Source organism: Microbulbifer maximicatervae (SeqCode) (assembly GCF_052468295.1).
Genome location: NZ_CP174340.1, coordinates 3,824,898 through 3,882,568, shown reverse-complemented (window position 1 = coordinate 3,882,568; position 57,671 = coordinate 3,824,898). Strand labels below are relative to the sequence as shown.

The 57,671-nt window shown below is 50.6% G+C and carries 46 protein-coding genes (2 of these 46 cut by a window edge); 29 read left to right on the top strand and 17 right to left on the bottom strand.

Translation table 11 applies throughout. The features are described from left to right. Nucleotides 1-2,453: the 3' portion of a TonB-dependent receptor gene (locus ACJJIQ_RS17275; protein ID WP_445362546.1), read on the top strand. It extends 535 nt beyond the left edge of the window; 2,453 of the gene's 2,988 nt are visible here — the last part of the coding sequence; its start codon lies off the left edge, out of view; its stop codon occupies nt 2,451-2,453. Between the two features lie 95 nt (nt 2,454-2,548). Here the strand turns inward: ACJJIQ_RS17275 and ACJJIQ_RS17270 are convergent, their stop codons facing one another. Further along, nucleotides 2,549-2,866 carry a hypothetical protein gene (locus ACJJIQ_RS17270; RefSeq protein WP_444896036.1) on the bottom strand — a complete coding sequence of 106 codons (318 nt, stop codon included), beginning with the start codon at nt 2,864-2,866 and terminating at the stop codon, nt 2,549-2,551. Between the two features lie 3,160 nt (nt 2,867-6,026). Here ACJJIQ_RS17270 and ACJJIQ_RS17265 point away from each other — a divergent pair. The 3 genes from ACJJIQ_RS17265 to ACJJIQ_RS17255 are packed head-to-tail and all read left to right on the top strand — an operon-like array spanning nt 6,027 to nt 11,912. Continuing rightward, nucleotides 6,027-7,070, top strand: coding sequence for an HlyD family secretion protein (locus ACJJIQ_RS17265; RefSeq protein ID WP_445362545.1), 1,044 nt, complete (start codon nt 6,027-6,029; stop codon nt 7,068-7,070). Between the two features lie 2 nt (nt 7,071-7,072). Further along, nucleotides 7,073-9,805, top strand: a complete 2,733-nt coding sequence (locus tag ACJJIQ_RS17260; RefSeq protein ID WP_445362544.1) for a cysteine peptidase family C39 domain-containing protein — start codon at nt 7,073-7,075, stop codon at nt 9,803-9,805. After that, nucleotides 9,795-11,912 (top strand): ATP-binding cassette domain-containing protein, encoded by a 2,118-nt coding sequence (locus tag ACJJIQ_RS17255; RefSeq protein WP_445362543.1) that lies wholly within the window; start codon nt 9,795-9,797, stop codon nt 11,910-11,912. Before ACJJIQ_RS17260 ends, ACJJIQ_RS17255 begins: the two co-directional genes overlap by 11 nt. Before the next feature lie 114 nt (nt 11,913-12,026). On the opposite strand, the gene ettA is transcribed toward ACJJIQ_RS17255, so the two are convergent. Continuing rightward, nucleotides 12,027-13,691, bottom strand: coding sequence for an energy-dependent translational throttle protein EttA (ettA, locus tag ACJJIQ_RS17250; protein WP_444925971.1), 1,665 nt, complete (start codon nt 13,689-13,691; stop codon nt 12,027-12,029). Nucleotides 13,692-13,871: 180 nt separating this feature from the next. Here ettA and ACJJIQ_RS17245 point away from each other — a divergent pair, with 180 nt between their 5' ends. The 5 genes from ACJJIQ_RS17245 (at nt 13,872) to fnr (ACJJIQ_RS17225) (ending at nt 19,357) form a co-directional block, all read left to right on the top strand. Beyond that, a complete protein-coding gene (locus tag ACJJIQ_RS17245; protein ID WP_445362542.1) occupies nt 13,872-14,978 on the top strand; it encodes an enoyl-CoA hydratase/isomerase family protein in 1,107 nt (368 codons plus the stop codon). A 72-nt stretch (nt 14,979-15,050) separates the two neighbouring features. Next, the gene (gene mmsB / locus ACJJIQ_RS17240; RefSeq protein WP_444907210.1) at nt 15,051-15,956 is read left to right on the top strand and encodes a 3-hydroxyisobutyrate dehydrogenase; all 906 of its coding nucleotides are present in this window, start codon (nt 15,051-15,053) and stop codon (nt 15,954-15,956) included. A gap of 397 nt (nt 15,957-16,353) precedes the next feature. Beyond that, complete coding sequence (locus ACJJIQ_RS17235; protein ID WP_444896042.1) at nt 16,354-17,052, top strand: OmpW/AlkL family protein; 699 nt, start codon at nt 16,354-16,356, stop codon at nt 17,050-17,052. 123 nt (nt 17,053-17,175) lie between these two features. Beyond that, on the top strand, nt 17,176-18,558 hold the full coding sequence (hemN, locus tag ACJJIQ_RS17230; RefSeq protein WP_445361089.1) for an oxygen-independent coproporphyrinogen III oxidase: 1,383 nt from the start codon (nt 17,176-17,178) through the stop codon (nt 18,556-18,558). Between the two features lie 127 nt (nt 18,559-18,685). Further along, complete coding sequence (gene fnr / locus ACJJIQ_RS17225) at nt 18,686-19,357, top strand: fumarate/nitrate reduction transcriptional regulator Fnr (protein WP_238152063.1); 672 nt, start codon at nt 18,686-18,688, stop codon at nt 19,355-19,357. Between the two features lie 52 nt (nt 19,358-19,409). On the opposite strand, the gene ACJJIQ_RS17220 is transcribed toward fnr (ACJJIQ_RS17225), so the two are convergent. Further along, nucleotides 19,410-20,432 (bottom strand): adenosine deaminase, encoded by a 1,023-nt coding sequence (locus ACJJIQ_RS17220; protein ID WP_445361090.1) that lies wholly within the window; start codon nt 20,430-20,432, stop codon nt 19,410-19,412. A gap of 300 nt (nt 20,433-20,732) precedes the next feature. On the opposite strand from ACJJIQ_RS17220, the gene ACJJIQ_RS17215 reads away from it, so the two are divergent. The 4 genes from ACJJIQ_RS17215 to ACJJIQ_RS17200 all read left to right on the top strand — a co-directional run bounded on the left by ACJJIQ_RS17215 (nt 20,733) and on the right by ACJJIQ_RS17200 (nt 24,681). After that, nucleotides 20,733-21,599 (top strand): SDR family oxidoreductase, encoded by an 867-nt coding sequence (locus tag ACJJIQ_RS17215; protein ID WP_444940706.1) that lies wholly within the window; start codon nt 20,733-20,735, stop codon nt 21,597-21,599. Nucleotides 21,600-21,816: 217 nt separating this feature from the next. Then, a complete protein-coding gene (gene fnr / locus ACJJIQ_RS17210; protein ID WP_444896046.1) occupies nt 21,817-22,539 on the top strand; it encodes a fumarate/nitrate reduction transcriptional regulator Fnr in 723 nt (240 codons plus the stop codon). Nucleotides 22,540-22,940: 401 nt separating this feature from the next. Beyond that, nucleotides 22,941-23,603, top strand: a complete 663-nt coding sequence (locus ACJJIQ_RS17205) for a putative adhesin (protein WP_444907215.1) — start codon at nt 22,941-22,943, stop codon at nt 23,601-23,603. Between the two features lie 376 nt (nt 23,604-23,979). Then, nucleotides 23,980-24,681, top strand: a complete 702-nt coding sequence (locus tag ACJJIQ_RS17200; RefSeq protein ID WP_444911558.1) for a putative adhesin — start codon at nt 23,980-23,982, stop codon at nt 24,679-24,681. 68 nt (nt 24,682-24,749) lie between these two features. On the opposite strand, the gene ACJJIQ_RS17195 is transcribed toward ACJJIQ_RS17200, so the two are convergent. Beyond that, nucleotides 24,750-25,193 carry a SpoIIAA family protein gene (locus ACJJIQ_RS17195; protein WP_282931190.1) on the bottom strand — a complete coding sequence of 148 codons (444 nt, stop codon included), beginning with the start codon at nt 25,191-25,193 and terminating at the stop codon, nt 24,750-24,752. A gap of 29 nt (nt 25,194-25,222) precedes the next feature. Continuing rightward, the gene (locus ACJJIQ_RS17190) at nt 25,223-25,798 is read right to left on the bottom strand and encodes a hemerythrin domain-containing protein (RefSeq protein WP_444896049.1); all 576 of its coding nucleotides are present in this window, start codon (nt 25,796-25,798) and stop codon (nt 25,223-25,225) included. Between the two features lie 480 nt (nt 25,799-26,278). Here ACJJIQ_RS17190 and ACJJIQ_RS17185 point away from each other — a divergent pair, with 480 nt between their 5' ends. The 13 genes from ACJJIQ_RS17185 to ribA all read left to right on the top strand — a co-directional run bounded on the left by ACJJIQ_RS17185 (nt 26,279) and on the right by ribA (nt 36,360). Then, nucleotides 26,279-26,767: an outer membrane beta-barrel protein gene (locus ACJJIQ_RS17185; protein ID WP_282931192.1), complete on the top strand. Its 489-nt coding sequence runs from the start codon at nt 26,279-26,281 to the stop codon at nt 26,765-26,767. A 152-nt stretch (nt 26,768-26,919) separates the two neighbouring features. Beyond that, on the top strand, nt 26,920-27,414 hold the full coding sequence (locus tag ACJJIQ_RS17180) for a porin family protein (protein ID WP_445355629.1): 495 nt from the start codon (nt 26,920-26,922) through the stop codon (nt 27,412-27,414). 219 nt (nt 27,415-27,633) lie between these two features. Further along, nucleotides 27,634-28,902: a serine hydroxymethyltransferase gene (glyA, locus tag ACJJIQ_RS17175; protein ID WP_108734578.1), complete on the top strand. Its 1,269-nt coding sequence runs from the start codon at nt 27,634-27,636 to the stop codon at nt 28,900-28,902. Nucleotides 28,903-29,055: 153 nt separating this feature from the next. After that, complete coding sequence (gene nrdR, locus ACJJIQ_RS17170) at nt 29,056-29,523, top strand: transcriptional regulator NrdR (protein ID WP_108734577.1); 468 nt, start codon at nt 29,056-29,058, stop codon at nt 29,521-29,523. After that, nucleotides 29,520-30,665: a bifunctional diaminohydroxyphosphoribosylaminopyrimidine deaminase/5-amino-6-(5-phosphoribosylamino)uracil reductase RibD gene (ribD, locus tag ACJJIQ_RS17165; RefSeq protein ID WP_445362541.1), complete on the top strand. Its 1,146-nt coding sequence runs from the start codon at nt 29,520-29,522 to the stop codon at nt 30,663-30,665. Before nrdR ends, ribD begins: the two co-directional genes overlap by 4 nt. Continuing rightward, the gene (locus ACJJIQ_RS17160) at nt 30,665-31,327 is read left to right on the top strand and encodes a riboflavin synthase (RefSeq protein WP_108734575.1); all 663 of its coding nucleotides are present in this window, start codon (nt 30,665-30,667) and stop codon (nt 31,325-31,327) included. The genes ribD and ACJJIQ_RS17160 overlap by 1 nt, the downstream gene beginning before the upstream one ends. Nucleotides 31,328-31,405: 78 nt before the next feature. Further along, a complete protein-coding gene (gene ribBA, locus ACJJIQ_RS17155; protein WP_445362540.1) occupies nt 31,406-32,527 on the top strand; it encodes a bifunctional 3,4-dihydroxy-2-butanone-4-phosphate synthase/GTP cyclohydrolase II in 1,122 nt (373 codons plus the stop codon). Nucleotides 32,528-32,604: 77 nt separating this feature from the next. Then, nucleotides 32,605-33,075 (top strand): 6,7-dimethyl-8-ribityllumazine synthase, encoded by a 471-nt coding sequence (gene ribH, locus ACJJIQ_RS17150; protein ID WP_108735355.1) that lies wholly within the window; start codon nt 32,605-32,607, stop codon nt 33,073-33,075. Nucleotides 33,076-33,144: 69 nt separating this feature from the next. Beyond that, nucleotides 33,145-33,588 (top strand): transcription antitermination factor NusB, encoded by a 444-nt coding sequence (gene nusB, locus ACJJIQ_RS17145; RefSeq protein WP_282931196.1) that lies wholly within the window; start codon nt 33,145-33,147, stop codon nt 33,586-33,588. 10 nt (nt 33,589-33,598) lie between these two features. After that, nucleotides 33,599-34,540: a thiamine-phosphate kinase gene (gene thiL / locus ACJJIQ_RS17140; RefSeq protein ID WP_444892064.1), complete on the top strand. Its 942-nt coding sequence runs from the start codon at nt 33,599-33,601 to the stop codon at nt 34,538-34,540. 42 nt (nt 34,541-34,582) lie between these two features. Next, the gene (locus tag ACJJIQ_RS17135; RefSeq protein ID WP_413663383.1) at nt 34,583-35,071 is read left to right on the top strand and encodes a phosphatidylglycerophosphatase A family protein; all 489 of its coding nucleotides are present in this window, start codon (nt 34,583-34,585) and stop codon (nt 35,069-35,071) included. Nucleotides 35,072-35,089: 18 nt separating this feature from the next. Beyond that, on the top strand, nt 35,090-35,725 hold the full coding sequence (locus tag ACJJIQ_RS17130) for a retropepsin-like aspartic protease family protein (protein ID WP_444915485.1): 636 nt from the start codon (nt 35,090-35,092) through the stop codon (nt 35,723-35,725). 17 nt (nt 35,726-35,742) lie between these two features. Next, on the top strand, nt 35,743-36,360 hold the full coding sequence (gene ribA, locus ACJJIQ_RS17125; RefSeq protein ID WP_108734569.1) for a GTP cyclohydrolase II: 618 nt from the start codon (nt 35,743-35,745) through the stop codon (nt 36,358-36,360). 125 nt (nt 36,361-36,485) lie between these two features. Here ribA and ACJJIQ_RS17120 read toward each other — a convergent pair whose 3' ends face one another. Further along, nucleotides 36,486-37,760, bottom strand: a complete 1,275-nt coding sequence (locus ACJJIQ_RS17120; RefSeq protein ID WP_413663381.1) for an amidohydrolase family protein — start codon at nt 37,758-37,760, stop codon at nt 36,486-36,488. Between the two features lie 151 nt (nt 37,761-37,911). Beyond that, nucleotides 37,912-41,301 carry a pullulanase-type alpha-1,6-glucosidase gene (pulA, locus tag ACJJIQ_RS17115; protein ID WP_445362539.1) on the bottom strand — a complete coding sequence of 1,130 codons (3,390 nt, stop codon included), beginning with the start codon at nt 41,299-41,301 and terminating at the stop codon, nt 37,912-37,914. A 527-nt stretch (nt 41,302-41,828) separates the two neighbouring features. Here pulA and rsgA point away from each other — a divergent pair. Continuing rightward, nucleotides 41,829-42,947, top strand: a complete 1,119-nt coding sequence (gene rsgA, locus ACJJIQ_RS17110; RefSeq protein WP_445362538.1) for a ribosome small subunit-dependent GTPase A — start codon at nt 41,829-41,831, stop codon at nt 42,945-42,947. Nucleotides 42,948-42,986: 39 nt separating this feature from the next. Here the strand turns inward: rsgA and ACJJIQ_RS17105 are convergent, their stop codons facing one another. Then, a complete protein-coding gene (locus ACJJIQ_RS17105) occupies nt 42,987-43,304 on the bottom strand; it encodes a DMT family transporter (protein ID WP_445362537.1) in 318 nt (105 codons plus the stop codon). 247 nt (nt 43,305-43,551) lie between these two features. On the opposite strand from ACJJIQ_RS17105, the gene ACJJIQ_RS17100 reads away from it, so the two are divergent. Beyond that, nucleotides 43,552-45,645, top strand: coding sequence for a TonB-dependent receptor (locus ACJJIQ_RS17100; RefSeq protein ID WP_445362536.1), 2,094 nt, complete (start codon nt 43,552-43,554; stop codon nt 45,643-45,645). Between the two features lie 91 nt (nt 45,646-45,736). Here the strand turns inward: ACJJIQ_RS17100 and ACJJIQ_RS17095 are convergent, their stop codons facing one another. From ACJJIQ_RS17095 to ACJJIQ_RS17075, 5 genes are all read right to left on the bottom strand, one after another. Next, complete coding sequence (locus tag ACJJIQ_RS17095) at nt 45,737-47,587, bottom strand: DUF885 domain-containing protein (protein WP_445362535.1); 1,851 nt, start codon at nt 47,585-47,587, stop codon at nt 45,737-45,739. Between the two features lie 140 nt (nt 47,588-47,727). After that, a complete protein-coding gene (gene dxs, locus ACJJIQ_RS17090; RefSeq protein ID WP_445362534.1) occupies nt 47,728-49,644 on the bottom strand; it encodes a 1-deoxy-D-xylulose-5-phosphate synthase in 1,917 nt (638 codons plus the stop codon). 95 nt (nt 49,645-49,739) lie between these two features. Then, nucleotides 49,740-50,633, bottom strand: a complete 894-nt coding sequence (locus tag ACJJIQ_RS17085; RefSeq protein WP_445364824.1) for a polyprenyl synthetase family protein — start codon at nt 50,631-50,633, stop codon at nt 49,740-49,742. A gap of 15 nt (nt 50,634-50,648) precedes the next feature. After that, nucleotides 50,649-50,963, bottom strand: coding sequence for an exodeoxyribonuclease VII small subunit (locus tag ACJJIQ_RS17080; RefSeq protein WP_413663362.1), 315 nt, complete (start codon nt 50,961-50,963; stop codon nt 50,649-50,651). 50 nt (nt 50,964-51,013) lie between these two features. Beyond that, the gene (locus ACJJIQ_RS17075; protein ID WP_445362533.1) at nt 51,014-52,501 is read right to left on the bottom strand and encodes a PQQ-dependent sugar dehydrogenase; all 1,488 of its coding nucleotides are present in this window, start codon (nt 52,499-52,501) and stop codon (nt 51,014-51,016) included. A gap of 786 nt (nt 52,502-53,287) precedes the next feature. Between ACJJIQ_RS17075 and ACJJIQ_RS17070 the strand changes: the two genes are divergently transcribed. After that, nucleotides 53,288-53,857, top strand: a complete 570-nt coding sequence (locus tag ACJJIQ_RS17070) for an HNH endonuclease (protein WP_282931208.1) — start codon at nt 53,288-53,290, stop codon at nt 53,855-53,857. Between the two features lie 53 nt (nt 53,858-53,910). On the opposite strand, the gene ACJJIQ_RS17065 is transcribed toward ACJJIQ_RS17070, so the two are convergent. The 4 genes from ACJJIQ_RS17065 to ACJJIQ_RS17050 all read right to left on the bottom strand — a co-directional run. Further along, a complete protein-coding gene (locus ACJJIQ_RS17065; protein WP_445362532.1) occupies nt 53,911-54,921 on the bottom strand; it encodes a D-alanine--D-alanine ligase in 1,011 nt (336 codons plus the stop codon). Between the two features lie 4 nt (nt 54,922-54,925). Further along, a complete protein-coding gene (gene mepA, locus ACJJIQ_RS17060) occupies nt 54,926-55,867 on the bottom strand; it encodes a penicillin-insensitive murein endopeptidase (RefSeq protein WP_444892054.1) in 942 nt (313 codons plus the stop codon). A gap of 76 nt (nt 55,868-55,943) precedes the next feature. Continuing rightward, the gene (gene hisC, locus ACJJIQ_RS17055; RefSeq protein WP_444892053.1) at nt 55,944-57,017 is read right to left on the bottom strand and encodes a histidinol-phosphate transaminase; all 1,074 of its coding nucleotides are present in this window, start codon (nt 57,015-57,017) and stop codon (nt 55,944-55,946) included. Then, nucleotides 57,014-57,671, bottom strand: the 3' portion of a protein-coding gene (locus ACJJIQ_RS17050; protein WP_282931212.1) for an FHA domain-containing protein. It continues 383 nt past the right edge of the window; 658 of the gene's 1,041 nt are visible here — the last part of the coding sequence; its start codon lies beyond the right edge, outside the window — the gene reads right to left on this strand; it ends in the stop codon at nt 57,014-57,016. Before ACJJIQ_RS17050 ends, hisC begins: the two co-directional genes overlap by 4 nt.

Here is a 57,671-nt window from a genome sequence, read left to right as displayed (position 1 = left end):
TTGGCGGAGCCTCTGTCGGTGAAAATGCTTACTATATTGATGGCTTGAATGTTACCAATTTTCGCAATGGCTTAGGTGGTTCTTCTGTACCCTTTGAGTTTTATGATCAGTTTCAAATTAAAACTGGTGGATATAGTGCAGAGTTTGGACGGTCTTTAGGTGGCGTTTTAAATGCTGTTACAAAGCGTGGAACCAATGATTTTAAATATGGTGTAGTTACTTACTTTGAGCCTGGATCATTAAGAGAAACAAGCCCGGATACATTATCCACAGATGGAACGCTCTATGATCTCAATTCGGAGAATGAACAGTCTAGATATACTACGGACTATTATATAAGTGGTCCTATTGTGCCGGACAAATTATTTTTCTATGCGCTCTATGAGCAACAGGAAACTGTTGAAGAATATAACACTCTCCAGGCTCCAGATACCTTTAATAATAGGGAAGTGGCTGATGACTTTTGGGGAGTTAACTTAACTTGGAATGTGACCGATGATCACATCTTAAGTTATGTTCATTTTTCCGATGAGCGCATCCGAGAAAATAAACAGTCAAACTATGACTACTACAACATGGACAAGCTTGATTATAAAGGCACGATCAGTGATTATCGAGGAGGAGAGAACTGGTTGTTGCGCTACGATGGTCAACTAACTGATAATTTTAGTATGTCTTTGTTATATGGACAAAACGAATATGAGTTAACAACAATTGGAACCACCGATGTTGAATGCCCTTTTATTATTGATGCTAGTGATGGGGCGCTACCAGGAAATTCGTCTTATTATCCAGGCTGTAATACAAACTCCAGAATTCAAACCGGTGGTGATGAGCGCGAGGCAAGTCGAATAGATTTTGAGTGGGTACTTGGAGATCATACTGTCCGCTTCGGATATGATCGTGAAGATAATTCTTCCTCTTCTGCTGAGACCTATGCGGGCACCGGATTAAGGGATGGAAAAGGGGTCTATTACCGCTATATATCTGCCCTTCCTGACTCCAAGCTTTCTAATGGAGGTATTGTTCCCGATGTGAATGGCGATGGTAGCACGGTTCACTTGGTGCGGTATCGAGTAAGCGATGTTTCAGGATCCTTTAAAGTTGAGTCTGAGGCTTTTTATATCGAGGATACGTGGGATATCACTGATAACTTAACCGTCAGTGCTGGGCTTAGGAGTGAGATTTTCTCCAATTACAATGGTGAGGGTGATGTATTTATAGAAATTGATGATCAATGGGCTCCTCGTCTCAGTTTTTCTTGGGATCCTAGTGGCGATGGAGAGACGCGCATTTTTGGTAACTGGGGTAGGTACCATATGCCTGTTGCTGCTAATACTAACGTGCGTTTATCTGGAGGAGAATTGGGCTTGGAGCGTTACTTCATTTTTAATGGAAGCTATGATCCAGTAACTTATGTCCCCACAGATATTGATGCAGAAGGGATACCTACAACTGAAGAAATAGGTCCTGTTCAGATTAACTCTAGCGGAGAAGTTCCCGATAGCCGACAATTATCTGATCGGGATTTAAAGGCTATGTATCAGGATGAATATATTCTGGGCTATGAAAAGGTTCTCAATGAAAGTTGGAGTGTGGGTGTTAAAGCTACCTATCGTGATCTAAAGTCTCATATTGACGATATCAGTATAAACCATGCGGTTGACGCATTAGGCTATGCTCATACTGGGGATGCTCATGGTTATGTTCTCGCTAACCCTGGAAGTGATGTAACAATTCCTTATGATAGGTATGGTACCGGTGAGTTGGAGATGACAACTTTCTCTGCTGAATTGCTCGGGTATCCAGAAGCTAAACGAACCTACAAAGAGCTAGAGTTTTCCGTTGATAAAGCCTTTGACGGCGTTTGGGGTCTAACAGCCAGTTACGTGTGGTCTGAAAGTAAAGGTAATACAGAGGGGTACGTTAAATCTGATAATGGTCAGGATGATGCGGGGATTACTCAAGACTTTGATTTCCCTGAAATTATGGACGGTGCCAATGGCTTTCTCCCTAATGATCGCACCCATAAGTTTAAGATATATGGAAGCTATCAGATAATGGAAAACTTACTATTAGGCGCCAATTTCCTTTTGCAATCAGGAAGACCGATAAACTCCTTTGGCAAAGGGCACCCAGATGGCACTCCCTACTATGGCGATACCTACTATTTGACTGATCCAGATGGTAATTTAGTGCGAACTGAGCGCGGTAGTCGTGGCCGGACGAGCTGGGTGAATCAGATTGACTTATCGTTAATTTATAACACTGAAATTGGTTTGGCTGATGTCGAGTTAAGGGCTGATGTCTTTAATTTATTAAATGCAGACGCTGAAACAGAAGTTGACGAATTTGCAGAGATTAGCCCCGGGTTATCTGACCCTGACTGGGGGTTGAACCAATACTATCAAACGCCCAGATATTTTAGGCTAGGCGCCAGCGTACGTTTTTGATTTCAACTTTAATGGGCCGCCATTGTGGCGGCCTTAACTTTAATAAATATAACAGTAGAGGTAACTTGAGCTAACGATTCCTATTAAATGGAAGGCTAATTGACCCCATATACTGAATCTTCTTCGATCTGAATAACTCTTACCCGGATAGGGTCTTCAATCTGAAAATATTGTCTTGCGCTTTCGTCAAGTTGAATGGCCAAAGCTTGAAGTTTTTGGTGCGTTCGATCTGGTTTCTTTAAACAGGATACTTCAATATGGCACTCGCCTGGTGTTATTTGGAGGGTGTTAATGATTTCTACATTAGGGTCTTCTTCTGTATCTAACTCCTTAATGATTAGATCTTGGAATAGCTTAGAGGCTGAATCCGGAGCTAGCTTTAGTGAACTCAAAAAAATCTTGCAACTAACCATAAGGAAATTCCTATTGGAAACGTTAATAGCTATATCAATAGTCTTCAGATTACTTTGTAAAGGGGCTGGTGTGTAAGAGGGGTCTTAAATATCCCTTAGGTTGTCATATGTTGAACTGTGCAAAGATAATAGCAGAAGATTGTGTTTTTTTTAAGGTTGTCCTGCGTGATTATAACTTTTTGTAATTAATAGTACCTATTTTCTGAGTTTGAAGGTTTGGGTCAAGCTGATTAACTGTCTTTATGTGTTAGAAGGGAATTGTCCAAGTAGTTGGATCTTTATATTGGATAGGCAAAAAGGAAAAATAAAATTGGCGGGTAAATTTTTTGATTCTAATGATTATTTGGCGATGATAGGGGATGTAAATTTTTATCGAGTGAGTTGGCTTCATTGGGGGGGGTAATATAGTTAAATATGATGTCAAGCTACTAATGTTCTCTTCCGGTGGGAAGCCAACTGATTTATCTAGATATTCATCTTTAGTATCGGAAGCATTATTTTTCTGGAGGTTTAGCTTTGCGGTATAGGTCAATAAAATTTGAATAGTGCTTCTTTATAGATAGTTGTAGGGGCGGTAAGTCCACGTGGGTATATTTTACATAATAAAACATTAGTACCAACTAAGGGTGGGTTGGCGAGCACATGTAGTTGAGGCTAGAGGCACAGAAGTTTATAAATAGCCATAATTTGAATGGATTGAATTTCCTGCAGTGAGATTGGCAATATCTCATTAATCCAATGTTGAGAGTGGGCTTGGTTATACTAAGGTCGTGTCAATATTTATTGTTTTAATCTGGCCGAGTTTTTAACTTTTTTTTGCTTAGCTTGTTAATTTTTGATCCTAATATTTTGTCTTTTCGCGGGGGCTGTGGAAGTTAAATCACGTTAGTAAGAACTCTGAATATTCTTAGGGTATTTAGGCTCGGTTTACCCTGGACGAACTGGTACGATAGTTTCGTTAGTGGTGTGAAAATTCAGTCTAACTTGATTTTATTAAGGGTTGGCTTAATGAAAATCGCACTAAGAGTTTATGAGTAGCATTAAGTTAGTTGAGGTTTCATCAATTCAGTTAAAAATATCGATAAGTATTTTACAAATGTCGATCGGTGTAGGATGAATATTACATTACAAGAGAACTAGTAGGCTGTAGTTAGGATAGATAGTCCTGAAGTGATGAGCCTACTGGGCTAAGATAGTTTTCGCTCAGTTCAGAGGTTTAATGCATGTATGTGGGTGTTTCTAGCGGTAGACAAAGATTTTTGTTGTGATCACTCACCCATAATTACCAGTCAATATTGGCATGTTGGGGCATAATCGAGTTAAGCTTTAGTTTGCTGGATAGAGGTTTCTATCTGGCAAACTATACGAACTAACTGAAAGGAAGGTGCGCTATGTACACTGAAACTGATATTAAAGCTGGGCCTGAGGCACAAGTAGAGCTGCCATGGGATGAAGATTAAGTAATCTTTTTCTTAACCCCCAAAGTTAGGTTGTTTAGAGTGTTTTTTGTGCAGATTGATCTCAATAGATTTGAGGATAATTTCAATATTTTTTTGTTGAAAAACCTCAAATAATCTTGTAGGTTTTTGTACTTGCACTTTAGGCATTGCTTTCCTTGGGGGCAACCCTGACTACCAGTCGATTTTATTCCATTATATTTGGATAGTTGTTACTCATTCTGTTTGTTTGACGCATCTATTTTTGCAAGAGTTCATTGATGAATTTCCATTATTCCTACATGACTCTTATCACGTGGACTTCTTTCTATAGGATAGTTTGGGGTTGCAGGCGCCAGTCGGAAAATGATGTCGATTGGTGCCTCTTTATTTTTGCTATAGAAAAATCTCTATTTGGTAATTTTTTAAATACTAGAATCAATCTAATTGAGTTTGCTCCCCTATACTTTTCAGATTTCGTCTGACAGTGAAAGGTTGTAATAATTTTTTGATGATAAAGCTTATATTTCAATATGATTGTTGATGTTTGACTCATAATTGAAGCCTGCCTTTATCGACTTTGACTTCACTAATAATTTATTGAGAATAAATCTCAATAATAGTTCCTGTTAAAAAATAGGTCGGAGAAGCCAAGTTTCAATTCGATAAAGAAGCTTGCTGCTAGTAGAATCTCCGAAGTATAGGTGCATTACTTAACTCGTAAGTGGTAGTTTTGTTGGAGATTTATTCAATCAGATAACTCCCTTAATCCATTTTAATGGTGTAGTTTAAGGTGGTAGTGATAAGTTTTTGTTGTAGAATAAAAGTTATGAGTGGTTTTTCTTTCGGGTTTTTGATAGTGCCGTCCGTGGATTTACATTGACCCGGCTTGCTGCTCTTCTATAGAAATTTCTAGTAAAGATTTTTGCGCCACCTTTTGGGATTGAGCTCTATCATGTGTGTTGTTTTTGACATTTTGGAAGTAATATAAAGTATTAAGTAGGTCTTGAGTGTGTATTTATAGTAAGCTGAATTTACATTGTTAATTTTAACTCTTGTGCTTCATTCTTGGGTTTTTTTATCAAAAAGTTAGCCCATGTTTATATAGTATGGTGACTGCTTAGCTTAAATATGTAAAAAATGTGAAATTCTTATTTCCCGACAAATACTTTGCTTTGTATCAAGGTTTTAGTGGCGGGAATAACTATCAATGAGCTAATCACTACGCGTATAGTTAGTTTGCGCTTACTTACAGTGTTGGGTGGATATGAATTAATAAAGTAAAGACGCGCCTCAAGTATAGATTGCTATTTACTTGTCAATGATTTTTGGTCGAAAGACTTCATCTGGACTGCTCTGGTGATGGGGTTAAAAATCACCATATGAATCATAACCTAAGTTTAGGTGGGAGTTATGAACCACTATGTTAGAGTCAGGTAGGTGTAGATTCTAATTGACTCCATTACCTGAGAAATCTAAATTTGTATGTCCTGTATTTTCAGAAGAGAAATACAAAAAAATCGAATGAATAGAGTTAAATTTTACTCCTGTTCAATGCGATAACCATTTATAGGTTTCTCATATTGTCAACGCCTTTTTTTAACACTACCCGCGCTATTATTTCAGATTCTATCCGTGCCTTGGTTGTAGCTACTACTCTCGGTGTCCTGCTTCTGGTCGTTTGGGCTATATGGTTTTTTACAGTAGAAATTACAACATATAGCGTGAGTGAAGACGCTAGGTTGGAGCAGGAGCACAATACTGTTCATGTAAGTACCCAGCGCGTTGGACGTGTTGTTCAAATTGAGGCAGAGCTTGGTGATAGTTTAGAGCAGGACGATGTACTCATTCGTCTTGATACGTCCGTACTTGATTTGAGCCTACAGGGAGACAGCAAGATATCTGGCAGCTTGCGCGATCAACTTGAATCAGTTCAAAGGGAACGAGAGCTGCTGGATAAAAAATTTGGTGAAGATGAGAAGGCTCTCAGTGATCAATTGAAGTTGTTGGAGCAACAGTACCACCTTCAAGTCAGTAATCAGAAAATTCAAGCGGATGTTGCCGATCGTTATGAACGGCTGTTACAAAAACAGCAGAGTTCAGAGTTGGATTACCTTGCCGCAAAACGGACGTACCAACAAATGGCGATGGCAACCCTGAAAGTGCAGGCGGATATTCGCGCTTTGGAGGATCGTCGAGCACAGCTAATAAGTGAATATCAACTTGAAGTGAGCGCTTTAAAGCAGCGGCATCAAGGTATTGATGGAAAGATTGCGGAAGTTGATACCCGTATTCAGCAAAGCCACCTTGCTGTGAGCGAACAGAACCTGCGTGCCCCAATTACCGGGGTGTTGGCTTCGCTGGCAAAAATACGGGAAGGCGAAGTGTTGGTTGCCGGGCAGCAAGTTGCAACGATTCAAGCAGAAGGTGTTATTTCTATACAGGCATTTTTCCCACCCGCATTAGCTTTGGGGCATATTCAGCCTGGGCAGAAGGCCCAAGTAAAACTGGATGGATTTTCCTGGGCCCGTTATGGGCAATTGGAGGCCCGAGTAGAACGGGTCGCTAGTGCCGTCCAGCAAGGCAAAGTTCTTGTACAGCTATCCTTACAAGGTGAAGCACCGCCCCATCTCCCATTACTGCATGATTTACCGGCCAGGGTAGAAATTGCCACAGGCAAGAAAACACCATACCAACTGCTTCTACAAAGGACAGGTGAGATACTCTCGGCCAAAGCTCCCGCAGAGACCGTGGAAGAGGGAGCGTAACAGTGGAAAGCAAAAGACGCTGGTTAGTTCCAGAGGTAGTTCAGACCTCTAATATGGACTGTGGTCCGGCTTCCCTGAAGTGTTTGCTCGAAGGTTTTGGTGTAAATACACACTACGGCCATTTGCGCGATGCCTGCCAGACTGATGTAGATGGAACCTCGATAAATACCCTGGAAAAGATTGCGGTAGAGCTTGGGCTAGAAGCTGCCCAGATGGTGGTTCCCGTGGATCATCTCTTATTGAGCTCCACCGACTACTTGCCAGGATTGGTTGTGGTACGGCTACCAAACGGTAACACTCATTTTGTCGTGGCCTGGAAAAATCATCGCGGAATTGTGCAGGTGATGGATCCCGCCAGTGGTAGGCGTTGGCCTAGCGCACGTCGTTTTTTGGATGAGTTGCATGTCCACATCCTACGGGTGTCTCCTCAGGGCTGGAGAAGCTGGGCAGGTGGTGATGACTTTATTGCCCCGCTTAAAGAGCGTATTGCACACTTAAAGGTTGGCGATACTGTGGCCACCACGCTCTGTGACAAAGGGCTAAAAGATAAGAGTTGGCTGTCGCTGGCATTTCTCGATGCATCCGTTCGAATGCTCACCTCATTAGTTACGTCCGGGGCGATAAAGCGAGGAACTGAAGTCAGTGGTATGTTGCAGCGGCTGTTTGTTGAGTTTTCTACAGATACCAGCCAAGCATTTTCTCTAGTGCCAGAGAGTTACTGGTGCGCTAGGCCGTCCCGTCCCCGTGGAAGTGAGCCGGCAGAGACAATTGAACTGTCGCCAGAGCAGCTGGCATTTAGTGGTGCGGTCATCGTGAGTGTTAAAGGGGTTCGCGATGTCAGTGAAGTTAAACCGAAATCGGAAGCGCTATCGAGGGCTTTGCGAGAGCCACAGGTTCAACCTCTCAAGCAACTCTGGGGGTTGATGCGTGAAGATGGAATGATTGCGCCACTCACTATATTTATTGCTATGCTCGGAGCGGTATTGGGGCTGATGTTCGAAGCCTTGCTTTTCCGTGGCCTGATTGATATTCACAGTGAGTTAGCGACAGAGATACAGCGTGCAGGCACGATTGCATTGCTACTGGTCTTTATGATCACATTACTGCTATTGCAGTTTCCTGCAGCAAAAATCCAAATGGTGGTAGGGCGGCGTTTAGAAAATCGATTTCGCATGCGTTTTTTAGCGGTGCTGCCCCAAGTACCCGATCACTTCTTTCAGAGCCGTCCGACCTCTGACACAGCCGAGCGCTCACATCGTATTGCCGCCTTTCGAGGTTTGCCTATTCTTGGAACGAGTATCATTTTTAAGATTTTCTCCCTGCTCGCTACTGCACTGGGAATAATCTGGCTTGCGCCTGTTGCTGCTCCTTTGGTGCTAATCATGTCGGTATTGCAAGTTGCTGTACCTTTGATGTTTCACCCAGTACTAACTGATTACAGTATGAGAGTGCAAACTCACGCGGGAGCCTTGGCTCGCTTCTATATGGATGCGCTGCTGGGAGTTATTCCAATCCGTACGCACGGCGCCGGTGAGTCTGTACGGCGTGAGCATGAAAACCTGCTCACTGAATGGATAAGGGCTGGATACTCATCACTGAGTTTTCAGCTCAACAGCCAGGCGGTACAGCTGTTGATTAATTGTACCCTCAGTAGTGTATTGGTGATTTATTGTATTAATGCACGAGGGGCAAGTCCCGATCTGCTTTTATTGATTTATTGGGTGTTGGCACTGCCGCCGCTGGGTGAAGAAATTGCGGGGCTGATGCGAAGTTATCCACGGCAACGGAATTTTTTACTGAGAGCCCTCGAACCGCTGCAAGCAGTCACTGAAACTGATACAGACAAAAATTCCGCTGATAGTGTGGCATTTTCCCCGGCAAAACCGGTGGGAATTAAGTTTGAGAATGTCACCGTTAATGCCAGCGGTTGCACTATTCTCGACAGGGTAAATCTGGAAATCAGCCCCGGTGAGCAAATTGCTGTGGTCGGAGCATCCGGCGCTGGAAAATCGAGCCTTGCTGGGTTATTGCTGGGGTGGCACAAGCCCGCCAGTGGCCGTGTAATGCTCAACGGTGGAGAATTGAAGGGAGAATTACTGCATCGTTTTCGCCTTCACTGTGCCTGGGTTGATCCCGCAATTCAGCTATGGAATAGCAGCCTTCTGGAGAACTTGAGTTACGGCAATAAGACGGGAGCTCCCCTTTACCCCATTTTACAGCAAGCGGATTTACTCAAGCTGGTAGCAGCGTTACCGGAGGGGCTGCAAAGCCCGCTAGGCGAAAGTGGTGCCCTAGTCAGTGGTGGTGAAGGGCAGCGCGTACGTCTGGGGCGCGCACTTGGCCGTGAGGAAACTGCTTGTGTGATTCTGGATGAACCGTTCCGGGGTCTTGATCGCCAACAGCGGCAGCGCTTGATGAGCCGGGTGCGGGAGGTTTGGCAGGGGGTTACCCTGATCTGTATTACCCACGATATCAGCGAAACCCGGGACTTTTCTCGTGTTTTGGTCGTGGACGAGGGTTGCATTATTGAAGATGGCAAGCCCAGTGAGCTTCAAGCCCAGGGCGACACGCGCTATGCACATCTACTGGCAGCTGAAAGCAGTCTCTGGCAAGAGTGTTGGCAAAGCAGCAGTTGGCGTCACTTGCGTATGGCCAGCGGTCAATTGACAGAAATGCAAGGAGTCCCTGGGGCGACACCGGCCTCCCGGTTTACGGAGGTTGCCAGTGAGCAGTAAAGAATTAATGCCCTATTGCTGGCCAGTGTCACAGCTGGAGGCCGCCTTACAAGCGTTAGCAAAATACAGCGGCTTGGAGCCAGAGGTAGCGGAGCACAAATCCCTGGGAAGCACCCTGGAGTTGAATGCGAGGTTACAGGCAGGTGCCGAAGCTTTGGACTTGCAAGTGGAGCAGGTGAGTTGTAGCTATCCAGAAATGGAAACCATGCTGTTGGGAGCCGCCCCGGCACTGTTGCGGGTTCGCTTTCCCGAGGGGGAGTATTTTATCGCACTGTGTGGTGGCAGGGGGCATAAGTTACAGCTGCTCACACCGGCACTGAATGTGGAGAAAGTTTGCCTAGAGCTGGTTATTCAGCAGCTGGCTCGCGAGCTTGAAGGGCCTCAGCGAGAACGAATCGAGCAACTGTTGGATAGTGCATGCATTAAAGGGCGTCGCCGCAAGAAAGCCATGGCTGCTCTGCTGCGGGAAAATCTTGCGGGCGTACGCCTGGATGATTTCTGGCTGTTGCGTCAACCCTCTCACCGGTCTTTCCGCTTACAGCTTCGCCAGCGCGGGTTGTATTGGCGCTTTGCCGCCATGCTTGCCTGTCACAGTACCCAGATGACTATTTTTCTATGTAGTTGGTGGGTAATAGGTAGGGCTGTGCTCGAGGGCCATATTGATACCGGCTGGCTATCTGCCTGGGTACTGCTATTGGTGACTCAGGTTCCCCTATCCTTGCTCACAGCCCGAATGCGAGGTGTGCTCTCTGTTGAGACCGGTGCACTCCTGAAGCAGAGACTGCTTGCCAGCGCGCTGCGAGTTATTCCCAGTCGTATTCGCTATATGGGGTCGGGTCAGGTATTGGGTAGGGTTTATGATGCGGAGAATATAGAAGCCAGTGCATTACAGGGTGCCTTTTTATTGTTGCTCGGCGCTGTAGAACTGTTAATTGCAGCCTCAATTTTACTGATGGGAGCTAGTGGCCTTATCTACGCAGCAATTTTGCCCCTATTTTTAGCGGTTGCGTTTTTCCTGGGGCGGGCACAGTACTACGGCCGCAAAGAGTGGACGTCACAGCGCCTTTCAATGACCCACCGTTTGATTGAGAAAATGATCGGCCACCGCACCCGCCTCGCGCAGCAGGCACCTGGCGACTGGCACCGGGGCGAAGACAGTGAGTTAAATAACTACCTGGAAATTTCCTCTCACATGGATAACACCATGGCGCGTTTGCAGGCTTTTTTGCCGCGCCTCTGGTTACTTCTTGGGGTAGTGGGGTTGGCTCCAATATTTATCGCTAACAGTATTAGTAGTACCCAGCTCGCGATTGCCTTTGGAGGCATGTTGTTGGGGTATCGCGCGGTCTTGAAGTGTATGAGTGGCTTTACCAGTGCTTTGAATGCAGCAATTTCCTGGGAAAAAGTACGTGAATTATTTTTCTTGGAAGAGCGCATTGTAAAGGGAAGCGTGGGGTCGGCAATGGTTACGCCGTCGGGCCAGCAAAGTTCCTCGCAACCACTGTGTTATTTACGCGATATCGGCTTTACTTACAAAGGAAAAGATCAAGCGGTGTTGGCGGGTTGCAATCTCAGTATTTATCCTGGCGATCGGCTTTTACTACAGGGCGCTTCTGGTTCAGGTAAATCTACTTTAGCGAATATTCTTACCGGTATTCAGCGGCCGGATGAAGGTTTATTACTACTTAATGGCTACGACCGGGCGAGTATTGGTGCTGAGCCTTGGCGCAGGATGGTCGCATCAGCTCCCCAGTTTCATGAAAATCATGTGCTGGGAGATTCATTTCTTTTTAATTTATTAATGGGAGACCAGTGGCCACCTCGCCAGGAGAGCCTGCGCAAGGCTTATGCAATTTGTGATGAGCTGGGGCTGACCCCGCTATTGAAAAAAATGCCGGCGGGGATTTTACAAACGGTTGGCGAGATGGGATGGAGGTTGTCTCATGGCGAGATGAGCCGTTTATTTATCGCCCGTGCGCTTTTACAAAATGCTGAGTTAGTGGTGTTGGATGAGAGTTTTGCGGCACTCGATCCAGAGAACCTGCAGTTGGCGGTAGCCTGTGTGCAGAAAAATGCAGATACCCTGATGGTGATTGCCCACCCCTAGAGCGCTAAGTTTATTTTTGAGGATTTTACTTAAGTAACCTATGGAAGGAGAGGTATTATGTACCTCGAATCTAATAAAAAAGCCCGCATAACGCGGGCTTTTTTATTGTCAAAGTTAAGTCTTTAGTTTTTTATAATGCATCCGATGGGGTGTTGCATCCTCACCTTTGCGCTGCACAAAGTCCTCGTGGTACTCGGTGTAGTTACCCTCGAAGAATACCGCTTCACTCTCACCCTCATAGGCGAGGATATGGGTGGCAACGCGGTCCAGGAACCAGCGATCGTGCGAGATTACCAGGGCACAGCCGGGGAAGTTGAGCAGGGCTTCTTCCAGGGCGCGCAGGGTTTCGATATCCAGATCGTTGGAGGGTTCGTCCAGCAGCAGTACGTTGGCGCCCTGCTTGAGGGTATAGGCCAGGTGCAGGCGCCCGCGTTCACCGCCGGAGAGTTCGCCTACGCGCTTCTGCTGGTCACTGCCCTTGAAGTTAAAGCGGCCAACATAGTTGCGCGAGCCCACTTCGTAGTTGTTGATCTTGAGCATATCGTGGCCGTCTGAGATGGCTTCCCATACGGTCTTGCTGTCATCCAGATTTTCACGGCCCTGTTCAACGTAGGCGACCTTAACGGTTTCACCCATCTTGATCTCGCCGGAGTCCGGCTGCTCGGTGCCGCTGATCATACGGAACAGGGTGGACTTACCGGCACCGTTACCGCCGACGATACCTACAATTGCGCCCTTGGGCACGCGGAAAGACAGGCTGTCGATCAGCAGGCGCTCGCCGAAGCCTTTGCTCACATCTTTAAACTCAATCACATTGTCGCCGAGACGCTCGCCGGGCGGAATGTAGATTTCGTTGGTCTCGTTGCGGGCCTGGAAGTCCTGGGACTGCATTTCTTCCAGGCGGGACAGACGGGCCTTGTTTTTGGACTGGCGGCCCTTGGGATTTTGGCGGGCCCACTCAAGTTCCTTCTGCATGGCTTTGGCGCGGGCCTGTTCGCCGCGCTGTTCTTGCTCCAGGCGCTTTTCTTTCTGTTCCAGCCAAGTGGTGTAGTTGCCTTCCCAGGGGATGCCGTGGCCGCGGTCCAGTTCCAGAATCCAGCCGGCAACATTGTCGAGGAAGTAGCGATCGTGGGTGATGGCAACCACAGTGCCGGTGAAATCGTGCAGGAAGCGCTCCAGCCAGAATACGGATTCCGCATCCAGGTGGTTGGTGGGTTCGTCGAGAAGCAGCATATCCGGGCGGGACAGCAGCAGGCGGCAAAGGGCCACACGGCGCTTTTCACCGCCGGACAGATTGTTGACGTCCGCATCCCAGGGGGGCAGGCGCAGTGCGTCTGCGGCAACTTCCAGGCGGTGCTCCAGGTTGTGGGCGTCCCAGGCCTGGATAATGTCCTCGAACTGTTGCTGTTTCTTGGCCAGGGCATCGAAGTCCGCGTCGGGCTCGGCGTAATCGGCGTAGACCTGTTCCAGGCCGGCAAGGGCGTCGATGGCTTCGCGTACACCGTCCTCTACGTTGCCGCGCACGGTCTTGCTGGCATCGAGTTGCGGTTCCTGGGGCAGGTAGCCGACCTTGATGCCGGGCATTGCGCGGGCTTCGCCGTTAAAGTCCTGGTCGACCCCGGCCATGATGCGCAGCAGGGTGGATTTACCTGCGCCGTTTAGACCGAGTACGCCGATCTTGGCGCCGGGGAAGAAGGAGAGGGAGATGTCCTTGAGGATCTCGCGCTTGGGGGGCACTACTTTGCCCACCCGGTTCATGGTGTATACGTATTCGGCCATTTGGGGTTCCGTAATGGGTGTTGGAATCGGTCAGATTTTGCGCGCAACTTATCAGTTTGCGTAAAAAGTGCAACCGGGCATCTCTTAGGTAGCCCGCTGTACTCGCGTGTGGCTGACGTCAAATGTGATCTGTGTTTAACTGCGACACTATCTAGTACAAGAGCTATAAGACGAATAAAAATGGATCAGGATTCCCCGGTGTTGTTTTCCCGGCGCGGCGCCCTGGCGATCGCGACACTAAACCTCCCCAAGGCTCTCAATGCCTTAAATTCACCCATGATCGACCTGTTGTCGGCCCAGCTAGACCGCTGGGCTGAAGATACCGAAGTGGCGGCAGTCTGGATCGATGGCAGTGGCGACAAGGCGCTGTGCGCTGGCGGCGATGTGGTGGCGCTGTATCGGGAGTCCGCCGCCTATGGTGAGACACCGGACTACGGCTTCACCACCGACTTCTTCTCCCGCGAATATCGCCTGGACTACCAGATTCACACTTACGCCAAGCCCGTCGTGGTGTGGGGCGGTGGTTTCGTGATGGGGGGCGGTATCGGCATTATGGCGGGAGCCAGCCACCGGATTGTCACCGAAACCACGCGTATGGCAATGCCGGAGATTACGATTGGTTTGTTTCCAGATGTGGGGGGCAGCTGGTTCCTGAATCGTATGCCCGGGCGCCTTGGACTTTTCCTGGGGCTGACCGGTGCGCAGTTTAATGGCGCCGATGCCCTGTTTGCCGGTATGGCGGACCGCATAATCGGTCAGGGCCAGCGGGAATCAGTCTTGTCTGCGTTAGCGGAGCTCAGTTTTGGTGAAAACCTGGAAGCCAATCACCAGTTAATTAGCAATTGCCTTAAATCCCAGGAGCTGCCCCTTCTGGAGCGGCCTGAGTCTGCTCTGCGTGAGCATTATGACCAAATCCAGCAGCTTACCGATTTTGCCACCTTGCCAGAGGTTTGTGCCGCCATCAGTGCATACCAGGGTGTGGATAAGTGGTTGCAGCGGGCAGCTGCCACTTTGGCAGGTGGCTCTCCGCTGACACCCTGGATTGTGTGGGAGCAATTACAGCGGGCTCGACACCTGTCCCTGGCGGATATCTACCGCATGGAGTTGGCACTCGCGGTAAACCTCTGTGCCAGTGGCCACTTCAAGGAAGGGGTGCGCGCGCTGTTGATTGATAAAGACCGCGAACCCAAGTGGCAACCTGACAGCTTGGAACAGGTTACACCTGCACAGGTGGAAAGTTGTTTTGTAGGCCCCTGGGCTGGTGAGCACCCGCTGGCCGACCTGTAGATATCGTATTTACCGAGCGTCCCGGGCTGTTAATCGCCAGGGATACCAACAACAAAATAGGGAGTGGCTTTTATGGAAAAGATAGCCTTTTTTGGTTTGGGTAATATGGGTGGCCCCATGGCTGCCAACTTGGCGAAGGCCGGCTATACCGTAGCGGCATTTGATTTGAGCCCTGTTGCTCTGGAACAGGCACAGCGAGATGGCTGCCTGCCCTGTGACAGTGCCCAGCAGGCTGTTGAGGGCGCGGATATCGTAATTTCCATGTTGCCCAGTGGCGACGCGGTGAAAGGGCTCTACCTGGGAGAGGCTGGGTTGTTGCAGCAACTCCCGGCCGATACCCTGATTATCGACTGTTCGACTATCTCTGCAGAGGATGCCTGCCTGGTCAGCCAGGCTGCCGGGGAGCATGGGTTGAGAGCGATAGATGCCCCGGTATCTGGAGGTACAGCTGCGGCACAGGCGGGGACGCTTTGCTTTATGTGCGGCGGGGATGAAGCGGCATTCGATGCTGCGCGGGCCCCGCTGCAGGTGATGGGCAGCAAGATATTTCTCGCCGGTGCTGCCGGTGCTGGGCAAGTGGCAAAGATTTGCAACAATCTGTTGCTCGCGATCCATATGACCGGTACCGCAGAAGCTTTACAGCTGGGGGTGGATAAGGGGCTGGATGCCAAGGTACTGAGCGATATTATGCGGGAAAGTTCGGGTAATAATTGGTCCCTGGCTAACTACAATCCCTACCCGGGCACTATGGAGAGCGTGCCTTCGGCAAAGGGCTATGCCGGCGGTTTCAGTGTGGCATTGATGCTCAAGGACCTGGGACTGGCTATGGATGCCGCCTCAACCAGTGCATCCTCTACTCCGATGGGAGCCCTGGCGAAAAATCTTTTCCAACTGCATGGCGCCAGTGAGGAAAACCAGCAACTGGATTTCTCCAGTATTCAGAATATGTTCCGGCGCCCGGCGGGTAGCCTTACTTAGCGCCTGTTTAAAGGCCTTGCACCACAGTCTGGCAATGTCGGCAGTGGTGCAGTTTTGGCCTGGTTTGCTTGCCCTCAACCTTGTCACCTAAAGAAAAAATTTGCGGTAGTTCTCAATTTGGCAAGATCGTATCAAATACCATTGAGTGCTCGGTTCCCTCGGACTTTCTGAGCCGCTATCTTCCCCGCCCCTTCCCGGAAACGGGTCTCCCTTAAACAGCGCAATTATCTTGCTGCTGCACATTCCAATGGATTTTTTTCCAGGTAATTCGGCAGCTTGATTTGGATCAAGCAGCCTCAGGCAGCCAGCGAGTAACCTGTCCGCGACTTGTGATTGTGCCTGGAGGGGGGCCCTTCCTGAGTCGGGAAAAATGCCTAATCGCTTTATGGAGAAGTTAATGAATCGTATAACTGCTTGTGCGACAGCCGCTTTGACCGCCGTACTTTCTGCACCCGCACTGGCCTATGAACAAGGCAGTTTAATTCTGCGCGGTGGCATGGCCACTGTAGCACCCGATGCTAATTCCAGCGTACTTTCCTTGAATGGAACCGGCATCGACCAAACTGGTGTTGATGTGGATAACGGTTCCGCACTGGGCCTGACCGGCGTCTACATGTTCCGCGATCATTGGGGTTTGGAACTGGTTGCCGCAACGCCGTTTAGCCACGATATCGAAGTTGTTGGCGAGGGCCTGGGCAGTTTCAACCTGGGGGAAACCAAGCACTTGCCGCCGACTCTGTTGGTTCAATGGTATCCGATGGAGCCACAGTCCAACATTCAGCCGTATGTTGGCCTGGGTGTGAACTACACCGCTTTCTTTGATGAAGAAATCAGCAGCACCGCCGATAGCGCTTTCGAAGGCCTTGGCGCCACCGGTGATGCAGAACTGTCCCTGGACAATTCATTTGGCCTGGCAGCAGAAGCCGGTATCGATTTTACCTTCGGTGCCGATCAACGCTGGCTGTTCAATATGTCTGTGTTCTGGATGGACATCGAGACCGACGCCAAAGTCAAAGTACCTGGCCTGGGTGAAGTGACTGCCAATGTGGATATTGATCCGCTGGTTTACATGGCTGGTCTGGGCTACCGCTTCTAAAAGGTAGCAATAAATAGGTCTGGGGTAGAGCAGTCACTGTGGTTTTCTGGTCGAAGACCCGGTGGCTGCTTTTTTGTTTGTGTCGGATTTCCAAGCAAACTACCGAACGAGGTGTGAATGAATATGAAGCAAGAGATTAAAAGCCCCGTGGGAGGGTTGTCTGAAGAACTCTTATCCCGTTATAGCGGACCCTGCCCGCGCTACACCTCGTATCCTACCGCCGATCGTTTTCACACATTAAATGGAATTGAGCCCTGGGCAGCACTGCAGGATATTCGCAGCTTGTCCCTTTATGTTCATATTCCTTTTTGCCGTTCTCTCTGTTACTTCTGCGCTTGTAATAAAGTAATCACTCACCAGTATGGACTGGCTTCCAGTTATCTGGATCACTTGCTGCAGGAAGCCCAGTGGTACCGGGATAAGGTGGCTGATGTCCCCGTTACCCAATTGCACTTGGGCGGTGGTACGCCGACATTCTTGAGTGATAGTGATATGCGTCGCTTAATGGGAGGGCTGGCTGAAGTTTTTGATTTGCGCCCTGGCGACGGGGTTGAATACAGTATTGAGGCCGATCCACGTACCCTTGAGTTAGAGACCCTGGATACCCTGAGAGAACTGGGTTTTAACCGCTTGAGCCTGGGGGTGCAGGATTTCGATATCGAAGTTCAGCGTTCAATCAATCGTATCTGCAGTGCCGACCAAGTTACGGAGTTGACCGTAGCGGCGCGTGAGCGCGGGTTTGAGTCCATTTCCTACGACCTGATTTACGGACTACCCAAGCAGGGGCTGAGCAGCCTGCACCGCACTTTGGATAAAGTGCTGGAGCTGCAACCGGACCGCATCGCTCTCTATCACTATGCACACCTGCCACACCGATTTAAGGCCCAGCGCCTGATTGATACGGATTTAATCCCTTCTGCCGCAGAAAAAGTGGCAATGCAGCTGGCGGCTGTAGAGCACCTGGGTAAGGCGGGGTATGAATTTTTGGGGATGGATCACTTTGCCCGTCCTGGGGATGAACTGGCTAAGGCAGCCCATGCCGGTATGCTGCAGCGCAATTTCCAGGGTTACACCCTAATGCCGGCAGATGCTTTGGTCGGTCTGGGGGCATCGGCGATCAGCTACAGTCGCGATGGCTACTGGCAAAATTTACATCGCTTAAAAGAATATACTCAGGCGATTGGAGAAGGGAAATCTGCAGCCTGCCGCGGCTGGTTAATGGATGATGAAGATCGTTTGCGCCAGTGGATTATTAGTGAATTAATGTGTCGTTTGCGCCTGGATAAAAAGCTTGTTGAACAGCGTATAGGTGCTTCCTTTGAGGAGTATTTCTCTGAGGAGTTAGCGCGCTTACAGCCTATGTTTGACGATGGTCTAATTTATCAGGATAACGAAAATATTATTGTTACCGAGGAAGGTCGCTGGTTCGTGAGAAATGTTGCCGCTGCATTTGATATGTATTTGCACAGTCAAGAAACAGATGCGAAATATTCACGTGTTCTATAGCTACCGGCAGGAGACTAACGGCTCGACAGCCGTTACAATTGCGGCAAATTAGTTTACCGACCGGTTTAGTATGATGGATTCCTCTACAGCTGTTAGTTGCGGCAACTGTTCAGTCAGGCGTTTGTGCTTGCCAGCTGGTTTGTGTCAGTCTGATATTGATCGGCTAGAGCAGATCACTCGTCGAAAGAAAATAATTAAAGCGGGGGAGACCCTTTACCGAGCTGGCGATCCATTTGCCAATCTCTATGCAATTCGCTCAGGCAGTTTTAAAACTGTGGTGATTGCTGCAGATGGTGACACTCAGGTCACCCACTTCGCTTTACCTGGGGAACTGCTCGGTTTGGATGCCTACAGTACTCGGGTACATCCAAGTTATGCGGAAGCATTGGAAGACAGCAGTGTTTGCCTGCTGCCTTTTACTCAACTGGAAATTTTGGCCCAGCAGGTGACAGCCCTGCAGCAGCAGATTTACAGCATTTTTTCTGAAGAGTTGCGCCAGGAAAACGATATTTTAATGTTGTTGGGCAAGCGCTCTGCCGATACTCGTTTGGCGGCTCTTCTGATTAATATTTCCAGCCGTTACGCTCGCCGTGGATACTCTCACAGTGCGTTTGTTTTATCGATGCCGCGCACTGATATCGCTAATTATTTGGGTTTGACAGCGGAAACTGTCAGCCGGCTTTTCTCGCGTTTTCAGCGAGAAAAATTAATTAAGGTGAGTGGCCGATCAGTTGAGATTATTAATTTAATTGAACTCAGTGAGCTAGCGGGTACTCACTGCGGATATGATGAAGACTGAAATTTGAAATAGTGTCCTGGCTTTATGGTCAGTCAGGACACTACCCAATCCACTAAACTTCAGCAACCGTTTCGATTGCTGATATTGCCTCCGCCCACTTTTCTTTATCTGCCTCTGAAATGTAGCTCGCTTTAAAACTATTCAGGGCCAGTTTTTTCGCCTGCTCTTTAGTCATGCCCAGACTTTCGCTAAGGGCCAGATAATTTTTATTAACGTAACCGCCAAAGTAAGCGGGATCATCTGCATTAACAGTGACACACAGGCCGCGCTCGAGGAGTGACAAAATAGGGTGTTGGTTCATATTGTCGTACACACAGAGTGCGGTATTGGAGAGCGGGCAAACGGTCAGGGGGATATTTTCTGCTTTCAGGCGCTCAATTAGTGCTTCGTCCTCAACGCAGCGAACCCCATGGTCGATTCGGCTCACGTCCAGAAGATCGAGAGCCTCTACGATATAATCGGCAGGCCCCTCTTCACCGGCGTGGGCAACTCTCTCAAGCCCTAGCTCTTTGGCCATAGCAAATACTTTCTGAAATTTGCTGGGTGGATGACCCAGCTCAGAAGAGTCCAGCCCTACACCTTTTATTAAGTTGAGGTATGGTTTTGCCGCTTCCAAGGTGGCAATTGCTTCCTCTTCACTCAGGTGGCGTAAGAAGCACAAAATAAGGTGACTACTTATTCCCCACTCATTTCTTGCATCATCAAGAGCGCTGTTAATACCCTTGATAACCACACCGATATCAATGCCCCTCTCTGTATGGGTTTGGGGGTCAAAGAAGATCTCTGTGTGGACAACATTGTCTTCACGACAGCGCTTGAGATAAGCCATGGTCAGATCATAAAAATCCCGCTCATGGATCAGGACCGAAGCGCCTTGATAATAAATATCGAGGAAGGACTGTAAATTATGAAATTTATAGGCTGCTTTAATTTCCTCAATACTGGAAAAGGGAATTTCAATATTGTTGCGCTTGCTCAACTCGAACATTAGCTCCGGTTCCAGTGAACCCTCGATATGGAGATGAAGCTCGGCTTTTGGCAGTGCTTTCAAAAAGTTCAAATCGGCAATGGACATAGAAATACCTTGTTGCGGGACTACCTGTGACTTGAATGCGCCGGAGGCTATCCAACATTCCGACTCACAGAAACTGTCTGGGCTATAGAAGGGCGCTAATGGTATCAGGTTACGCCCTCTGAGAATAAAGCTGGCGGAGCTTATTTTACGGCTTATTCTGACTCGCCAGCCCTATTGTTTAGCTGCAGCCAGATTAATTGCCAAAAATACACCGATCGGTTTACTTAATGCCATTCATGTGTATACTGCACTGAGTAGTTTACATTTTGAGATTGATTAACGGATACTGAGGATAGAGCAATGAGTAAGGTTGCCTTGATTACCGGGACCTCCACAGGGCTGGGGCAGAGTCTGGCGCTGCAAATGGCTAAGCAGGGGTTTAGGGTCTTTGCCACCATGCGAGATCTCTCCAAGGCCGACCAGCTGATAAATGCGGCTCCTCAGGGGGCGGCTCTCGAAGTGATGGAATTGGATGTAACAGATTCTGACAGTATTCAGAACTGCGTAGATACCATTATCCGGGATGCTGGGCGTATCGATTTATTGATCAACAATGCTGGCGCTGGTTTTGTAAAGACCACTGAACACGCCAGCGAAGAAGAGATACGCTGGGTGACGGATGTGAACTACCTCGGTGTAGTTCGTTGCACTAAAGCAGTTTTACCCTATATGCGCGAAGCTCGCAGTGGACACGTTATCAATATTTCGTCAGTGGGTGGGCTAGTTGGGCAGCCGTTCAATGAGCTGTATTGTGCGGCAAAGTTTGCTGTTGAGGGTTATACAGAGGCCCTGGCAAGTTATATAACCCCTGCCTTTAATATTAATTTTACCGCTGTCGAGCCCGGTGGAATCCACTCAGAGTTTGCCAATAATGTGCTTTCGCAGTTGGAGCGGAGCCAGGGGTATCCCGAAGATGAATACCAGGGGGTCTTCAATCAGTATATTGGTGGTATGAGGTCGCGAAGCCCAGAGCAGACAGCTGAGATATACCAGACATCTGACCAAGTAGCCGAAGTGGTTTTACAAGTGATACAGGCTGAGGAGCCACCTATTCGGGTCAGAACATCCAATTGGGCCAATGAACTTTGCAATTTTAAGAGCGGCTTGGATCAGGATGGCAAAAAACAGCAACGAATGGTAATCGAAAACTTTTTACCTGAGTTTTAATCTTTTAACTTTTAAAGAAATATAAAAGTTGTTTTTAATATGAAACTATCTTTTAACTTTACGAATTTAGCACATAGGGCAAGTTACTAACTACCATGTGTGTCGCTTAGTATTATGGAGTGTGTTTACCAGGACAAGCCGGTTACGAAAAAGTCAAAAAGCTGATTCATGGCCGGTAATAGTATTACTGTCAGTAAAAGAATTTGGTTGCCTAGCTATGACCAAGTCAGCGCAGGCCGTAAGTTGTAGTAACTGTTCAGTCAGGCGTTTGTGCTTGCCTGCAGGGCTGGTGCAGGCAGATATTGACCGGCTTGAACGTGTTACCCGCAAGAAAAAGGTAATTAAAGCGGGTGAAACCTTGTATCGAGCAGGTGACCCTTTCCAAAATCTCTATGCGATTCGCTCTGGAAGTGTCAAAACGGTAGTCATTGGTGCAGATGGGAATATCCAGGTAACACATTTCGCCCTTCCTGGTGAGCTGTTGGGGCTCGATGCTTATAGTAGTCGGGTTCACCCCAGTTATGCGGAGGCACTGGAAGATAGCAGTGTGTGCTTGTTGCCATTTGACCAACTGGAAACCTTAGCTCAGGAAGTTCCAGCATTGCAGCAGCAAATCTATAGTATTTTTTCCGAAGAGTTGCGGCAGGAAAATGAAATCTTAATGTTGTTGGGAAAGCGTGCTGCTGATGCTCGCTTAGCGGCATTGTTGATTAATATTTCCAGTCGCTATGCATGTCGTGGTTACTCCCCCCGTGAATTTGTACTCTCTATGCCGAGAACGGACATTGCCAATTACTTGGGGTTAACAGCGGAGACGGTGAGCCGTTTATTTTCGCGTTTTCAGCGAGATGGACTGGTGAATGTTAGTGGTCGAATGGTTGAAATCCTTGACTTGTTGGCGTTGAGTGAACTGGCCGGAACCCATTGCGGCTACGACTGATATCGGTAAAGGTTTTTCACTTTTCCAATTGATTTTCTGGAACCTATCGCTTCTTTTTTTATATCGGCTATTGAGCATGTTGGCGCATAAAGCCTCCTAATTTTAATTTTTATTCCTTGTCTATTTCGGCAGTATCTGGGTCATTTTAGCCAGAATAGCTGCGAATACTGCCGCCCCAAAAGGGTACGATGGTTCTAATTGAGTGCCGCTATTTTAGAAGTGTTTTCTTTTCTCCTTTGTTTAAGAGGGTTTGGCTGTATAGCTTGGATATTTGTAGTTCTCTTGCCTGGTATTTTTTGTATTTCACACCTCTAGCAAATATCCAATAAGCCATAGTAGCCTTTGTCACAGAGCGCTAGTCAGTAAGCCTCAGAAAAATAAGAAGTAAGAGGAAGGGAAGTATGCCTGTCAGAGAATTTGATCTAGTTAAGATTTTTGCAGCGGAAGGAACACAAGTGGGAGATGCTCCCAATCTGGTAATTTCTGCTCACGGTGCAACAACCAAGCAAATTTTTTATCCCAAAGGGCATGGAGGGGATAACCTCTTTTTCTTTTCTCCCCATGGTTACTCTCTAAATGATCCAGGTATTGGTAGCGTCTTGAGTGGCAATGCCAAATATCATGAGTGGGTTGGTAAGGGAAAGGTTTGTCATAACTATACCCTGAGCAAATATCAGGGGTATCACGGGTCAACAACCGGTCAGATTCTAGGCCGCGTTACTCGCCATTTTATTAAAGGTGAGAGCTATGCCGATGTGCAAAAGGCTGTAGATAATGCCCATGAGCACAATGAGAGGGTGCGAAATCTGGATCCCAATAATCCCATGCATCAACCTTATATTAAGAAAGGGGTTAAGCCGGTAATGTCGGCGGACTTATTGACTATTCGCAATAGAGTAAAAATGGATAACCCCACCTTAGTGGATGTTCTAAACATTCTGCATAGAAATAATCTGCACTATGAAAATATCTATTGTTCTTTTTGTCGAAGCGAAGTGAGTTTTAGCAATATCCTTATTGGAACTCCATCCTGGGACAGCAAAATGCAGCGACCAACCACCTAAACGGTGTCTTTTAACTTCGTATTCAATTCTTAAGTAGAGAGAAGATGGTGCCCGTTAAGCTAGAAATGTGAATGCATTTTTATTATGGGTCACCATCTACCAATTTGTTACGGCTCACTTTTTTGAGCTTTGAGCTTTGAGCTTGCCAGGCCTGTACTGCTTTCCTCAATTCCTCCTTATTTTTGTCATATTTATTTCCCACCCCACTTACTTGACTAATGCTTAGTCCAAAAAATTTTCCTCTTCGTGACTAATGTCAAAAATCATGCAATAAAACTTGAGTGTGGATGGTTGGTCATAGTAGGTTGTTAGTACGGTTGTTTTGTTTGGAGGGGTGACCCTCTTATTTCTGTACTCGACGTTAGATAGGTGTCATATGCCTGTTCGTGAATTTGATTTAGTCAAAATTTTTGCACCGGAAGGTACCAATGTTGGGGATGCGCCGTCCCTGGTGATTTCTGCCCACGGTGCCGCAACCAAGCAGGTTTTTTATAATAAAGGCCACGGTGGCGATAACCTGCTTTTCTTTGCACCTCACGGTTACACGTTGGAAGATCCTGGACTACAAGATGTTGTAGATGGGAAAGCAAAAGTTCATGAGCATATTGGCAAGGGTAAGATATGCCGTAACTATATGTTGAAAAAATTCCAGGGGTACCACGGCAGTACAGCCGGACAGATTTTTGGTCGCCTATCGCGCCGATTTATTAATGATGGTGAGAGTTACGCTCAGATTCAGAATGTTGTGGATGAAGCCCATAATCACAATGTGAAAGCTATTCGGAATCAGGCAAGACTGCAGCAATATGACTTAAATGATCCCTTTCAAAAGTCTCTGTATGACGCAAAGGTTGGTGCTTCTTTGTACACCACAAAGATGGAAGCTAACTTCTTGACGATTCGAAATAGGCACAATCAAAAGAGTCCAACCCTGGCTGACGTGCTTAATATTCTGCATCGGAATAACTTACACTATGAGAATATTTACTGTTCTTTTTGCCGTAACGAGTTGAGCGTAGGTAATCTTATATTGGGAACGCCTTCCTGGGACAGTAAAAAGAGGAAGGTGAATACTTAGAAATAAGTAACTGAGTAATTTTCGGGCAAAAAAAGGGGGGCGTAAACGCCCCCTTAATCCACTACTTATCAGGAGTGTGTGGAGAAAGCTAATTCCTTTTCAGATTCCTTGTGACCAATACCCGTCTTCCTTGTTTCCTGTAGCCAATCCATGGCCTCTTGTTGCTGTTTGAAATAGCGGACTTCACCGCTAACAAACCAGCTCCCGACTTTTGTGGCTATTTGCTGCCACTCCTCATCCCCAAGTACAGCGACATGCGAGAATTCATTGCCGTGCTTTAAGGCCAGCTTGAACTCATCCCAGATCGCGTGCATCCCCCAGCCCTCGAAATCCCGGAGATCAATCAGTAATTGAACCTGAGGTTTCTTTACCCCTTCCAGAGCATATTCTAATAGTGGTGTTATATGCTCATAATCCTCATGGGTTAACTCACCAATTGCCTTTATATAAAGGAAAAACTCATCATTTATGCGTTCCATGCCAATGGATATGCCGTGGCGTTTAAACTGCATTAACATTTCCTCCCTGCTGTTTTGGTGACCTAAGCTAATGCCTGTGCGGGCATTTGATGTTGTGTCAGATCTTCGTGCAGGGACTCGTAAATTTTTCTGGTTGCCCTGTCGAAATATCTGCAGCTTAATTCACTGACCTGTTTTTGAATATAAATCCAGTCGGTAGTCCCCAGGTACTGTTCGATCTGTGGGAAAATAGATTTATTCTCCAAGTCCATATGCTTGCGTTGCAGCTTCAGGTAGGTGTTGCAAGCTCCTTGCAGCACTCTCCGTTCAACGGTCGCATCATTGGCAATAGCGTAAAATAAAGCGCACATGTGTTTTGTCGCTGCGGCTATATTTTCATGCTGCATTTGCGCTTCGTAAATTGATTCCCTGTCATGTACTGGCTTAGTCAACAGCCGGGAAAATATTAAGTCCTCAACTGGGTGGTGATACCTATCCGGGTATGCCGATAAATAATCCAAAGCATCAAGGATCAGTGACAAGGTGTTTGGATCGCGGTCGCCGCAGCCAAAAAGATCCAGGAGTAATTGCTCAAAGGCGTTGAGCAACTCTTGCATATGTTTATGGTCACAGCACAGTTGTCGGTAGATGGCATTCATCCCAGACCTCCGCGATTTGTCGATGGGTCTATTGTTGCCATATGTACCAATCCAAAGTTGATTTGGATCAAGTGAGGGGGACTTAGTGGGACTCAAGGTGGAATTTACCGCTACCTACTCAGGGTAGGGCTGGGGTTATCAATAGGTATGAGGCTGACCATGCCGCTGAATTCCTTGGGCCAACTCTAATCTGTACTTCGTTGTATTTGACCACAAGATAAATTAAACCTATTTTCGAGTAGCCCTTTCTTCAGTTTTTTCCACAAGTACGCTCTTCTGTCGGACCTAGATAAGGGTGTGTCTGATCCTTCATATTTTAATAATTTCTAATGACGTGTTGTTGCACATTTAAGCATGCTGCGATGTTTCCCGTTGTTCAATAAATTTATTGGTGCTGAAGTCGTAGGTTGTCATCGAATTATTCCGCAGCGCTCTATTTATGTGTCACGACAAAGTTAATGCAACAGGATGGGAGTGTTAATGAAAATAGTTAAGGCTGGTATAGGTGTGCTGGCACTCGTTGTTTCAACGGGCGCAATTGCCGAGGGCGCCTACTGGGGGGGCGTGGCCGGAATAACAGATTTTGATTTCAAAGGGGTCGATAATCCACTGAATTTGGGACTGCGAGCAGGTTATGTGCGGGCCTCGGGTTTTGGGGTGGAAGGTGAATATACCAGTTCACTATTAAGTGGTGAGACTGAGGCTTATGGTCGGAATGTGGATGTAGACATACGCACTCTTGCTACTTATGCGACTTACAGAACAGAGGGGGACTGGTACCTGAAAGGACGCCTGGGCCTTCTCTATGAAGACGTTTCTGTTGGCAGCGAAAGTAGTGATGACTTGGGTGTCAGCTTAGGGGCTGGAATTGGTTATAGCCTGAATGAAATTTATCATCTGGAGCTTGAGTACACCGTATTAGAGAAGGATGTCAGTTATTGGTCAGGCGGGTTTAGCCTGAGATTTTAATTGTCCCTTTCCTAAATTTAACTAATGGAGACATCTCTTTTTAGAAGCTCCTAGGTTACATACTGACTTGTCTAAGTGAACACTTGTGCCAGTTGATCATGTCCCTATAATCCCTGCCCTTTGATCAGACTTCGAGATTTAAGGGGAAGATGGTGGGCTTTAATCTCAAGGCAATGGCTGCAGTTACCGCTCTGTTGTGTTCCGCTACCGCTTATGGGCAGGGTGCGTATATCGGTGGCGTTTTCGGTGTTTTGGATGTTGATGCCAGGGGGGAGAGTCCTTTAAATGGGGGGATTCGAGCCGGTTATACCTGGGGTTCTGGCTGGGGATTCGAGGCAGAAGTTACCGACTCTGTCATTGATGGTGAGTTCGACTACTACTGGTACGATTACAACTACTCCCTGGCAACACAAGCTGTTTATGCCACCTATCGCAGCCCGGGCAACATTTATCTGAAAGGTCGTATCGGCTACCTCCATGAGGAGTTGGAGATAGATAATTGGGAGAAAGAGTACTCGGATAACGGTGCATCTGCCGGGCTCGGGGCTGGTTTCAAACTGACCGACGAGGCGACCCTGGAACTGGATTACACCATCATTGAGTCAGATGTGAATTACTGGTCTGGCTCTGTGGTGTACAAATTCTGACTGTCTTTTTAAGGTGGACGGGTTGGTCCCGCCACGTCTCTGCATTTGCGCATTCATGCTGCCCTTGGTGTACAATGCGCGCCTTTCTAAAATGCCCAGAATGCATTGAGCAGTAGGGCCATCCCACGCTGGGAGCCTTTGGTCCTACTCATAAGTCTGGGCGCTGTGGTATCGAGTTTTACAAGCCTCTACTCAAGCCCGCTTTACCGAGGGAACACCATGTTTGATTCATCTGTCACTTTAGCTTCTTACGACCCGGAAATTTGGGAAGCCATCCAGGAGGAAGACTCTCGTCAGGAAGACCATATCGAGTTAATCGCCTCTGAGAACTACACCAGCCCTATGGTAATGGAAGCTCAGGGCAGCAGCCTGACTAACAAGTATGCCGAGGGCTACCCAGGCAAGCGTTATTACGGCGGTTGTGAGTACGTGGACAAAGTGGAAACCCTGGCCATTGAGCGCGCCAAGGAGCTGTTTGGTGCTGACTACGCCAATGTGCAGCCGCACTCTGGATCACAGGCTAATGCGGCTGTTTACCAGGCGCTCTGTGCCCCAGGTGACACTGTACTGGGCATGAGTCTGGCCCACGGTGGCCACCTTACCCACGGTGCCCGCGTTAACTTTTCCGGCAAGATCTACAATGCAGTGCAGTACGGTCTGAACCCGGAAACTGGCGAAGTGGATTACGAGGAAGTTGAACGCCTGGCGCTTGAGCACAAGCCGAAGATGATCGTGGCTGGTTTCTCTGCCTATAGCCGAGTGATGGATTGGGCGCGTTTCCGCGAGATCGCTGACAAAGTGGGAGCTTACCTGTTTGTGGATATGGCTCACATTGCAGGTCTGGTTGCCGCTGGTGAGTATCCCTCCCCAATCTCCCACGCCGATGTTGTGACTTCTACTACTCACAAAACCCTGCGTGGCCCCCGCGGCGGTATCATCCTGGCGCGCGCCAACGAGGAAATTGAGAAGAAGCTCAACTCCGCCGTATTCCCCGGTGGTCAGGGTGGCCCGCTGATGCATGTGATCGCGGCGAAAGCGGTTTCTTTCAAAGAGGCCATGACCCCTGAATACAAGGCCTACCAGAAGAAGGTTGTGGAAAATGCCCGCGCAATGGCGGAGACCTTCCTCGATCGCGGTATCAACATTGTATCCGGTGGGACCGATGATCACCTGATGCTGGTTGACCTGATTGGTAAAGAGTACACCGGTAAAGATGCGGATGAAGCCCTGGGTAATGCCAACATCACCGTTAATAAGAACGCGGTACCTAACGACCCGCGCTCTCCTTTTATTACCAGCGGCCTGCGTGTTGGTACCCCGGCAATTACCACTCGCGGCTTTGGTGTAAAGGAAACCCAGCAGCTTACTCACTGGATCTGCGATGTGCTGGACGCACTGGAGAAAGGTGATGTTGAAGCCACTATCGCCGATGTGAAGCAGAAGGTTCTGGGTATTTGCGCAGAGTTTCCTGTGTATAAAAAAGGCTGATCAGCATTGCTGACAAAAAAGCGGCTCATAGAGCCGCTTTTTTTATGTGTCCCTGTTGAATTTGCGATGCACTGTGGCTGTGCGTGCCGCGGTCACACAGTGCAACGGCTGTGGTAAACTGCGGCCCATTTTCCATTCCGGGGATAATCCCACATGCACTGTCCGTTCTGCAGCGCAGAAGAAACAAAAGTAGTCGATTCCCGATTGGTGGCTGAGGGCGACCAAGTACGCCGCCGGCGCGAGTGCCTGGAGTGCCACGAGAGGTTTACCACATTTGAAACTGCGGAGCTGCTGCTGCCGCGAGTGATCAAGCAAAACGGCCAGCGCGAGCCGTTTAATGAAGACAAGCTGCGCGCGGGTATTCAGCGCGCTGTGGAAAAGCGCCCGGTGAGTATTGAGCGGGTGGAGTCGGCGGTATCTCAAATAAAACACGCCCTGCAGGCGACCGGAGAACGGGAGTTGCCGGCGCGTGCTATTGGTGAATTGGTGATGGAGCAGCTGCGTGAGCTGGACCAGGTGGCCTATGTGCGCTTTGCTTCTGTCTATCGCCGTTTTGAGGATGTCAGCGAGTTTAGAGAAGAGATTGAGCGACTGACCAGTAAGGGATCGAAGACAGAATGAGTCAAACTGTTGTACACAGTGCGGAAGCACTGATGGCCCGCGCTATTCAGTTGGCAGAGCGCGGTCTCTACACCACTATGCCGAATCCGCGAGTGGGCTGTGTGATTACTGACGGGGATGGCAATGTTGTCGGCGAAGGCTGGCACAAGCGGGCCGGCGAACCCCACGCTGAGATCGAAGCCTTGAGTGATGCCGGCGACTTGGCTCAGGGGGCTACGGTTTATGTCACTCTTGAGCCCTGCAGCCATACCGGCCGCACAGGTCCCTGTGCCGAGGCGTTGGTAAAGGCCGGCGTGGCCCGGGTTATTTACGGAATGCAGGACCCGAATCCGAATGTCAGCGGTGCCGGATTGCAAATATTGCGCGATGCTGGGATCGAAGTGGAAGGCCCCATCCTGGAAGAGAGGTGTCGCGCTCTAAACCCCGGCTTTATCAAGCGTATGACCCTGGGACTGCCCCTGGTGCGAAGCAAATCCGCCATGAGCCTGGATGGGCGCACCGCTATGGCCAGTGGGGAATCAAAGTGGGTATCGGGCCCTGCGGCTCGCGCCGATGTACAGCGCCTGCGTTCTCGCAGTTGTGCAGTGATCACAGGGGTTGAGACGGTGCGTTTCGACAATCCCAATCTCAATGTGCGCGCCGATGAAATGGCACTGGAAATGCTGGCCGCAGAGCGAGCCGCCGAAGTGCAGCCGCTGCGGGTAATTGTTGACAGCCAGCTGCGCACCCCAGCGAGAGCCTTTATTTTGCAGGGGGATGCCCCCACATTGGTGTGCACGACAGAGCGCGCGGAGGCCGAGCGCCGCGAGCGTATTGAGAAAACGGGTGCGGAAGTCGTGGTTTTACCCCACGACAAAGAGGGCCGCGTAGACCTGCTCGCCCTGCTCAAGGAGTTGGCGCGACGCCAGTGCAATGAAGTTTTGGTAGAGAGCGGTGCGACCCTCTCTGGTGAATTCCTCTACCGGGGCCATGTCGACGAAATAATTGTTTATATGGCGCCAAAACTGCTGGGTAGCACCGGGCGACCGCTGTTTGAACTGCCTATCGAGCGTATGGGCTCGATGCTGCCGATTACGATTACCGATATGCGCGCAGTTGGTCACGACTGGCGCATTACTGCAACAACCGATATCGAGCGCTGATGTTTACCGGAATTATTGAAGCCTTAGGCGAGATTGCAGAGTTAAAACCCCAGGGCGGCGACCTGCGTGTGCGTGTGCGCAGCGGTAAGCTGGATCTGGGTGATGTGCAACTGGGGGACAGTATTGCCACCAATGGTGTTTGTCTCACGGTTGTTGACCTGCCCGGTGATGGTTACTGGGCGGATGTCTCTGCGGAAACCCTGGATGTGACAACGGTGGGCCGCTGGAAAAAAGGCGACCGGGTCAATCTGGAAAAAGCACTGACACCCCAGACCCGCCTGGGTGGACACATTGTCAGCGGCCATGTGGATGGTATTGGCGAGGTGGTATGGCGCAAGTCCGAGGCTCGCGCCGAGCGGTTCCGCCTGCGCGCACCGGAAAATCTGGCTCGCTATATTGCCCATAAAGGGTCTATCACCGTCGACGGCACCAGCCTCACGGTCAATGCCGTGGATGGGGCTGAGTTTGAACTCACCATAGTGCCACACACGTTGCAGGAAACGATTATGGCCGGCTATACCGCCGGTACTCGGGTCAACCTGGAAGTGGACCTGATTGCGCGCTACTTGGAGCGGCTACTCCTCGGTGATGAGGCAGCCAAGCCTAGTGGTGGGGGCATGACCCTCGAATTTTTGGCCCAGAACGGGTTTTACAAGCGCTAAAGATGGGCCGTGCACCACGGCGAAAACAGCAGCGATAGCCGCTCTATTTGCAATTGATAAATTTATCCAGAGTTAACCATGGAACTAAATACGGTTGAAGAACTGATCGACGATATCCGCCAGGGCAAAATGGTAATCCTGATGGATGATGAAGATCGCGAGAACGAGGGCGACCTGGTGATGGCTGCGGAGCAGGTTCGCGCTGAAGACATCAACTTTATGGCCACTCATGCCCGTGGCCTGATTTGTATGCCCATGTCCAAAGAGCGCTGTGAGCAGTTGGACCTGCCGCTGATGTCGCGGGACAACGGAGCCCAGTTCAGCACCAACTTCACCGTATCCATTGAGGCGGCAGAGGGTGTCACCACCGGTATTTCCGCCGCCGATCGCGCGCGCACGGTTCGCGCCGCTGTGGCCAGAAATGCCAAGCCCAGCGATATTGTACAGCCCGGCCATATCTTCCCCATTATGGCCCAGCCCGGCGGTGTATTAAGCCGCGCAGGCCACACCGAAGCCGGTTGCGACCTGGCCCGCCTGGCGGGTTTTGAGGCGGCTGCGGTGATTGTTGAGATCATGAATGAAGACGGCACCATGTCCCGCCGCCCGGACCTGGAAAAGTTCGCGAAAGAGCACAACCTGAAGATCGGCACAATCGCCGACCTGATTACCTATCGCGCCCTGAATGAGAAAACCGTTGAGTGCGTTAATGAGCGCAAGGTGCGCACCGAGTTCGGTGAGTTCAAACTGCGCACTTATCTCGATAAGGCCCGCCGCGAACGCCACTTTGCCTTTGTTAAAGGCGACCCCACCCCAGAAGAACCGACCCTGGTTCGTGTGCATGTAGGAAATACTCTGCGCGATGTGCTTACGATTCAGCGCGGCGATGAAAAATTCACCCCGTGGACCTTCCGCCGCGCGATGCAGCGTATTGAAGAAGAGGGCAAGGGTGTTGTGGTACTGATCTGCCACAACGAAACCACCGAAGAAATCGAAGAGAGTATTGATTGGCTGATCAGCGGCAAGCAACAGCGCCCCAGCCAGGACCTGGTGTACAAACAGGTAGGTACCGGTTCGCAAATTCTGCGGGATCTCAAGGTGCGCAAAATGCGCCTGATGAGCGCACCGTTCAAATTCAGTGCTATTTCCGGGTTTGACCTGGAGGTAGAGGAATACCTGAACGTGGAAGCGCCGCAACCCTAGTAAAAGAGTAACAATACTGAAGCGCCGCTACTGTCCTGATAGCGGCGGCGATGGACAAGAAATACGGATTGAAAATTATGAGCAATATTCAAGTGATCGAAGGGGACTTTGTCGGCAGTACGGGCAAATACGCACTGTTGGTGAGCCGCTGGAACAGCTTTGTGGTTGAAAGCCTAAAGGATGGTGCACTGGACACCCTGCGCCGCAAGGGTATCAAGGATGAAGATATCACTATCTACTACGCCCCGGGCGCATTCGAATTTCCCCTGGCGGCACAGAAGTTGGCTGAGACTAAAAAGTTCGATGCCATTATTGCCCTGGGTGCGGTTATCCGTGGTGGCACCCCGCACTTTGAGTATGTGGCTGGCGAGTGCACCAAAGGCCTGGCTCAGGTATCCATGAATACTGGTATTCCCGTCACCTTTGGCGTGCTGACAGTGGACTCCATTGAGCAGGCTATTGAACGCTCAGGCACCAAGGCTGGCAACAAAGGTTGTGAAGCCGCCGAAACCGCCCTGGAAATGGTTTCCCTACTCGGCAAGATTTAATTGCCGGCGCGCCGGCACAAAAGGTGTGTCGGTGCAGCCCATTCTGTGAAGTATCTACCGGAAAAGACAATGACCGTAACTGCATCCGCCCGCCGTAAGGCACGTCACTACGCCATGCAGGCGCTCTATCAGTGGCAGATGGCCGGCGCCAGCCTTAATTCCATTGAGGCCGAGTTTCACGCCGATAATGATATGAGCAAAACCGACGTGGAATATTTTCGTGATATTTTCCACGGCGTAGCGAAAAACCTTGATGAGGTAGAGGGCGCTTACACGTCGCACCTGGATCGCAAAGTGGAAGATCTGGACCCTGTATCCCGCGCGCTGTTGCGCATGGCCACTTACGAGCTGAAAAACCGTATCGATGTGCCTTACAAGGTTGTCATTAATGAGGCGGTGGCACTGGCGAAAAAATTTGGTCCCACCGATGCCTTCAAGTTTATCAATGGCATTTTGGATAAGACCGCTGCGGACCTGCGCTCGGCAGAGGTAGCCGCAGACAAGAAGGGCTGAGCCAGCAATTATGTCTAAAGCGCCGGGGGAGTTTGAGATCATCCGCGATTACTTCGCCCGCGCTCCCCAGGGCGAAGGTGTAGCCCTGGGGATTGGCGATGACTGCGCGCTATTGCAAGCACCTGTCAGCGGGCAGTTGGCCACTTCTATGGACACCCTGGTAGCAGGCCGTCACTTCCCCGCAGGTGCTGACCCATTCATGGTTGCGAGCCGTGCACTGCGTGTGAATATCAGTGATCTGGCGGCAATGAATGCCCGCCCCCTCTGGTTTACCCTTGCCCTGACCTTACCCGATAGCGACTCCGTTTGGCTGGAGAAATTCGCCAGTGGCCTGCTGGAAACTGCTGGCAAGTTTGGGGTTTCCCTTGTGGGTGGTGACACCACCGCAGGCCCCTTGTCCATTACGATTCAGGTGATCGGCCATACCGAAAAGCCCCTCCGGCGGGACGGCGCTTCTGTCGGCGACAATATTTATGTGAGCGGCCCACTGGGCGCTGCCGCGGCAGCCCTGCCCGTTGTTTTGGCAGAGCGGAATGTGACTGAGTCAGTGCGGCGGGAAGCGGAGCAGGCTTTCTATTTTCCCGAGCCGCAATTAGAAACCGCCAGCGCGATTGCAGGCATTGCTACCAGTGCGTTGGATATTTCCGACGGATTATTGGGGGATCTGGGCCATATCTGCAAAGCGAGCGGTGTGGCAGCAGAAATAAACCTGGAATCTCTGCCCATAGCACCCCTGGCCAATCGATTGGCAGCTGATACTGCCGTAGAGCTGGCGGCCTGTGGAGGGGATGACTACCAGCTCTGTTTTACTGCTCCGGCAGCCGCTGTTGAGCAAGTTCGTCAGCTGGGTTTCACTCCCATAGGGAAGCTCGTTGAGGGGGAGCCGCAGGTACGCTGCTCCTATCACGGGAACCCCTGGGTTGCTCAATCGCCAGGCTATAGGCACTTTTAATACCTTGTGTAAACCATAGTGCCTTTGTGAGAATTCAATAACATGAGCATTAACAACCCGACATTTTCCCAGCTGTTGCGCGATCCCACTCTTCTGTTGGCGTTTGGATTCGGCTCCGGGCTGGCACCGAAAGCGCCGGGCACTTTTGGTACCCTGGCAGCGATTCCTTTTTGGTGGCTGATGAAGGATTTGCCTCCATTCTGGTATCTGGCCATTGTGTTTGTTACCGGTGTGGTAGGTTGCTATCTATGTGGTGCAGCTGCCAAGAAAATGGGAGTTCACGATCACGGCGGTATTGTTTGGGATGAAATGGTGGGCTACTGGCTCACCATGTTTATGGCTCCTGCAGGTTGGGCTTGGGCGCTATACGGCTTTGTCCTCTTCCGGATATTTGATATTGCCAAGCCCCCGCCCATTGGTTGGGCTGATCGCAAGGTGCAAGGTGGCGTTGGAATTATGCTCGACGATATACTGGCCGCCGTTTACGCGTCACTGGTGCTGCAATTAACCGCATGGGTACTGGGTGTCTAGGTTGGATAGGGAAGATCAATGCGTAGCTATTTTGTATTTATAGTTAGCTTTTTATTTGCACTGAATGTCAATGCACAGCAGGTGCAGCTAAAAGGCCTGTTTGGTGATAGCGCCATGCTGGAGATTGATGGCCGCCAGAAAATCCTTAAGGCGGGACAAAAATCCCCAGAGGGCGTCACCCTACTGGAAGCGACTACTCGTTATGCGCGGATCAGTGTTGCCGGGCAGGAGCAAAAGCTGACCTTGGCGGCTCCTATCGCAACCAGTTTTGCCAAGGCGGCAAAAGCTGAAGTACGGCTTTCCGCTGATAGCCGGGGTCATTACATGACGGATGCCTGGGTTAACGGTATGAGAGTGCCGATGATGGTGGATACCGGTGCTACCAGCATTGCCTTCAATTATCCCACCGCTCGCCGTCTCGGTTTGAATTTGGATACTGCACAAGAAATACGGGTTTCCACTGCCAATGGAGTTACCAGGGCTTACAAAGTGAGCTTGAACAGTGTAACCATTGGCGGAATCAAGCTTCACAATGTTGACGCGACCGTACACTCAGATGATTTTCCCAGCGTAGTGCTTCTCGGCAATAGTTTTCTCAGTCGGGTTGATATGGAACAGCAGGGCGGCGTGCTGCTACTGCGCGCTCGACACTGATTTAAAGAGGTATTAAGTTGACCATTCGTTTTGTGGAATCCTCAAAACTGCCCACCTCTTGGGGTATGTTTGAGATGCACGGTTTCGAGGAAGTGGAAACCGGAAAAGAGCACGTGGTACTCACCATGGGCGACTTCGATACCGAAGAGCCTCTGTTGGCCCGTATTCATTCTGAGTGCCTGACCGGAGATGCACTATTCTCCCTGCGCTGTGATTGTGGTGCCCAGCTACAACATGCTATGCATCGTATTGCGATGGAGGGGCGTGGAGCTATTTTCTATCTCCGCCAGGAGGGCCGCGGTATCGGTCTGTTAAATAAGATTCGCGCTTACCACTTGCAGGATTGTGGTGCGGATACGGTGGAAGCCAATGAGCAGTTGGGCTTTGGCGCGGACATGCGGGATTACTCGATTCTGAAAGCAATGATCGAACACCTGGGTATCCATGCCATTCGCTTGATGACCAATAACCCGCGCAAAGTTAAAGCGCTGGAGGACTTGGGCATCAATGTGACTGAGCGCCTGCCGCACCAGTCTGGGCGCAATCCCCACAATGCCAAGTATTTGTCCACTAAAAAAGGCAAACTTGGTCACCTGATCGAAAATGAGGATGAAGAAGGAAAAGAGGAAAACTAACTTTCACTTTTCTTTAAGCACCCCAATAAAAAAGGCCGGAGTTATCCGGCCTTTTTTATTTTGTAGAAATTAATTAAAACTGGGTTCGAATATTTTAATTTCGCTATTAAACTATTCAGAGGCTTTTAATTCTTAAAGACCTTGCCCCCTTTCATCACAAAATCCACATCTAAAAGTTCATCGATATTATCCAGTGGCGAGCCATCGGTGGCGATAATATCGGCGTACTTACCGGACTCAATGGTGCCCAGTGAATCGCTCATATCGATCAGGTCGGCGGCGTTAACGGTAGCGGATTGCAGGATGGCCATATTGTCCATACCGGCTTCACTCATCAGTACCGCCTCGCGGGCATTGATGCCGTGCTTGGATACACCTGAGTCGGTACCGAAAGCAATTTTTACTCCGGCATTGACCGCTTTACGGAAATTGCCGCGCATGTCTGTGCCAACACGAATGGCTTTTTCCTTCTGAGCCTCAGATAAGACATCGGTATTTTTTGCCAGCTGTACCACAGTATCGCCGGCGAGAAGTGTCGGAACCAGATAAGCGCCGGTTTCTTTAAATAACTTATGGGCGCGGGGACCTGCGTAGGTGCCGTGCTCAATACTGTCTACACCAGCCTCCAGTGCGGCGATAATGCCTTCTTCCTGATGCGCATGACTGGCCACCTTGCGGCCCATACGTTTGGCTGCAAGGACCACCTCTTTTAACTCATCCATTTCCATCTGCTGACCAGTTCCGGTAGCGCGATCGGTGAGCACACCACCGGTAGAGGTAATCTTGATAAAGTCAGCACCATATTTGATCGCATGGCGGGTCGCGCGTCGGCACTCGTAGGGGCCGTCGCATACAGTTTTGGTCTTGTCATCATGCAGCTCCATTAGCTCTGGACTGACCCCGCTGATATCTGCGTGGCCACCAGTTATTCCCACCCTGCCGGCTGCAACAATTCGCGGGCCATCTACCCAACCTTTATTGATCGCATCGCGCATCGCATACATTTCTTCACCACTGTTACCAGCATCGCGCACAGTGGTAAAACCAGACTCCAGGGTTCGCATGGCAAACATTTGCGAGCGCATCTGGGTCAGCGGCATGGACATCTTGAGAGCCTCGGTATCATTTTTAGGGCCCAGCTCACCTTGTAAATGCACGTGCATATCCATTAAGCCCGGCATTACGAAACTATTCTTAAGATCAATGACTTCAGCGTTATCCGGGCTTACATAACCGGATCTGACAGCACTGATCTTGCCGTCCTCGATAATTACACTTTGCTCTTGCAAAGGTTTCTCACCGGGAACGGCGAGGAGTGTGCCTGCATGGATAACAGTAGTTTTTGCCAGTGTCGCGGATGAGAGAAGAGTTGCGATGCCGCAGAGAAGGAGACGCTTCATGATTTGTACACCTATTTATTATTTAGGTACACGCTAAATCAATCTGCGGAATATGACAATTGCGAGTTGATTACTTGGTTAGAGCCGGGAAATAGTTTCTAAAAAATGAGAAAAAGGCCGGAAAATCCGGCCTTTTAAAATTTATGAAGAATTAATATCTACGGCGTGGCTGCACAAATACTGCGGTAGTTCGGCCGGGCAGAGTAAAGGTGCCGCTGCTCCTATCAAATTTTACTTTGTGCAGGCGTGAGTCTACTGATCGGCGCTGACGTGGGTGCTTGAACAGGTACTCACCAATAAGGTTTTCGCTGGTAAATTCCAATGATTCGTCATCGCCATTAAACAGCACCACAATACGTTCAAAGCGGCGATCGATGCTGCCACTGGAATCGGATAACTCCATCACAATCAGCCCAGGAATCTGGTCGGGTCCGGTGTTGAGGAAATTGAGATGTGCTTCTACGGACTCTGCATCAGACAAGCGGAACAGGGGAGAGCTGTTGCGAATCGCCAGCTGCTCGCGGAATAGAGCAGAGCTCCACAAGCGGTGCCGGCGCTCGGGAGCCAATTCCGGGTTTGCCAGTAAAGGTTGCATCAGGGACCAGTTATCTTCGTTTTTATCTGCGATAGGTAAACCCGCAGCCCAATTATCGGTGGCGAGGCTGAAGTCCAGTGCATTAAACCAGTCACCGGAGTTGTAACTGTCCCGATCCATCGACTTTGAGCGCAGGAAATCCTGGCCTGCGTGGATAAACGGCACTCCCTGGGCGAACAGAACCAGGGAATTACTGAATGCCTGGATACGCACTCGTTCAGCCAAGTCGGCGCTGTCACTGGCTTTGATCTGTACTCCGTCGAACAGCGTCTCGTTGTCGTGGGCGGCAATATAATTAATGGATTCCTGCGGGTCGGCGGTATAGCCGGTGGGCTGGCCGTTATAGACCAGCTCGCTGCCGGTAATGATATTGCCGTTGGCATCTTCAAAAGGATAATCCGCCAGGTTGCCGGCGAGGGAAACGCGGACTTTATCTGCCAGGGTTAGCAGTGTGGCACGCTCATCTTCTCCCTCAAACTTACCGTTGCTGTCGGTGAACAGACCGGTACCAAAGCCCTGCTCCTCAAAACCTCCAAAGGGGTTGCCGCCACGCACGGAATCGCGCAGGCGATCGTTAAAGGTGCCGACACCGCTGCCGGCCATATTGCCCTGGCGGGCCTGTACAAAGCGAGCATCGTCAGCCACTTCGCCAAAATTCCAGCCCTCGCCGTACAGGTAGATAGCTTTGCCGTCGACACCATCGGCTGCCGGGGTCAGTGATTGCAATGCCGCTTGCGCCTTGAGGATATTGTCGAGGCTGTGATGTCCCATCAGATCGAAACGGAAGCTGTCCACCTTATAGGCCCGGGCCCATGTGACCAGGGAATCGATCATCAGCTTTTCCATCATGGCGTGCTCACTGGCGGTATTTGCGCAGCAGCTGCTCATTTCCACACCGCCCTCCAGATTACGGCGGTGGTAATAGCCGGGGACGATTTTATCGAGTACGGAGTTGTCGTATTGGCCATAGGAGCTGGTGTGGTTGTAAACCACATCCATCACCAGTCGCAGGCCGGAGTGGGATAGCCCTTGCACCATTTGACGGAATTCGCGAATGCGCGCAGGTCCATCGGGAGCGCTGCTATAGCTGCCTTCGGGGACTGTGTAGTGCAATGGATCGTAGCCCCAGTTAAAGCCATCGGTATCGCGAATAGCATCTACCTGGGCCTGCTGCTCGCTGCTGTCCGGCGCGTAGTCTGAGAGGTCCGGGGTTTGCTGCTGCTGGGTGCGATCCTCATTGACTGTGGCAAAGTCAAAGGCCGGCAGCAAGTGGATATGGGTGAGGCCGGCGCGGGCCAGTTTATTGAGGTGGCGCATGCCGTCGCTGTGCTTGCGGGTGAAAGCCTTGAAGGTGCCGCGCTCTGCTTCGGGGACAGTTTGATCCGCAATACTGAAATCGCGCACATGCAGCTCGTAGATACTGATGTCTTCCGGCTGGGTTAACTTGGGCTTGCGCAGACGATCCCAACCGCGCGGCTTCAGGTCCCGGTCATTCAGGTTAATGATCTGGCTTTTGCCACTATTGATGGAGAGACTCAGGGAATAGGGGTCGGTGACCAGGTTGGTTTCAATCTGGCGGCTGAAGTAGGAGTACACCTCGACCTCATAGAGATAAAAACTGCGGTCCCACTGCTTGTCGATATCGGCACTCCAAACCCCGGTAGATTCATCGCGCAGCATGGATACCACCTGATCGGCGCTGTCGCTGCTGGAGTCTGTAAACAGGTGCAGTTTTACTGCCCGTGCGGTGGGAGCCCAAAGATCGAGCTGGATATTCTCCTCGCCGACACGGGCACCGAGTTCACCGTCGTAGTAAAAGCGATCATCGAGCGCGCCTGCCATCTGCACACCAGTCGCATCCAGTAACGTGCCCTCCGCATCGTAAGCGGCGAGGGCGAGTTGCTGGGTTACCAGATCACTAGTGGAAGCCTGCCCCGGCAATTGCCAGGCACTGAAACTGGCCAGGTGCGGGAATTTTTGTTGGGCGCTGTCGGGCAGGGTGGCGAGAGGGGTGAGATCGATAGTGCCATCGGAACGGATATCACCGTCCTCCAGTTTTAGCTCGGCGCTGTTGCTGTAGTGCAATTTAACCTTGGTACCTTCCTGCACCTGGATATCCCAGGCAAAGCTGCTGGTATCCACCCAGTGAGCTTTATCGCTGCTCAGGTCACCCTTGGCGAAGCCGTCACTGCTGACGGTGACTTCTTTACTATTCGAGTCAAAAGCAAAGTAGATTTCGTCGTAATCGGCAGCCACGGTAAAGCTGACGTTGGCTCCATTGTTGCCGTAGCTCTCCTCCCAGCCTTCGTGCAGGGCTACCTTGAATTCATAGGAACCGGCAGGCAGTGCTGAGGTGATAAAGGTGTAGGTGCCATCTCCATCGGCATCCTGCATCCAGCTGCGCAGGCAACTGGGTTGCCAGTCTCCTGGACACCCCAGCAGGGATTGGAAGTTGCCGGCTACAGCGGCGACCACGCTATTGTGGTTGTCGGTGATCCAGTGAGTCTCGTGGTCGTAGATAAATTTAACTTCGCGGGCCTCATCCAGGCTGAGGGAAATATTACCACCGTCCCGTTGGCCGCCCGAACCATAATTTTCATCCCAGCTGTTGTTGAGGGCGGCTTTGTACTCCCAGTTGCCGGCGGGTATCCAAAAGCTGCCTTGCCATTTGTCGTCTTCGCTGTCATAGCTGAGCAGGGTGGCGACACAACCTGGTTGCCAGTCGCCATCGCAGCCCAGCTGGCTTTGTAGGTTGCCGGGAATATTGACCTCTGTGGGATCTGGTGTATCAGATGCCCAAACCGGTAATTGGATGGAGCAGAAGACTGCCCCCAGAATCAGCCCCGTCCTTGTGCCGGGGCCTGTAAATTTTGTTGTTGGCATAGCGCTTCCCATTTTTTGTTGTACTTGTTGCGGTTCTCTCAGTTGGTATTGAATCGCAGTCACGCATTGACGGCCTCCCACCCCGAGGAGGTGGAGGTCTGGGGGAGATGGTTGGGGGTGTCATAAAACCTTTATAGATTCGTCACTTGGAGGAAATACCCGCAGAAGAAGATGCTTCTCGAGTAAACGTGATGGCGAAAGAAAAAGCCGGATCTATACTCAACTGATCGGGTTATGGTGAGTCGAGAAAGGTGATGCACTCGCTGTAATCGGATTCGAAGGCCGGCTTTTGCCGGCTTTGCTTTTTGTGGCGGGGCAATTACTAAGAGGCTTCCCGGGATTATCCTTGCTCCTATCCCCGGGTAGTGCTAATTTGCCCATAGCCCGCCAGGTACTATGGCGGAATCCAGAACTCAATAACTGCGGAGGATGATTGATGATTGTTGCAACCCTCCGTCGGGTCCAGTAGCAGCCTCCAGCTGCCCACGCCCGGCGATAGATTCCTAGACGTCGGGCTTTCCCTGAGAAAGCTCTGTTGGCCGCGTATGTGCGGTCGCTTGGTGCTTTGTTGCGCCCAGAGGGTTTCAATCTTGAGTAAATCTCACTTTACCCACCGGTCTGTTAATAGATTCGACACTAAATCCCCATCTATCAAAATTGAGCGGGAAGCTTCTCCGCTGCAAAAACTCGGTTGGAAGTCTTTTTTCCAACAGCAGCTGACGCTCGAAGAACTCGAGCAGTGTTTGCCGCTGCGGGTTATGGCTATACACCGCAGTCTCCTGGAATTGGCCGGCGAGCAGGGGGCTGTGTCCCTTCCCCTAACCGGGAGTCTTGTGGCTAATTTGCCCGCGGTGGGGGATTGGCTGTTGTTAGAGAAGAGCAGCGGATCTTTCGTGCGTTTGTTGAGCCGCAGCAGCCAGTTTGAGCGCATGGCACCTGGGGGGCATCAGGTGCAGATGATCGCCGCCAATGTCGATAGTGTTTTTATTGTCTCCTCCCTGAATGATGACTTTAACCTCTCACGTATTGAGCGCTATTTGGCTCTGGCTCGGGAGTCCGGTTGCAGCCCACACCTGATACTGACTAAGGCCGATCTGTGTGAAGATACAGCCCCTTTTCTTCAGGCATTGCGCCCATTCGGCGAATTACCCGCTGCAATGGTAAATAGCCTGGATCGAGAAAGCGTGGCACAGCTGCGCCAGTGGTGCTTACCTGGGGAAACTATCGCGCTGTTAGGTTCTTCTGGAGTGGGTAAATCCACTTTGCTAAATGCGTTGTCTGGCGAATCCCTGGCTGAGACTGGGACCATTCGTGAAGCCGATAGTAAAGGGCGTCACACTACAAGGAAACGCTCTCTTCACTCCCTGAGTTGGGGAGCGCTGTTACTCGATAGCCCTGGAATGCGGGAGCTGGGGTTGGTGCATGTTGAAGATGGCGTGGCGGAGACTTTTTCTGATATTGAGGCCTTGTCCAGAGAGTGTCGCTTCTCTGACTGCCAGCACCAGTCGGAGCCAGGCTGTGCGGTACAAGAGGCAATAACGGGCGGTTCGCTGGATGATCGGCGCTTGCGCAATTGGCAAAAACTGCAACAGGAACTAAGCCGTAACGGTCAAACTCTCGCGCAGAAACGGGCAGGGGAGAGAGCGCTATCCCAGATGTATCGATCTGTACAAAACCAGGCGCGTAAACACAAATATTCAGAGGATTAATAGAACTGGCGCCCGGGAATTTTCCCGGGTGCTTCTCAATTAATGAGAAAGTTTTAACGTGACAACGCCTAAGATAATGAGCAAAACCCCCAGGTAGCGTCCAAGGCTGGTGGGGTCTCCAAAGAACAGCACCCCTACCGCAAAGGCTCCGGCGGCACCAATTCCCGTCCAGACCGCATAGGAAGTACCAATAGGTATCTCCCGCTGCGCCAGCCATAGAAGAAATCCACTGACCCCAATAAATACCACAGCCATAACCACACCCAGAAGGCGGGTGTTACTGCCCTGTGAAATTTTCAGTCCCAGCACCCAACCAATTTCGCATAGTCCGGCGAGTATTAAGTAGAACCAGGCCATGATATTCCTTTAAAAATAGCTTTGGGTTTTAAACTCTAGCTCCGTCTGGGACGCTTGCTTGTTGATGCACACATTAGGTGGTCAATAGAAAAGATATAGCTGAGAATGGAGGAAACACGTTTTGTAAAGCTTGGGGTGGGCTGAGCGGTAGATCGTATTGTTCTTTAGTAACAGCTATTTCCTATATAATCAGACTTTAAGGGAAACATTCGACGATAAAAATAAATCAATTATAGGGAGTTTGGGGATGTTGAGTGTGGTCCATGGAATAAAAGGAGTCTTACTGTTTTTTGTGTCTGCCTGGTTATTTTTTTCTTCTGATTTTTCGTATGGCAGTGAGATGCAGATAGAGACTCTGGTCGTTACAGCAGGTAGATATGATCAGGGCATTACAGACCGGGTAGAGAGTATTTCTATTGTCGCCAATGATGTGCTGAAGAAAGCTGGTAACGCCCATATTCAACAAAGTTTGGCGAGTGTGCCCGGAGCAAATCTGGCCAGAGGAAATGGGCAGGAATATCTGCCCGCCTTGCGCTCTCCAGTGCTGACGGGTGCGGGAGCTTGTGGGGGAATTCTGACAGCAGAGGATGGCATTCCACTGAGAGCAAATGGCTTTTGCAATATCAATGAGTTATTTGAATCTTATAGTGAGGCAGCACGTCATATCGAAGTCATAAGAGGACCTGCTGGTACGCTCTATGGCTCAAATGCGTTGCATGGATTGATCAATATTATTAGTCGTGACCCTGTCGAGGATGAGGGGGGATTACTCAATGTTGATACGGGACCTCACGATTATTACCGATTGGGCGTGTCAGCGAATCATCGTCTTAATACTGAAGGTGCTGGGATAAGTACAGATTTGTATCTAATGACCGATGGTGGCTATAGAGACCACTCCGGTGTGGACCAGCAAAAAGCTAGTGTTCAGTATGTTAGCCATATCGGAGATAGCAGAGTTCGAACCCGTTTGGTAGCTACAAACCTGAACCAGGAAACTGCGGGTTACGTTGAGGAAGAGGGCGCTTATCGAGATCCTCGATTGAGCCGTACAAACCCCAACCCAGAGTCATTTCGGGATGCCTATGCCATCAGGATGTATTCCCTGATCGACATACCTATTAATCGTGATGGCCAAATACAATTGGCGCCGTATTTTCGAAAAACCAAAATGCGTTTTCTGCAACATTATTTGCCGGGCCAGCCTTTGGAGGAAAATGGTCAGGAAAGTATTGGAATTAGAACTAGTTATTATCTGGAGCTGGATAAAAATCTGAATCTGGTTTCTGGTATTGATACGGAATTAAGCGAGGGATATCTCTTGGAGATGCAAGAGAGTACTACCGAGGGATCTGAATTTCTTCAGGCGACGATTCCTGTGGGGAAGCACTATGATTACGAAGTGACGGCTTGGAATCTTGCTCCTTACGCATCGGTAAACTGGCAGGTTAGTGATAAATTGGAAATTACTGGCGGAGTGAGGTTTGAGTCTGCACATTACAATTACGACAATAACATGCTCTCCGGACGTACCGATGAAAATGGAATGGCTTGTGACTTCGGCGGTTGCCGGTTTAGTCGACCGAGTGACCGAAAAGATAGATTTAACAATATCTCCCCCAAGCTGGGCGCACAATTACAATTAGATAGTGAATGGCAATTATTTACCCAAATTGCTCAGGGGTATCGGGTACCCCAGGCGACAGAATTATACCGCTTACAGAGGGAGCAAACGGTTGCAGAATTGGACTCTGAAGAGCTCAATAGCTTTGAAATAGGATTGAGGAAGCTGGGTGACACCCTGTCATTTGAGTGGGTGGCCTATGCAATGGAAAAGGAAAATGTAATTTTTCGCGATGCTGATTACTTTAACCAGTCCAATGGGAAGACCCGGCACTGGGGGCTGGAATTAGCGGTTAATTATGAGTTTTCTGAAAGTCTGAGCTTTGAGGGTAGTACCAGCTATGCTGAACATCGCTATGACGATCAAAGGGAGTTAGAGGGCGTAGAACTGGATGGAAATTTTGTAGATTCTGCACCAAGAACTTTTGGTAGCTATCGCCTGAAGTGGTCGCCCAGCTCTCTTATATCAGCGGAACTGGAGTGGTTACATCAGGGCAGTTATTTTACCGATCCTCAAAATGCTCATCGGTATCCAGGACATGACTTGCTGAACCTCCATGTGGCCTGGCAGTGGGAGCAATATGGATTTTCAACTCGAGTGCTGAATATTACTGATAAAGCCTACGCTGAGCGTGCTGATTACAGTAGTTTTAGTGGTAGCCGTTATTTCCCTGGAGAGCCTCGCTCAATTTATTTTGGAATTGATGTTGAGTGGTAATGGGGAAATTAGAGTTGTTTTATCGAAACTTCCTCTTTGCAATAGGTTTGAAATCTATTGCAAAGAGGAAGTAGAAGCCGACAGGTTTGGATTAACTGGTAGCGGGCTTCTCGATCTGTTGCGCATCGATATGGGCAGACGCTGAGGCCTGGCTTTCCAGCCAGTTGTCCATACGCTCTTCAAGAATATTCAGTGGCAGTGCTCCAGATCCCAACAGAGCGTCATGGAAGCTGCGAATATCAAAATTGCTGTCCAGGGTTTCCTCCGCTTCCGCACGCAGCTCTTTAATTTTGAGTTGTCCCAGTTTGTAGGCCAGGGCCTGGCCCGGCCAAACCAGATAGCGGTCGATCTCGACGGTCACATCGTGGATTGGCTTGGCGCTGTTTTCCATAAAGTACTCGATCGCTTCCTCGCGGCTCCAACCCAGCTGGTGCATACCGGTATCCACTACCAAGCGCACAGCACGCCACATATCGTAAGTGAGTGCACCGAATTCGCTGTAGGGGTTTTTATACAGGCCGAGGTCGTAACCGAGACTTTCGGAGTAAAGGCCCCAACCCTCTACAAATGCGGTATAGAGAGCCATACGGCGCAGTGGGTGAATATCAGTTTGCTCTTGTGCCAGGGCAATTTGCAGGTGGTGACCCGGCATCGCCTCGTGCACTGTGAGCGCCTCCATTTCCCATTTTGGGCGGCTGGGCAGGTTGTAGGTATTGGCAAAGAAAATACCTGCACGGCCGGCCTCATTGGAGCCCGGTTGGTAGTAGGCAGTAGTTTGGGCCTGTTCTGAGTAACCGGGAATTGGTTTCACACCATAGGGCAGGCGTGGCAAGGTGCCAAATAGGGCGGGCAGCTCTGCATCAATACGCTTGGCGATATCGCGGTAGTCCCGCAATAACCCTTCCCGGCTGGTGTGGTAAAAGCGCGGGTCGCTACGTAGGAAGTCGGTAAAGGCCTTAAAGTCCCCCTGGAAGCCCGTCTTCTGGATGATTTTATCCATCTCCCCTCGAATTCGCTTCACTTCCGCAAGCCCAATGCGGTGGATCTCTTCGGGGCTAAGATCGGTGGTGGTACTCTCTTCCACTTTATGGGCGTACCAGCGCAGACCGTCAGGGCGGCTGGTTAAAGCGGTATCCACCTGGGCCTCGGGAATATATTTTCGCTCAACAAATTCAGCCATACCCTGCCAGGCCGGTACCAGTTGTTTGCTGTAAATGGCATAGGCGCGTTGCTGCAGGCTTTTCCGCTTAGTTGCTGGGATGGCCTCAGGCATTCGATTAAATGCCGTCAGCAATGGGCTGTGCTCCGGCGCGGCAGGTACCAGTGCGCGTATCTGACGCGGCAGGTCGCGCAGGGTAATTTGTGGTGGTGTGACCCCTTTGCGCAGGCCCCGGCGCATCAGCCCCTGGGTTTGTTCAATCAGGATTGGCAACCTTTCCAAGCGGCTGATAATTGTTTCGTAATCGGCTGCAGTGCGCTTGGGCATGCTATTGATAACAGCCGGTACATTGCGCTGAATACCGCTCATATGGGTAATTGGTTGCAAGTGCTCTGGAAACTGGAAGCCTTTTACTTCTCCCAATAAGTCCTGGTAGAGCAGCTGGTAATCCAATTGTTGCCCGGCTGGCAGGTCGCTCTGGTCGATATTGCGTGTAGCGCCCAATAGGATTCGGGTCTGCTTCTGCCTGAGTTTCACAGATTTCAGGGAGTTATCTACCCAGCGATGATTTTGCCCGGGGTAGCCCTCGTAGGTTGCCTGGCTGGGATAACTCTCCATAATCCAGCGATAACGTAAATCCTGTAAGGCGATGAGGCGCTCGGAGGCGCTGGTCTCCGGAAGGGACTTGTATGCTTTCCGGAAGGTATCCTGATCCATCGCCGAGGTATTGAGGCTGGCAATAAGTCCCAGGGAAGTGAATAGGGCTTTTCTGATAAACGACATAGTCCCCTCGAGTGAAAGCGTGTGGTCCAAATAGTGGCCGGATTTAGTCAATGGGTGGTTTGTTACCACTGCCGGCAATTTATTGCCGGGCATTCGAAGAGCAGCCAGCCGCATTAGCTGGCTGCCAAAGGCGGGCTGGGTCAGTTGGCTGCCGCTGTGCGACTGCCAAACTCCTGGTGATTGATCAGTTGCAAGCGCCTGCGAATCTGTTCCTCAATACCGGAAGCATTGAGGCCGATGGCCGCCAGCAGGTCTTTGTGCTTGCCGTGCTCAATAATTTGATCGGGTAGCCCCAGTTGCAGCACAGGTACCGACCGCGCAGTGCTATTGAGGTATTCGAGTACGGCACTGCCAGCACCACCAGCAATAGTGTTCTCTTCGATGGTAACTAAGAGTTGGTGACTCTCGGCAAGTTCATCGATCAGTGTCTCGTCCAGGGGTTTTACCCAGCGCATATCGGCTACGGAGGCCCCCAGCTGCTCTGCAGCGGCCATAGCGGGGCCGAGTAAGGTTCCGAAGCTGAGGATGGCTACACCACTGCCCTGGCGCAACAGGCGCCCCTTGCCGATCGGCAGCTCTGTCATTTCCTTGTTGATGGCGGTACCCATACCGGTTCCGCGTGGATAGCGCACAGCAGTGGGGCCGTTGTGTTTGTAGGCGGTATAGAGCAGCTGGCGGCATTCGTTTTCGTCACTGGGCGCGGCGATAGCCAGGTAGGGCAGGCAGCGCATAAATGTGAGGTCAAAACTACCCGCGTGCGTGGGGCCGTCTTCGCCCACCAGGCCGGCGCGGTCGATGGCGAAAGTGACATCCAGGTTTTGGATTGCCACATCGTGCACCATTTGGTCGTAGCCGCGCTGTAAAAATGTCGAATAAATAGCAACTACCGGCTTCTGGTCTTCACAGGCGAGGCCCGCAGCGAGAGTGACGGCGTGCTGTTCGGCAATGGCCACGTCGTGGAAGCGGTCCGGGAAGCGCTTGGAGAACTCCACCATACCGGAACCCTCGCACATGGCCGGGGTAATAGCGACCAGGCGCTCGTCCTGTTCTGCGGCATCGCACAGCCACTGGCCAAAAATATCCTGGAACTTGGGCAGTTTCTTCTTGCCGGGTACGGCCACTTGCACCTTGGCTTCCGGCTCCAGCTTGTTCAGCGCGTGGTAGCCCACCGGATCTTCTTCAGCGGGGCCGAAGCCTTTGCCCTTGGTGGTGGCAATATGCAGGAGTTGCGGACCCGGCTGGCTGCGCAGGTTGCGCAGAGTGTGGACCAGGTCGTGCATGTTGTGGCCATCCAGGGGGCCCACGTAGTTAAAACCCAGTTCTTCGAACAGGGTACCCGGCGTGATCATGCCTTTGACGTGCTCTTCGGTGCGTCGCGCCAATTGCCAGGCTTTGGGGATGGCAGACAGTATCTTACGGCTGCCCTCGCGCATGTTCAGGTAGGTTTTACTGGCCAGGATTTTGGCGAAATAGGTAGCTAGGCCGCCGACATTTTTTGAGATAGACATACTGTTGTCATTGAGAACAACCAACATGTCCTTGCCGGTATGGGAGGCGTGGTTCAGGGCTTCGAAAGCCATTCCCGCCGTCATGGCGCCATCGCCAATCACCGCCACTACCTTGCGATCGTCAGGGGAGCCCAGGGCCATACCCAGGGCGGCGCTGATCGAAGTGCTGGAGTGACCAACACCAAAGGTATCGTAGGGGCTCTCACTGCGTTTGGGGAAGCCGGACAGGCCCCCTTGCTGGCGCATGGACAGCATCTGTTCGCGGCGACCGGTGAGGATTTTATGGGGGTAGGTCTGGTGGCCCACATCCCAAACCAGCCGGTCCTCCGGGGTATTGAATATGTAATGCAGGGCGATGGTCAGTTCCACCACACCGAGACCGGCACCAAAGTGCCCGCCGGTCTGGCCGACACAATACAGCAGGTACTCGCGCAATTGGCTGGCGAGTTCCGGCAATTGGCGTTCATCGAGGGCGCGCAGCTGTGCCGGGTCGTCGATCGAGTCGAGAAGCGGTGTCTGCGGGCGTGTGCGTGGAATTTCTTCGAGCATCAAATGTATCAGTTGCAACAGATGGTGATATTGAGGGGGATTGTATGCCCGTGGCGGGCATATTGCATCCCAAACCCCACAGGCAAGGCTGTGACTTAGTGTCCGCGCTGCACGATATAGTCTGCGAGCTGCTGTAGTAGCAGGGTATCGCCATCGAGACTTTGCAGTGCCTGGGCGGCCTGGGCGTGCAGTTTTGCAAGCTTGTCCCGGGCGCCGTCGACGCCGAGCAGAGAGACATAAGTGGGTTTGTTGCGCAGGGCATCGGCGCCCTGGGTTTTGCCCAGAACTGCGGTTTCAGCAGTGATATCGAGAATATCGTCCTGAACCTGGAATGCCAGGCCAATAGCTTGGGCGTAGCGGGTAATAATCTCCAGCTCCCTCTCGCTGGCACCGCCCAGCAGTGCGCCCATACGAGCGCTGGCACAAATCAGAGCCCCGGTCTTGAGGCGGTGCATGGGCTCCAGCTGATTCAGGGTGAGGGTTTGGTCAACGGAGTCCAGGTCGATAGCCTGGCCGGCGACCATACCTCGGGCCCCCGCCGCAGTGGCGAGCTCACGCATAAGCTGTAACTGCAATTGAGGCGCGAGGGGTTCAGCGAGGAGCAACTCGAAAGCCTGGGTTTGCAGTGCGTCGCCAGCGAGAATGGCTGTGGCTTCGTCATAGGCGATATGACAGGTGGGGCGACCTCGACGAAGGTCGTCGTCATCCATTGCCGGCAGGTCGTCATGGACCAGGGAGTAGGCGTGAATGCACTCCAGGGCCGCCGCTGTGCTATCGCAATAGGCCAGGTCAAAATCGACACCCCGAAAAACCTGGGCACAAGCGTAGACGAGAGCGGGGCGCAGGCGTTTGCCGGGGCCCAGTGCGGCATAGCGCATTGCTTCGAACAGCTTTTCTGAGCCGTCGATCGGGGTGTTGAGCGCCTGCTGGATTCGGCTTTCGACGCGTGTGGAGGAGGCCTGTAGAAAGGCTTTCAGCTCCTCTGGCAGGTTTGCGGAACTCACTTAAACTGGGTCCCCGGAGTTGTCGTCGGCATCAAAGGGGAGCTCGCGGATATTGCCGCTCTCTTCAATTAACAGCTTTACTTTCTGCTCGGCTTTGGCGAGCTTCTGTTGGCACTCCCGGGTGAGTTTCACTCCCTTTTCGAAATCAGCGAGAGCCTCCTCCAATGGGAGATCTCCGCCTTCGAGTCGCTCAACCAGCTGTTCCAACGCCTCGAGACTCTCTTCAAAAGTTGCTGTTTTTTTCTTTGCCGCCATAGCATCGCCTCTTAATTGCGGGGCAACCTTAGCGGCTGGCGCTGCGGGGGTCAATTCCATGGCCCCCTCATCCGGGAGCCTCTTCTCAGTGTCGTTTAGGCGTGCAATTCCTAGAGGCTCGACTCCCGGGATAAAAGATAGTGCGCCAGGGCTTTTTTCTGCACCGCCGTAAAGTTGTAGTTAGGCATTGGTGGTGTTGGGGCATCGAAGTAGTCAGCCAGGGTCTGCGCTGTGTATTTAGCGGATAGGTTGCGTAGGGGAAACTGGGCCTGATGGCAGTGGGCACAATCGTTAGACCGATAGAGCTGCGCGCCCAGTTGCACCACCTCGGCATCTATTGAAAGCGCGTTGGCCGTGGATGTTTTTTGCAGTTGTGGCTGCTGTGTTGTCAATACAGCTTGGCGAGGGGCCCCTTGGCTCACACGATAAACTGCACCGGCGTAGTCATCGGAAATATAGATGTTGCCCAGTTTATCCTCGGCGATGGCGACAGGGCGGCCGTAAACCGTTTGGCGGTCATTACTGAGAAATCCCCACAGGAAATCCCTCTGTTGAACTTCTCCGCCGTTACTCCAGTGTAGGGAGACAACTTTATAGCCATCTTTCACGCTGCGATTCCACGAGCCGTGCAGGGCGACCAGCGCTGCATGGCGATAATCCTTAGGCTGTTCCACACTGCGCAAAAATTTAATCCCGAGTGGCGCGTTGTGAGCGCGAAATTCGTACACAGGAGGAATTGAGTCAGCAATCTTTTGCTGGATTTCAGGGCTTGCATCCACCCCAAGATCCGGATCGGGAACCCGGTCACCGTAGGCGTAGGGCCATCCGTAGAATTGGTCTTTGCGAATCAGGTTGAGCTCATCTGGCGGCAGGTTGTCGCCGAGCCAATCGCGGCCATTATCTGTTGCGTAAAGTCCGCCATCTTTTGGAGACCAATCGAACCCCACACTATTACGCAGGCCGGTGGCGTATATTTCAAAATTATCCCCGTTTGGTTTCATTCTCATGATGGTTGCGCGGCGAGGATCTTTTTCAATACAAACGTTGCAGCTGGAACCACTGCTGAGAAAAAGCCATCCATCGGGACTCACATCAATAGTTTTTGTCCAGTGTCCATCGTCCTCAAGATTTTCAATAATTCTCTGGTAGCGCCCAGCCAGTCGCCCATCGGAATGATCAAAGGGGACCCGTCCAACTACGTCACTTTCGGCAATATATAACCAACCGTCGTGTAGCAATAATCCGTGGGGCCGCTGAAGATTATCAATAAGGGTCTTTTGCCCGTCACTGCGGCCGTCGCCGTCTTTATCTTGTAATAAAAGTGAAACTTTGCCATGTTTGGGCTGGGAGACGATGATGTCTCCATTGCGGGTCACTGTGAGCCAGCGTGCGCCGGGAACATCCCCTGCGAATAACTGGACCGAGTATCCATCTGCTGCGGTCAGCCGGCCTGTCACTTCTTTTTCTGTTGTTTTGACACCACCGACCAGTTGGCGCCAAGGCACACTGACGCTGGATTTAAAGGTGGCTAAGGCGGTAGAAAGCACCGCGCCGAGGGCGATAAAAAATATTAGCGTATATTTCAACGTTTTCTTCATGGTATCGATTGAACTTGAAATAAAGATGTTTATAGTTGCCGCGCTTATCTATTTACCCCTATAGTTAACACGGGATTAATTTCCTGTCTCCCCTCCCTTTTGTAACAGGTAGCTCAGTTTGTGAGATATCTCTTACACAAAATTCAGGAGATTTCCCCTACTTTTTTCTCCCTTGATGTCCATAATTAACTTGCAAGGACGCGAAAGGGACTGCACTACTGCGGCAATGGATAAATGGATTGCGCCGCTCGCCCTAGGGATATGGGCACCATCCTGTGAGACGCACCGCCCGGGCCGGATTGCCTGGGCGGTGTTTTACATTCTGCTTTAACCTGCCTGCAACGCTTTCCACAATTTACACCTTTCTTCTGTAATTTGCTGTTATTCCATCAGCGGCATATCGCTGTCTGGAATTTGTAATAGTTATCCGCTTTAATGTTGATAGGCCGGCCAAATTACCCATGGGCCGGCGGAGGGTGGCGCATTCAGTAATCTACCAGCAGAAGTGCCCGTATTACCCAAGGCAAAACTACGCCTGTGGGCATCTGTATTTTCGTTGGTAAAAAAGCTTTCAGACTCCTCCATCTTGTCTGGGAGCAAGCTTTTACTTTCGAAGGTGGCAGTTTTTTCTAATGCTGCGAATCGCGCCAGCCTCTGTCATCGTCATCCAGTCCCTTCGATCTGTCACTCCAAAACTTCTTTTTTCTTCTTTATAAAAACCGTTGTGATTACACGGAAACAGTTCCGGGGCTGCCTTGTTCTATTCGACTGTGGGGAGGCGAGGTTATGCACGCGAGAATATTGCGTTTAAACCTGGCGGGACAACCGCTGGAATGGCTGAGTTGGCAAGAGGCATCCTGTCTGTACGTGCGGGAGCTGGTTACATGGTCGCTGGGAGGTGTTGTCCAGCGGGTGAGAGGAGGCTTTAATCGCAATGGCGATCGTTCCAGCCTCGATCTGGCCGCTATTATCGCCTGTGGCGGTGCACGTATGGCCCGTCCGCGCCGGCGCCCACCTCTAACAAATCGAGCACTTTTTTTTCGCGATTCCCATACTTGTCTTTATTGCGGTAATTTCTTTAAAAGTGTGGATTTGACACGGGACCATGTTATTCCTGTTTCCAAAGGCGGAGTTGATTCCTGGGAAAATGTGGTTGCGGCCTGCAGGCGCTGTAACCAGCATAAGGGCAATCAATTATTGGAAAATATCGACATGGAGTTGTTGGCCTTGCCCTTCTGCCCCAATGCAGCTGAATACCTTGCCCTGATTAACAGTGAGCGGATTCGCGGCGATCAGATGGAGTTTCTGCGCGGCCAGTTTTCACGGCGGCGTCAACAGGGGTGGTTGTTGCACTAGCCCGTCGGATCAAAATGAGCAAAAAAGAAAAGGGGCCAACAGGCCCCTTTTAATCATGTCTTGTTGTTAGGTGAAGATACCGCAGAGCGGATCAGGCCGGCCAGGTATTCGGTGAAATTGTGCCCGTGGTTTTCCATCATTTTGGGGAACATGGAGTTAGGTGTCATACCGGGAAAAGTATTGACCTCATTGAGGTAGAGTTCGCCGGTCTCTGTCAGGAAAAAGTCTATGCGGGACAAATCCTTCAGCTTTAGGGCTTTAAAAGTGCGCAGGGATACTTCGGCTATCCATTGAAGCTGTTCTTCGTGAAGATCAGCAGCTTCGATAAAGGTGACCGCGCGGCTGCCCTCGGCATACTTTTCTTTATAAGTGTAAAAAGTATCTGTTGGGGCGCGTACTTCTCCCGGGCGGGTTGCGATGACATCATCGTTGTAGTGGTAAACCGCAACTTCCAGCTCTCTGGCTTTCAATGCTTTTTCTATCAGCACATAAGGGGAGAGTTTAAAGGCGTCCTCGATCGCGGCTTCTAACTCTTCTTTGTCACGGACCTTAAAGCAACCTACGGAAGATCCCTGATTGGAGGCTTTTACAAATACCTCACCCCAGTTCTCCAGGGCATCGTGAGCTTTTTGTAATTCCTCGACTTCAGTGCTGTGCAAAAACTCGTAAGGTGTGTTTTCAATACCCAGGGCACTGAGCCACATCTTGGTTTTAATTTTGTTAAAGCAGATTTTGCTGGGCTCAGGTGCAGAGCCAAAATAGGGGATGCCGAACATATCCAGTTGCGACTGCAAATCGCCGGTTTCTCCCGGGTAGCCGTGAATTGCCGGAATTACATAGTCCACATCCCAGGAGTTACCTTCTTCATCGCGAATTTTGCGATCGTAAAAGATATGGTAAACCCGGCCCTGGCTGTCGGTAAGGCAGCCACTGTTATCCATTTCCACCCGCAATAGGGCGATGTCCTCTGCTGCTGACAACTTGTCCTCGATAAAATCAGCAGTTCTGAGGGATACGTCGTGCTCGCTGCCGCCACCGCCGCAGATAAGCAAGGTGTTAATCATAAAATTATTCCGTCGTAGTGCCTGCCGAAGGTGCGGTTAATACCTGTTCGCACTGTTGGGGCAAGGTCTTTGGTTTCGGCTTTTTCTGTTTCGGTTGGGGTTTAGTGCCATTGAGAATTGCATAGAAGTCATCGCTAAACCACCAATCCAAGTCACTGCCACAGGCTGCAGTGGTCACCGGAGCCTGGGGCTTACAGTTGGTGCTTCCCTCTGGGCACGCCAGGCGCACATGAAAATGGTAATTGTGCCCCCACCAGGGACGCACTTTGCGCAGCCACTCGTTATCTTCGCCGGATATTTCGCACAGGTGGCGCTTGATGGTCGGGTGTACAAATATTCGTTCGACTCGCTGGTCCTCTGCGGCCATGCGCAGGATTTTGGGAACCCGGTCGTCCCAATTTTCAGGGATCAGGCGGTGTTTGCGCTCATCAGCCAAGGCAACAGCAGAGATATTATCACGCTCCCACGGGGTGAGGGGACGCTCTGCGGCCCGCCGATCCTGGGAATACCAGATGTCTACGTCCAGGCCGGTTTGGTGGCTGTTGTGCCCACCACTGCCGAAAGGGCCCCCTCGAGCCATAGACATGTCACCGATCTGGATTCTGCCCAGATCTTTCTGCGCCACGCTCTGGGAAAACTCCTTCAGGAAGTTAATGGTCTGGGGGTGGGCAAAATGTCGATCGCGGCCAGTCCTCACCAACTGATAGCCCTCTCCTCTCAATGGCAGGGTCTCCCCGCCACTCAGGCAGCCATTGGTGTAGGTGCCAATACTCGATGGTGTCTGCGCACTGGGCCCTTCGACCTTATCCCAGTCGTTGGCACTTGCGGCGCCGCTCGCCAGGGCCGAGGCGAGAATCAGGGTGTGGGTTAGTTGCCGTAAAAATCCCGCTTTAAAGGGGCTAACGGCCTCGGTAGTGGATACTGAATTTTGAGCTTTCGGGTGCATAGGTCCCTGGATACCAATAAGTCACAGTTATCGGGCCACCTCAAGTGGCGCCCGACGAGTATAGACAGACAGAGTGCTAGCTTTGTGACGCAAGTATCTCTTTGCAGTTCCGTATCAGCTGCTCCATTTCCTCATTGGTGCCAATAGAGATACGCAAGTACTCACTGACCCGGGGCTTGTTGAAGTAACGTACGAGAATATTACGCTCCCGCAGTGCCAGGTACAGGGCTTCTGCGCCGGGCTCCGGTGGTTTGGCTAGAAGGAAATTGGCTTGGGAGGGAATCACTTCGAATCCCAGGTCTGTAAGCGCCCGCTCACAGCGCTCGCGGGTGGCGATGACCTTGCCGCAATTGTCGCTGTGCCAGGCGGTATCGCGGATCGCTGCGGTGGCCACACGCTGGGCAATGGCATCAATGGGGTAGGAGTTAAAGGAGTTCTTGGCTCTCAGCAACCCTTCAATCAGGTGCTCCTGCCCCATAGCAAAGCCGAGGCGAAGCCCTGCGAGGGCATAGGATTTTGACAGTGTGTGTATCACCAGCAGGTTGGGGTAGCGATCGATGAGTGTTGCTGCACTCTGTCCGCCAAAATCGATATAGGCCTCATCAATAACCACCACTCTTTCAGGCTGTGAGCGCAAGAGCTGTTCAATTTGCTCTAGAGGCAGGTACCGTCCCGTGGGTGCATTGGGGTTGGGAATAATTACACCGGCTGCAGGAGCGGCATAGTCCTCAAGCTGGATAGAGAAATCACCGTGCAGGGGAACAGTGCGGCTTTTGATATTGAAGAGCTGGCAATAAACCGGGTAAAAACTGTAGGTGATATCCGGAAATAGCAGGGGCTCGCTGCGGCGGAAAAAACTGTAAAAGCTCAGCGCCAGCACTTCATCGGAGCCATTGCCCACAAATACTTGTTCGGCAGAGAGATTGTGCTTATCGGCAATAGCGCGGCGTAATTCACAGGACTCCGGGTCGGGATAGCGGCGCAATGCATCGGCAAAGTCGTGCTGCTCCAAGAGCCTTAAAGCTTCGGGGGAGGCAGGGTAGGGGTTCTCATTGGTATTGAGCTTTATCAGGGTTTCACTCTTGGGCTGCTCCCCAGGTGTATAGGGTTCCAGCTGGTCGAGCCCTGGGCTCCAATAAATCTTGCTCATGATTCTACCTCTGCGGTACTACTTTGATTGTCGCTGGAGGAGCCTTCAGCGCCTTCTTTAGTTTCTTTTTTCTTGATGGGGATATCAAACAGGTCGGCCGAATTTCCAATAAATTCCTGCATGGGAACAGGGTTGCGGAATAGCATATTATCGTATTTCAGCTCTGTGGATATCGGTGGAACCTCGCTGAATTCGTCCATGTTGTTAACGCTTTCAGCTAAGCCCAGGCCGAGGAATGCCAGTGGCAGTGTCAGCGCCACTGTCCAGCGCCAGCCCCTGGCGAGGTTGGTGGCCAGATAGCAGGCGGACCAGAGCATTGCCGGTAATATGATGGCGAGTACCAGGAAGTCCAGGACCTGAATAGTAGTGCCGATGGCAAAATTGAAATTGATTAGCCCCCTCAGCCATTCCCAAAAAGTGTAAGTAAGTGCACCTATGGCGGCGATGGATAGATGGGTGAAAAAGTGCGTTTCATGCCTGACAACCCTGCCGATAAACGCCCAGACTCCGGCGTAAATCACCATACCAATTATGGCCGTGGCAAGAATGTTGACGGCAATAGTCCATTGATAGTTTCGGGCGTAACCGAGGTAGCTCATCAGTACGCTGGCGAAGCCAAAACACAACAGCAGCAGTATTGCTCCCAGGGGGTGG

Coding starts and splice junctions, on each gene's coding strand:
- ACJJIQ_RS17075 (WP_445362533.1), bottom strand. CDS start 52,501: ATGAAGAAAACGTTGAAATATACGCTAATATTTTTTATCGCCCTCGGC.
- ACJJIQ_RS17245 (WP_445362542.1), top strand. CDS start 13,872: ATGGATCAGGATTCCCCGGTGTTGTTTTCCCGGCGCGGCGCCCTGGCG.
- ribD (WP_445362541.1), top strand. CDS start 29,520: ATGAGTCAAACTGTTGTACACAGTGCGGAAGCACTGATGGCCCGCGCT.
- ACJJIQ_RS17120 (WP_413663381.1), bottom strand. CDS start 37,760: ATGAAGCGTCTCCTTCTCTGCGGCATCGCAACTCTTCTCTCATCCGCG.
- ACJJIQ_RS17135 (WP_413663383.1), top strand. CDS start 34,583: ATGAGCATTAACAACCCGACATTTTCCCAGCTGTTGCGCGATCCCACT.
- ACJJIQ_RS17270 (WP_444896036.1), bottom strand. CDS start 2,866: ATGGTTAGTTGCAAGATTTTTTTGAGTTCACTAAAGCTAGCTCCGGAT.
- ACJJIQ_RS17070 (WP_282931208.1), top strand. CDS start 53,288: ATGCACGCGAGAATATTGCGTTTAAACCTGGCGGGACAACCGCTGGAA.
- ACJJIQ_RS17095 (WP_445362535.1), bottom strand. CDS start 47,587: ATGTCGTTTATCAGAAAAGCCCTATTCACTTCCCTGGGACTTATTGCC.
- ACJJIQ_RS17100 (WP_445362536.1), top strand. CDS start 43,552: ATGTTGAGTGTGGTCCATGGAATAAAAGGAGTCTTACTGTTTTTTGTG.
- ACJJIQ_RS17205 (WP_444907215.1), top strand. CDS start 22,941: ATGCCTGTCAGAGAATTTGATCTAGTTAAGATTTTTGCAGCGGAAGGA.
- ACJJIQ_RS17080 (WP_413663362.1), bottom strand. CDS start 50,963: ATGGAATTGACCCCCGCAGCGCCAGCCGCTAAGGTTGCCCCGCAATTA.
- ACJJIQ_RS17065 (WP_445362532.1), bottom strand. CDS start 54,921: ATGATTAACACCTTGCTTATCTGCGGCGGTGGCGGCAGCGAGCACGAC.
- ACJJIQ_RS17220 (WP_445361090.1), bottom strand. CDS start 20,432: ATGTCCATTGCCGATTTGAACTTTTTGAAAGCACTGCCAAAAGCCGAG.
- ACJJIQ_RS17105 (WP_445362537.1), bottom strand. CDS start 43,304: ATGGCCTGGTTCTACTTAATACTCGCCGGACTATGCGAAATTGGTTGG.
- glyA (WP_108734578.1), top strand. CDS start 27,634: ATGTTTGATTCATCTGTCACTTTAGCTTCTTACGACCCGGAAATTTGG.
- mmsB (WP_444907210.1), top strand. CDS start 15,051: ATGGAAAAGATAGCCTTTTTTGGTTTGGGTAATATGGGTGGCCCCATG.
- ACJJIQ_RS17185 (WP_282931192.1), top strand. CDS start 26,279: ATGAAAATAGTTAAGGCTGGTATAGGTGTGCTGGCACTCGTTGTTTCA.
- ACJJIQ_RS17195 (WP_282931190.1), bottom strand. CDS start 25,193: ATGCAGTTTAAACGCCACGGCATATCCATTGGCATGGAACGCATAAAT.
- ACJJIQ_RS17215 (WP_444940706.1), top strand. CDS start 20,733: ATGAGTAAGGTTGCCTTGATTACCGGGACCTCCACAGGGCTGGGGCAG.
- dxs (WP_445362534.1), bottom strand. CDS start 49,644: ATGCTCGAAGAAATTCCACGCACACGCCCGCAGACACCGCTTCTCGAC.
- ribH (WP_108735355.1), top strand. CDS start 32,605: ATGAGCAATATTCAAGTGATCGAAGGGGACTTTGTCGGCAGTACGGGC.
- ACJJIQ_RS17160 (WP_108734575.1), top strand. CDS start 30,665: ATGTTTACCGGAATTATTGAAGCCTTAGGCGAGATTGCAGAGTTAAAA.
- fnr (WP_444896046.1), top strand. CDS start 21,817: ATGACCAAGTCAGCGCAGGCCGTAAGTTGTAGTAACTGTTCAGTCAGG.
- ACJJIQ_RS17190 (WP_444896049.1), bottom strand. CDS start 25,798: ATGAATGCCATCTACCGACAACTGTGCTGTGACCATAAACATATGCAA.
- nusB (WP_282931196.1), top strand. CDS start 33,145: ATGACCGTAACTGCATCCGCCCGCCGTAAGGCACGTCACTACGCCATG.
- ACJJIQ_RS17200 (WP_444911558.1), top strand. CDS start 23,980: ATGCCTGTTCGTGAATTTGATTTAGTCAAAATTTTTGCACCGGAAGGT.
- ettA (WP_444925971.1), bottom strand. CDS start 13,691: ATGGCCGAATACGTATACACCATGAACCGGGTGGGCAAAGTAGTGCCC.
- ACJJIQ_RS17130 (WP_444915485.1), top strand. CDS start 35,090: ATGCGTAGCTATTTTGTATTTATAGTTAGCTTTTTATTTGCACTGAAT.
- ACJJIQ_RS17235 (WP_444896042.1), top strand. CDS start 16,354: ATGAATCGTATAACTGCTTGTGCGACAGCCGCTTTGACCGCCGTACTT.
- thiL (WP_444892064.1), top strand. CDS start 33,599: ATGTCTAAAGCGCCGGGGGAGTTTGAGATCATCCGCGATTACTTCGCC.
- hemN (WP_445361089.1), top strand. CDS start 17,176: ATGAAGCAAGAGATTAAAAGCCCCGTGGGAGGGTTGTCTGAAGAACTC.
- mepA (WP_444892054.1), bottom strand. CDS start 55,867: ATGCACCCGAAAGCTCAAAATTCAGTATCCACTACCGAGGCCGTTAGC.
- hisC (WP_444892053.1), bottom strand. CDS start 57,017: ATGAGCAAGATTTATTGGAGCCCAGGGCTCGACCAGCTGGAACCCTAT.
- ribBA (WP_445362540.1), top strand. CDS start 31,406: ATGGAACTAAATACGGTTGAAGAACTGATCGACGATATCCGCCAGGGC.
- nrdR (WP_108734577.1), top strand. CDS start 29,056: ATGCACTGTCCGTTCTGCAGCGCAGAAGAAACAAAAGTAGTCGATTCC.